We start from the raw sequence: 57671 nt of genomic DNA, 5'->3' as shown, positions 1-57671 counted from the left end.
AGAGAATGTCCTCCCAATTCAAAGAAATCATCATTTATGCCTACTTTTTCAATCCCCAATATTTCACACCATGCTTTTGCAAGCTTTTCTTCTACTTCATTTCTTGGTGATTCGTACTCACTAGTTATAAGATCATTTACATTTGGCCTTGGCACTTCTTTTCTATCTATTTTTCCATTAGGTGTCAGTGGCATATTGTCCATGTGTACAATGTATGCTGGTATCATGTATTCAGGCATACTTTCCTTAAGATACTCTCTTATTTGAGATTTACTTATCTCTTCTTTACATACTACGTATGCACACAAGTATTTTTCATTATTTCCATCTTCTCTCGCTACTACTACTGCTTCTTTTATACCTTTATGGCTTAATAATCTGTTTTCTATTTCTCCTAGCTCTATACGGTAACCTCTTATCTTAACTTGATTGTCTATTCTTCCTAAAAATTCTATATTTCCATCAGATAGCCATCTAGCCAAATCTCCTGTTTTATATATCCTTTCTCCAAGTATAAATGGATTATCTATAAACTTTTCTTTTGTTAGTTCTTCTTTTTTAAAATATCCTCTTGCTAATCCATCTCCGCCTATACATAATTCCCCTGGAACGCCTACAGGTACTATTTGTTTATTTGCATCTATAATGTATATTTTTGTATTACTTATAGGCTTTCCTATTGTTATCTTCTCTTCGTCATCAATTAACTTAACCGTTGACCAAATTGTCGTCTCTGTTGGACCATATACATTGTAAATTTTTAAGTTTTTATACATTTTCAATTCCTTTAACAAGCTTGCTGGAAGCTCCTCACCACCAACAAGTATTGCTTTCAAGCTTCTCAATGAATCCCTAAATTCTATACTTTCTAAAAGCATCTTGAATCTTGATGGTGTAGTTTGCATTACCTCTATATCGTTTTTCTTTATAACCTGTCCCAACTTACCATATTCCATATTTTCTTCATCACTCGAGACAGTTATTTTCATTCCTAAAGTTAATGGAACTAACGTTTCCAAGCCAAATATATCAAATGAGATTGTTGTAACGCATAATATGCTTTGATATTGTGACAACCCTGTTTCTCTAACTATTCCATGTATAAAGTTAGTGACCTGTCTATGTTCTATCATTACACCTTTAGGCCTTCCTGTTGAGCCTGAAGTATATATCACATATGCTAAATCGCTACAGTTATTAGTTTTTCCCAAATTATTGCTATCAGCTTTATGAAGCTCTTCACTCGTTATATCTATTACACTTCCATTAAAGTCTATATTTCCACTAATTTCATTAGATGTAACCACTATATCGACTTCTGCATCTTCTAGCATATACTTTATTCTATCTTTGGGATGCTTAGGATCTATAGGCAAGTATGCTCCTCCAGATTTCAATATTCCAATTATTGCCACTATCATTTCTGGTGATCGTTCTACCATTATACCTACTATAGAATCAGATTGTATGCCTTTATTTATTAATATTCTTGCCAATTGATTGGATTTCTCATTCAATTCTTTATACGTTAATTTCTTATCTTCGAATACTACCGCTATACTATCCGGTGTCTTTTCTACCTGTTCCTCAAACAATTCATTTATAGTCTTGTTATTTTGATAATCAGTTTTAGTACTATTAAAGTCATATAATATTTGATTTTTTTCTTCCTCTGACATAATTTCAATTTCTGAGACTTTTGCATCTATATTTGTACATATATTATTTAATATAGCAACAAAATGATTGCCAAATCGCTTGATAGTTTCTTCCTTAAATAACTTCGTACAGTATTCCAAGTTAAATTCTAATATTTTTTTACTTTCTTCTAATCTCAATGATAAATCAAATTTTGTTATTTTACTTTCCGTTATAGTTGGTTTCAAAATAAGCCCATCCATCTCTATTTTTTTCTCGTAGCCTACGTTAACAGTATTAAACATTACATCAAATAACGGATTTCTACTTATATCCCTTTTTATATTAATCTTATTTATCAACTCTTCAATCTGATAACTTTGATTCTCATAAGCATCTAAACAATTTTCTTTTACTTCACTTAAAAACTCTATATAGCTCTTTGACTTATCTATTTTACTCCTCATTGCTAAAGTATTTATAAAAACCCCCATAATATTTTGAAGGTCTGCATGTGGCCTTCCAGCTATAGGTACCCCTACTATAATATCTTCACTTCGGGTATATTTTGATAATAATATATTAAATGCGGATAATACTACCATGTGCATGGTGGTTTCAGTTTCTTTTGCCAGTTTTCTTAATCTACTTGTGATAACTTCATTTATAGAAAACCTAATTGTATCTCCTTCAAAACTTTGTACTGTTGGTCTTTCATAATCATAAGGAAGATTCAGTACAGGAATCTCATCATTAAACTTGCCTATCCAATATTCTTCCTGCTTTTTCATTTCATTGGATTTTAAAAGCTTATTTTGCCATTCTGCAAAACACTTGTATTGAAGTCTTAATGGTTCAAGTTTAAATCCATTGTATAATTCAGTAAATTCTTTTATTAATATAGTCATAGATACAGCATCACTTATTATATGATGCATATCAATTAATAAATACCACTTATTATTATTATGCAACAATTTCACTCTGAACAATGGTAATTCTTCTAATTTAAAAGTTGTTACAAATCTTTTAACAATCTCATCAATTTCTTTTTTATTCTCTTCCCTTATTTCCATCTTAAATTCATAGTTATCATCAATTTTTTGAATTATTTCACCATTAATATTTTCAAAGTATGTTCTTAAAGCATCATGTCTTTTCACTAATTTTTTAAAAGTTTTTTCTATTCTCTCTATTTCTATAATGCCCTCTAATTCATACACTACTGGCATGTTATATACCATATTCTTTTCAAGCTGATGTACCATATACATTCTTTTTTGTGCTGATGATGTTTCATAGTATTCTTTTTCTTCGCATTTTTCTATAGTTTCATATATGTTTTCACTATTATTTTTCATATATTTGCTTATCCCTTTTATAGTTGGACTCTCAAACAACTGTTTTAAGGTTAATTCTTTGTTTAAGCACTTATGTATTTTGCTTATAAGAATTGTAGCTTTTAGTGAGTGTCCTCCTAGTTCAAAGAAATTATCATTTATGCTTACTTTTTCTACTCCTAATACGCCACACCATACTTGCGCCAATTTCTTCTCAACTTCATTTCTCGGTGCTTCATATTCACTAGTTATAAGTCCTTCCATATCTGGCTTTGGTAACGCTTTTCTGTTTATCTTTCCATTAGCGGTCAGTGGCATTTTTTCTATACACATATTATATGTCGGCACCATATACTCTGGTAATCTTTCTCTTAAATATCTTTTTATTTCTAATTTTTCTATTTCTTCATTACATACTATATATGCACATAGATATTTTTCGTTATTTTCATTGTTTTGTGCAATCACGACTGCCTCTTTTATACTTTCATTGCTTAATAGGTGATTTTCTATCTCTCCAAGCTCTATTCTGAATCCTCTTATCTTTACTTGGCTGTCCATTCTTCCTAAAAAGTTTATTTTTCCATCTGGTAGCCACTTTGCCATATCCCCTGTTTTATACATTCTTCCTCTAGGATTAAATGGACAATCTACAAATTTTTCCTTCGTTAACTCTGGTCTGTTTAAGTACCCCTTAGCAAGTCCCTCACCTGATATGCACAACTCTCCAGGTATTCCAATAGCTGAAACATTATCATATTTATCCAAAACATATATCTTTATATTGTTAAGAGGCTTTCCGATTACATTAGCACACTCACTCAATCTATCCTTATCCAGCATTGTTGCAATACATCCTATAGTACTTTCTGTAGGTCCATAATGATTCATTATGCTTATCTTATCTTTTTTATCCATAAGATTGAATTGTTCAATATCTTTAATGTTTATTGACTCTCCGCCTAGTACTATTAATCTTAATTTTCCATTTTCAAATATCCTCTTGTTATCTTCGTAATTAAGCATCATATTAAACAATGATGGAGTCATTTTAATATAAGTAATGTTTTTTTCTAGACATTCCACTAGTTTTTTAGGATCTTTATAGTTGTCTTCAGAAATCATATTTAATTTGATTCCACTAAGTAATGCTGTAAATAAAGTCGTGTAACCCAAGTCATAAGCATATGAGGATAGTAGTGCTGTTTCATCCTTTAATGTTATAGAAGCCTTATCAATAATAGATTTACAGTAGTTTATTAAACTACAATGTCTTATCATTACAGCTTTTGAATTTCCTGTAGTTCCTGATGTATAAATTACATATGCCAAGTTATCACTTTTACTTATTATATCTAAATTACTATTATCTCCTTTAAATACATTTTTTTCTTCTATATCTATTGTCTCTCCACTAAACTCTAATTCATCACTATATTCCTTCGATGTAACCAATAGACTTACACCTGAATCCTTTATCATATACTCTATTCTATTTTTGGGATGTGTAATTTCTATAGGCAAATATGCCCCGCCTGATTTTAATATTCCCATTATCCCAATTATCATCTCCAAAGAGCTTTCAAGCATTAGTGCTACTATCGTATTTGCTTGTATCCCTTTATTTATCAATATTCTTGCTAATTGGTTTGATTTTTCATTTAACTCTCTATAAGTCAAACTATTATTTTCAAATACTACTGCTATATTATCCGGCGTCCTTTCTACCTGTTTCTCAAACAATTCATATATTGTACTGTCCTTTTGATAATCTGTTTTTGTATTATTAAATTCATATAGTATTTGCTTCTTTTCATTATCTGTCGTAATTTCTATTTCCGAGACTTTAATCTCAGGATTTTCAATTACTGTTTCTATAATTTTATTAAAATGATCCTTTATGCTATTGACACATGCTTCATCATATACACATTCATTATAAGAAAATAAAACAGTCAGGTTATCATCAGGTATGACTTTAACGTTAAAATCATAATTAGTTTGTTCAAACCCCTTTAAGTCATCAATAGTTAAATTCAGTTCCTTGCAAAAATCCAAGTTCTTTAAATTTTCATCAATATAATAATTTTGGAATGTAATTTTATTATTAATTAATTTATCCTTAACATCTGTCATCGATTGTATATCTGCTAATGGATAGTAATCATAATTACTTCCTTCAAGAAAACTATTTTGTACAATTTTTAATATATCCGTAAATATACTGTTTTTATCTATTCTTACCCTTACTGGTATAGTATTTATAAACAATCCAACCATTTCTTCTATGCCATTTACTTTTGCATTTCTACCAGATACTACAGCTCCAAATACTACATCATTAGTATTATTATACTTTTGAAGGACTATTCCCCAAATAGTTTGTACTATAGTATTTATTGTTGTCTGAGTGTTCTGTCCTAGTCTCTTTATTTTTTCTGTCTGATTTATACCTATAGTAAATTTTAATTCCCTGTTTTTATACTCATTTGAAGTTTTTATTTTCATAAAAGGTATTTGAGCTACCGTATTGTATCCTTCTAGGTATTTCTCCCAATATAATTTTGCATTATTCTTACTTTGCTCATTTAACCATTTTATATAATTTATATATTGTATTGGTTCTTTAGTCTCTGGTTTTATATTTTTTATTAATGAAAAATATATATCAAAGAAATCCTTAATCACTATCCAAATACTCCATCCATCCATTATAATATGATGTGAATCCCAAATTACTTTATATTCATATATATCCGTTTTTAATATTGATAGTCTTATTAAAATGTCTTCACTTAAATCAAATATTTTTTTTCTATCTGTTACTTCAAAATCTTTTGTGTGTTTTTCTATATCTTCTTTATTTAATTGAGTCAAATCTTCATAGTAAACATCTGCTGTCCTTGTTTTAAAAACTATTTGTTTAGGACTTTCAAGTTTTCTGTGAGCTATCACCGTCCTCAATACATCATATCTCTCTAGAAGTATATTAAAACTTTTCTGCATTATTTTGATATCTAACTCTCCTTTAAGCGTATACATTATCTGTTCAAAATATGCTGCAGATTTATTATCCATTAGTGAATGGAAAAGCATACCTTCCTGCATTGGCGTAAGGGAGTATATATCTTTTATTTTTAATTTTTTCTCTTTTTCATAAACTTCTCTTAATTCTTCCAGTTCCTCTGTTTCTAAATTATTGTCTGAAAAATCTGAAGGAGTCTCCTCTGTTATTTTCTTGTTTTTACAGTGATCTATTATATCTAATAAATTCTTTTTATAATTTTCTCCTATTTTTTTAATCGTATATTCATTATATGTTTTGCTGTTATAAGCTATTGTCAAACTTAATTTTTTCTCTGATACCATACCATTTATGCCTATCTTAATATTACTTTCACTTTCAAGACTCATAGGTTCACCAAATGGCAGTCTAGAAATTTCAAATATGTCCTTCTTTAAATCTTCATCAAATTGCCCTAAATAGTTAAAGCTTATTTCTGGTTCACTGATTTTCCATTGTGCCTTACAATCTATATACTTTAATATACCATGACCTATTCCCTTATTAGGTACGTGTCTTAGGGTTTCTTTTACTTTCTTTATTGTATATGCTATATCCTCACTCTTACTTACATTGAGTAATAATGGATACTGTGTAGTAAACCATCCCATTGTCCTGCTGATATCTATATTTTCTCCCAATAGTTCCCTTCCATGAGCTTCCAAATTTACAAGTATATTTTCTTCTGTTGTCCATTCATTCATTGTCAACCCTAATGCTGATAATAATAAATCATTTATCTCGGTATTATAAGCCCTATTTGAACTCTTTAATAAATCCTCGGTTTCTTGTTCATTGAAATACAAATTCAAACTATTATGAAATTTCAGCTTATTTTCCTGTTCGCCACACTCTTTATCTGTAGGTAATTTCTTTACTTGCGTATTTTCTATAGTATCCCAGTATTCAAATTGCTCCTGTAATCTATCATTATTAATTTGCCTACATAAATAATCAGCCCAATCTTTAAATGAATTTGTTTTTTCTTGGAACGATATTTTTTCTCCGTTTAATGCTTGCTTATAACCTAATTCAAAATCTTCAAACAGTATTCTCCAAGATACGCCATCTATTACCAAATGATGTATCGCTATTAAAAGATGTTCCCCTTGCTTGGTTTTAAACAATCCTAGTTTTACCAACGGACCATTTTCTAAATCAATACTGCTTTGTAATTCATTACATTGTTGCTCTATGGCTCCCTCATAATTATCACAATATCTAAAATCCATTACTTTTAGATCAAATAGTTTTTCTTTAAATCCTCTATTAATTTGTACTATTTTATTTTCTTCTTTTTTATACACCATTCTTAAAGCATCATGGTGCTTCACTATTTCTTCAAAAACCTTTTTTACTATATCTTCATTAAACCCTTCGTTATTATATAACATTACAGCTTGATTCCAATGATGCGTATCTGTATAATTCTTCTCAAAAAATATTTTTTGTATAGGCGTTAATTTTACTTCTCCAGTAATCTCTTCCTGACATATTTTACTTTGACTAATTGTAACTTTATCACTTAATGATTTTATTTTTCCATCACTAAATAACTCACTTACATCCAGATTATATCCAAATTTTTGCAACTTAGATACTATTCTTATAGCTTTTATTGAATCTCCGCCCAAGTCAAAAAAATTATCATTTATGCCTACTTTTTTTATCCCTAATACTTCACTATATATTTTTACAAGTTTCTCTTCTACTTCATTTCTTGGCATTTCATATTTTTCAGTTGTAAGGAGGTCTATATCTAGCTTAGGCAAAGCTTTTCTATCTATCTTGCCATTAGCCGTCAATGGCATTTTCTCTATATTAAAAATGTATGAAGGAATCATGTACTCTGGTAATCTTTGTTTTAAGTATCTTCTTATTTCTGAAATATCAATATTTTTATTGCCTACTATATACGCGCACAAATACTTCTCATTATCATCATTGTTTCTCGCCAATACAACAGTTTCTTTTACATCTTCATAACTTAATAACTTATTTTCTATTTCTCCAAGTTCTATTCTAAAGCCCCTTATCTTTACCTGACCATCTATTCTACCTAAAAATTCAATATTCCCATCAGTAAGCCATCTTCCCAAATCCCCTGTTTTATACATCCTTGTTTTTTGTGCAAATATATTTGAAATAAAACTTTGTTCAGTTAAATCCTTTCGATTTAGATAACCTCTTGATACACCTTCTCCGGATATGTACATTTCACCTATTATTCCCTTTGGAACAATGTTCTTATCTTTATCCAATATATATATTTCAAAGTTATTAAGAGGTTTTCCTATTGGAATTCTTCTCAAGCTACTTAAAGTATTGAAATTATTTGTATCTATATGGTAGTAAGTACTATCAACCGCACATTCAGTAGGTCCATACACATTTGTAATAATAGGCTTACTATCATTAAACTTATTTAGAAACTCTCTTACAATTCCAATTTGAAGTTCATCCCCACCAATTATTAATTGTTTCAAGCTTAGGTTTCTATATAATTTGATATCAACAGCATTTAATATACTTATATGTATAGGCGTACCGTCTGAGATATCAATACTATTTTTAATATAGAATTCCAGCAATTTTTCCCCATTAAATCTTTCAGAATTAGATGATATATAAAGTGAATGCCCCAATAATAGTGATGCAAATATTTGCTGCACGGATGCATCAAAAACATATGAAGCAATAAGTGCGATATTTAATTTATCATTATAATCCTTGTACACATTTTCATATAACCCTGTAACTAAATTCAAAACATTTTTGTGCTCAACCATTACTCCTTTTGGTTTCCCTGTAGACCCAGATGTATATATTACATATGCTAGACTATTTGACGTTTTTACGTTATTGAGATTAGTATTATTTCTCGTATAAATATTTTTATCCTTTAGATTTATGCATGTTAAAGCTCTTTCAGTTCCATAATCATTACATTCAGCATCCGTTAGAATTATATTTGTGCCACTGTCTTCTAAAATATATTCTATTCTATCTTTTGGATAGCTTAAATCTATTGGAAGATAGGCTCCTCCCGACTTTAATATTCCAAGTATTCCCACTATCATTTCTAGTGACCTTTCTACCATTATACCTACTATAGAATCAGGTTGTACGCCTTTGTTTATTAAAAAACTTGCTAATTGATTAGATTTATCATTCAATTCTTTATATGTCAATTTCTTATCTTCAAATACTACCGCTGTATTATTCGGTGTCTTTTCTACATTTTCCTCAAACAATTCATTTATAGACTTATTATTGGGATAGTCAGTTCTAGTATTATTGAAATCATATAATATTTGATTTTTTTCTTCCTCTGTCATGATTCCAATATCTTTAACATAACCATCGAGATTATTTACAATATCATTTATTATTTTTATATATCTTTCTCCAAATAACTCTATAGTTTCACTTTTAAATAAAGCGGCATTACTTACTATTAATAATTCCAATGAATTATCAGTTTTTTTGTTTATTTTTACCAATATTTCATTTTTACTTGAGTTGCATATGTATTCTACATATTTATCAATATGCAAGGTATTCATAGTGATACTAATTGGTGTTAGTTCCATTACACTATTACATATGTTTAATCTTCTTAAAATATTTTCTAAATTTATTTGTTTATTTTCATAGGCCTTTATTAATTTATCACGTACCTTCATAATAAAGCTTTTAATATTCATTTCTACGTTTAAACTATTCTCAAGTGGTAAAACCATATTTTTAACAATATCACTATCTTTCATATTAGATACATACATAGGAACACCTATTATACTTTCTTCTTTACCTGTATACCTGTATAACTGTATTATAAAACCAGCTAAAAATATAGAATATAAAGGAAAATCATTGTTTTGAGTGATGGATATTAACCTATCACTCAAAACCTTATCTATTGAAAAAGCTAGTATGTTCTTTTCATATTTATTAACCGAAATAAAGTCATGCGTTATTTCCACTCTTTTTTCATTGCTTAAATTCAAATCTTCCCAGTATTTTTTAGATAGATCGTATTTTTCCACCGAGCCATCTAGTTCACTACTATCTTTCATCATTATTCCCCCATTTACTTATTCCTAAATAAAGCTGTGTCAGTCTACTTCTCAGTATATTGTATGATTACAATATTTTTGCTTTTATGAATATTAAAAAGCAAAATCCTGTTTTTTAATATTGTTTATATCTTCCTCTTCTTCTAGAGCACAACAAATTTCCTCTTCACTTAACATGCAAATCTTACCTACCTCAATATCCGTATTTTTCAACACCATATCAATTATTAACTTAATATCTTTTACTGCCCTCTCTATAGTAAGTCTTTTAAACAGCTTTGAAGAATACTCGAAGCTCATTTCTATTGTTTTATTTGTTTCAACTGCTGATAATGTCAAATCAAACTTTGATACTTTGTTCTCCATTGTATATGCCTTTAAAGTAAGCCCGTCCAATTCAATATCTGAGCTACAGTCAGCATTTACCATGTTAAACATAACATCAAACAAAGGATTTCTTCCTTGCTCTCTTTTCACATTAAGTACTTCAATTAATTCTTCAAACTGATAGCTTTGATTTTCATATGCCCTAATTGAGTTTTCTTTTACTTCCTTTAAAAATTCTTTGAATGTCTTATCTGCATTTGGGCTATTCTTTAAAGCCAGTGTATTAATAAACATACCTATCATATTTTGAAGATCAGAATGTATTCTTCCACCAACTGGCACACCTACCACTATACATTCTTGCATACTATATTTTGACAATAATATGTTAAATATTGAAAGTATTACCATATGCATAGTGCTTTCACTTTCCTTAGCTACTTTTCGTAAATTATTAGTTATTTCTTCATCTAATGAAAAGCTTACATTATCACCTTCATAACTTTGCACTGTCAGTCTCTCATAATCATATGGCAAATTTAGTATTGGTATTTCATGATCGAACCTGCTAATCCAGTATTTTTTTTGTTTTTTAATGTTTTCCGACTTTAAGAATTTATTTTGCCATTCTGCAAAATCCTTATATTGAAGCCTCAAGCGCTTAGGTTCAATGCCGTTATAAATCATTGAAAATTCTTTTATAAGTATACTTACTGATATTCCATCAGATATTATATGATGCATATCAATTAACAATACACTTTTCTCTTTACATTCTACCAATCTCACCCTAAATAAAGGTGATTTATCTAATTCAAATTTTTTTATAAAATTTTCTGCAATCACTTGAATATCTATTTCTGTATATTTTCTTACTTCTATATTGAATTCATATTCATTATTTATTCTCTGTACTATTTCACCATCGATCATTTCAAAATATGTTCTCAACGCCTCATGCCTATCTATCAGTTTTTTGAAAACTGCTTCCATTCTAATTACATCTACGTCTCCTTCAAGTTTAAAAGCAGCTGGCATATTATAGGCTATACTTTCTTTTTTAACTTGTTGCATCGTATATACTCTTTTTTGTGCAGATGATGTCTCGTAATATTCTTTTTCTTCGCATTTTTCTATAATTTCATATAAGGTTTCACTGCTATTTTTTATATAAGCACCTAATTCCTTAATGGTTGGTTTTATAAATAATTCCTTTAATGGAACATCTACATTTAATTCTTTATGAATTTCACTAATAACAACTGTAGCATTTAGAGAATGCCCTCCAAATTCAAAGAAATTATCACTTATCCCTATTGCATCAACCTCTAGTACCTTACACCATATTTTGACTAGTTTATCCTCTATTTTATTTCTTGCTTCCTCACGTTTGGTAGTTAAAATTCTATTATTATTAGGTTTCGGCAACATATTTTTGTCAATCTTTCCATTTGATGTCATAGGAAACTTATCCATCTGTATAAAGTATGAAGGTATCATATATTCAGGCAATTTTAATTTTAAAAATTGCTTAAGATTTCCCACAAAATTTTTGTCCCAACTAACAACATTCAACACATTGTCTATTAGTTCTATTTCTTTAATATTTACACCATTAAAAACTTCTCTCAATTGTTTTACTTGTTCTAGACTTTTTTCTTGCTTTTGTTTATTAATAATACTGTCCACATTGGTTTCAGGTATTACATAAGCAACTAAGCTTGTATGTCCTGATATACCTTTTTTTACAGTAATTACATTATTTTTTACGCCATAATATTCATTCAAAGCAGCTTCTATCTCTCCAATTTCTATACGATAACCTCTTATTTTTACTTGCTGATCTATTCGTCCTAAGTACTCTAAATCCCCATTAGGCAACCATCTTGCCAAATCTCCCGATTTATACATTCTCCCCCCAACTATGAATGGATTAGGTATAAATTTCTCTTCTGTTAATTCAGGTCTGTTTAAATATCCTCTAGCCAAACCTTCTCCTGATACACATAGTTCTCCAGCTACTCCTATTGGTAATAACTCAATATTGTTGTCTACTATATATACATTAAGAGTTGGTATAGGTCCTCCAATATTCCTTGCATTTTTTTCTATATCTGTATCTTTTATTTCTTTATATGTCACATGAACTGTTGTCTCAGTTATACCATACATATTTATGAGTTTGGTATAAGGATATTTGTTTTTCCACTCTTTAAGCTTTTTTAACTTTAACTCTTCTCCACCAAATATAACATATCTTATTACAAGCTCATTATCTTTTTGCTGCATTTCCTCACTTGACAGGTTATAAAAAGCTGATGGAGTTTGATTTAATACTGTTACTTTTTCTTTTTTTAAGATTTCTAAATATTTTTTCGTATCTTGTGCCGCCGCTTCCGAAATAATTATGAGCTTACCTCCGTATAGTAATGCGCCATACATCTCCCATACTGAAAAGTCAAAACAATAAGAATGAAACATTGTCCAAACATCATTATTATTAAAATCAAAACAAGCTTTATCATTAAAAAATAACCTTACAACATTTTTATGTTCCAGCACTACTCCCTTAGGCTTACCCGTAGTTCCCGATGTATAAATTATGTATGCAACGTCTTGTAGTTTATTTACATTTACAAGATTTACTTCACTTTCACTACATATCTCTTTATCCATTAAGTCTATTGCTTCACCATTAAACCTAATATCATAAGGCATGTCTCCCTTAATAAGTAGCATCTCTACTCCACTATCTTTTAAAATATATTCTATTCTTTCAGTTGGATAGTTTATATTTATAGGTAAATACCCTCCACCTGATTTAAGTATCCCTATTATCCCTATTATCATATCAATAGAACGTTCAACCATTATACCTACTATACTGCCAGAAATAACTCCCTTTTTTCTGAGTACTTTGCCTAATTGGTTTGCTTTGCAGTTCAATTCCTCATAAGTTAATTTTTCTTCACCATATACTACTGCAATATTATTGGGAGTTTTCTCTACTTGTGCTTCAAATAACTGTTGTAATGTCTTATTTTGGGGGTAATCAGCCTTTGTATCATTAAATTCAAATAACAATTTATTTTTTTCTTTTTCATTTATTATATCTAATTTATAGATTTTTTCGTTTGACTTGTCTAATATGTTTCCTAATAAGGTTTCCAAGTGTATTCTTAACCTTTCAATGGTTTTACTCTTAAAAATGTCTGTGTTATATTCAATGCTGCATTTATAATTAGATTTGTCATTTGTTACTTCAAATGATAAATCTAATCTTGAACTTTCCGTTTTAATTTCATAACCACTTATTTCTAAGTCTCTAGTCTTTAACTCATTAATCTGTTCGTCTTGGAATACAAACATTACATCAAATAATGGATGCTTGCTTGAATCTCTTGGTGCATCAATTAATTTCACTAAACTATCAAATTGATAATCTGAATTATCAAATACATCTAAAGTATTTTTCTTAACATCACTCAAAAACTCAATAAATGTTTCGTCTGACACTGGTTTATTTCTCATAGGTACAGTATTTACAAACATTCCTATTAGTTTATTAACTTCTATGTTATTTCGCCCTTCAATTACTGTTCCGACTATTATATCCTCTTGTCTCGAATACTTTGACAATAATATATTAATGCTTGCTAAAAAGAACATATACGGTGTTACATTATAAACCTTACAAAACCCATCAATCTTTTTACTAATTTCTTCATTAATTTTAAATTGTAAATTTTTTCCTTTGAAGGTCTGATTTATAGGTCTATTAAAATCAGTCTGTAGATTCAGAACCGGAACACCGTCATTAAATATATTTTTCCAGTATTCTTCCTGTTTTTTTGTGTATTCACTTTCAAAAAAGCTATTACTCCATGCTGCATAATCTTTATATTGGATTTCCAACTTTGGAATTTCTATTCCGTTATATATAGTTATAAATTCCTTTGTAAATATTGCTGAACTAGCACCATCGAATATGATATGATGAAAATCAAATAATATTAAATGTTTTTTTTCTTCAACTTTTAATAATTCAACTCTTATAAGTGGAAGCTTATTTAAATCAAATGTTCTTACAAATTCTGTTATTTTTCTATTTAAATAACTTTTTTCGTTATCATTAACCGGTTTTTCCTCATAATTAATTTTTATCCTAAAATTTTTAGCTATCTTCAATATTACTCTTCCGTCAATTTCTTCAAAGTAAGTCCGCAAAGTTTCATGTCTTTCAATAATTTTATTTATTGTATGGTTTAATTTTTCTTTAACCAAATCACCATTTATTATCATTATAAATGGAACGTTATAATTTAAACTCTCTGCATCTAATTTATGAAGCACATACATTCTTTTTTGTACTGCTGATGATTCATAATATTCTTTATGGTCTAATTTTAATATTGTATTATTATTATTTATATCCATAAAATTTAAAACTTCTGACAGCGTCCTTATTGTTGGGCGTTCAAATAAATCCTTTATTGATACTCGTTTATTAAATTCAATCTCAATTTTTGCTACCAACTTCATCGCCTTTAGAGAATTAATTCCTACTTCAAAAAAATTATCATCTAGCCCTAGCTCGGTTATCTCTAGATATTCCTTGCATACTGATGTTAATTTTTTTTCTATTTCACTAATGTTTTCATAGTTGTCTGGCTTCTTTCTTTTTTTCAGTTCGTTCATCTCTTTTAATACTGAATTAAATTCACCTTCGTTAAACCTTTTTACTAAATTAAACCGTTGAACCTTTCCACTTGCTGTTTTAGGTAGGTTTTCTATAGGTACAACATGGGTAATTTGAATCCCTATACGCATATTCACTTCTCTTTTTATATTAACCTGAAACTCTAAGAAGTCCTCAATTTTATTTCTATACACAATAAAAACTACAACATCTTCTATTTGTTTCTCATAATTTGAAACAGTTACAATAGCAACATCTAAATCGGTTAATTTTATACCCGCCGCCCGCCTTACTATCACTTCTATATCATGAGCATAAAAATTTTGACCATTTAAAAATAGTACATCCTTATGCCTACCTACCACAATCAACCTATTATTTCTCATAAATCCTAAATCACCAGTGTTAAACCATCCATCTGCATCAATTGCTTCTTTGGTTTTATTTTCCATATTGTAGTATCCACTAGTTACATTAATACCTTTTATCTTAATAAATCCTATAATATTTTCGCCTAATATTTCTCCATATGAATTTGTTATTTTAATATTAAGAAACTTAACAGCGTAACCTAGATCTACTAATTTAGCTGAATAATTTGATTGTTTATTATTCAAATATACCACTTCATCGCCTATATTCATTTTCCTTCTATCTATATTCCAAACAGTCATTTTTTCTTCTGATGAATTAGGAAACGTAACTGCAAGACTAGCCTCAGCAAGTCCATATACTGGATACATTGAGGAATATTTTAAATTAAATCTGCTCATTTCAATTAAAAATTGTTCACATAAATCTATTGAAATTGGCTCTCCACCGTTGAAAATGAGTCTTACATTTGATAAATCACATTCCACTAACTGTACCTTCTTCATGTGTAACAATACATATCTATATCCAAAGTTAGGTGACTGAAGAATTGTACTCTTATGTTTACTTGCTTTTTCTAACCATATATTAGGGTTTCTTATAAAATCACTAGTATTTATATGTACTTGATTAATATTTATGGCCATAGGGACTAAGTGACACCCTATTAATCCCATATCATGTGTTAAAGGCATCCATGTTAGCAAATTGTCATCCAGATTCATATTAGCACTTGTTATAATTGCCTCTACATTGGCCACAACGTTACAATGTTTTAATACAACTCCCTTTGGGTCTCCAGTTGAACCTGATGAAAATTGAATAAATGCTATATCACTTGCCTTACTATCATAAATATTACCTTCTATTTTATAGTTCTCTGCTTCACTGATGTCTATTACTCTTTTTGATATTTTTGTAATATCAAAACCATTATTGATCGCATATTCCACTAGCCCATTGTATTGTTTGTTATCACATATAAGGTATGGGTTATTTAACTTCTCCCATACCTTAAAAAGCTTTAATTTACTTTCATCATTATTACCTTCACTGACAGGAACAGGTATTATACCACCTAATATCCCTGCCCAAAATTGATTAATAAAGTCCTCTTTATCCTCAAATTGAATTACTAGTTCATCTTTGTATCCAACACCTTTAGCTTGTAAATAACCTAGAATATTTAAACTTTTAGTAAATATATCTTTATAAGATACTTTTTTTTCCTTATTATATTCCTTAATAAATACGATACCTTTTTCAAACTCTAAAGTTTTGCTTTTTATAAGTTCTGTTAAAGTCATAAAATTCATTTTCCTAACCATTCCTTCCTCTATATATACCTCTTTGTGGAGCAATATAACCTATACTGCTATGGATTTCTGTTATACCAAGATTCTTTGTACTCAAATATAGCTAACTTAACAGTATTAAAGTCATAATAAGTAACAAGTTGTACTTCTTCCTTCTTAATCGAAGCATGGTAAGACTCTATACTAGCATTGTTATAATGACAGCCCTTTCTACTAAAAGAGTGAGTTATTATTTTTGTGTTTAAGATATATTCTTTGAATTCTAAACTTGTGTATTGGCAACCAATATCACTATGACATATTAAGGGGCTAGTAGTTTTTTTTAGCTTAAAGGCATTTTTGACGGCTTGCAATAATGTTCCGCTTAGCTCAATTCTTTGATGTGCAAGTTTATTTGCCCTTTTTTACATATCTGATTAATCGCATATCTCATAAAGTTCTCATTTCCATTGCCCTTTTTTAACGCACTTGCTGTAATGTTAGTAACAGTTCCGCCTATAATTTTCCACATTAAAATTCTACATCTGTGGTCTGGATAATTCATATTTCATAATACATTTCCTTCCTTCTTCTATTCAATTAATAATATTTCATTTATTAAACTTTTTCGTACATTACTCATTGCCTTATCACATTTCTGATACATTATATAAAGAATAAAACTGTCCCCGTTTTTCTAATAATTCATCAAAGCTTCCCACCTCTGTTACTTTTCCATTCCCCATCATAATGATTGCATCATATTGCCTAAGTAACTCTTCATTTAATTTATGTGTTATAACAATTTTTGTTATTCCTTTAAACTGAAGAATCTCTTTTTCAACCATAGTTGCGGTAGTATTATCTAAAGAAGCCATTGCCTCGTCCATCATTAGTATTGGCGTTTCTTTTAATAAGCACCTTGCTATTGAAATACGCTGCCGTTCGCCGCCAGAAAGCTTGCTTCCATTTTCGCCGCACATATAGTCAATCCCCTTCGCCTGTATAAGCTCAACCAGCCCTGACCTCTCAACTGCAAGCCGTACCTTATCTTCATTGAATTTTTTATACATGGTAATGTTTTCTTCAATCGTTCCATCAAATATAAATACGTTTTGCTGGATAATAGATAGTAAATCGTATAAACTTTCCGACTTTATATCATTTATATTGACTCCATCAATCGTTATATCCCCTTGAAACTCAGGATAATAATCAAGGATTAACTGGAGCAGTGTAGATTTACCGCTTCCACTAATACCTACAATTACATAACTTTTTCCCTTTTCAATAAGTAAATTCAAGTTAGAAATAACAGAATTTCCTTCTTGATAGCCAAATGACACATTTTGAAATCGAATTTCATTTTTAAACTCGGATAGTTCTATTTCGCCACCCCTTCCCACATCTTCTTCAATCTGGTTTTCTATCTTATCAATCAACTTATTTGCTGCACCAATTTTACTGAGTAATGTAGGAATCACTTGTATTGGACCTATTACATAGTTAAGAAGCTGAATAAATGCCATAATCGTGCCTATTGTCATGACACCACGAATACAAAACACTGCTCCTACTGCAAACACCACAAACAGTACCATTGTCCCGGCCATGCCTGATAAAATACCTATCGTATCTTCTGAACTTTTTCTCTTCTTTTTAACTTGTTCAAGTCCTTTATTTGTTTTGTCAAACACTATCTGAATCTCATTCTCTGCCTTAAAACTCTTTATTACTGAAAAACCTGAAACCATATCCTTAACACAACCGATAAATCCTTCATTACTGTCCGAAAGTTCTTTTTCAGCTTTAATTACACGGTTTCCAAATAATACAGATACTATTACTGGAAATAAAGATGCAACTACCACACATAAAAACAGTATAGTATTTAATACAAGCATTACGCCCATACCACCAATTAGTAAAGAAAATTGTTTCACTAATGATATGATGGCTTCGATATAGTTGGTTTCAATTGATTTAACATCATTACTCAGTGCAGAAATATATTTGCTTGTAGCGCTTTGATTAAATGCATTAACATTTTTACAAAGCATTCTTTCAAAAACAAATTTTTTATAACCCATCAATGCCCTATAATAAAACATATTTCTGAAATGTTTCTCAATGAATCCAACAATTACATTAAGTACAACAAATATTACACCAGTTATTAACATTCGAATTAGATCATCCATCGTACCCTTCGTTGCTACATTAATTAAATTCATTAATAGAATTGCCACATATACATTAAATGCCATAAGAATTATTGACAATAATATAGTAGCTACAAAATATAGCTTGTTGTTTTTATAAAACTGTGCTTTATAGACTGATTTTTTCATTTTTTTCCACTACCTTCGCGTTCTTAGCTTCATGATTTTTCTTTTTCTTTCATCTGATCTACGTACCCTATTCTTGTTTTATTTGATTTTTTTCAGCCAATGTAGCATTTATAATACTAGTTATATTTTCAATATTGTTATTTATAAAAAAATGATTCCCCTCAAAGCTATAAACTTTGAAACCTCTACACACGTGATTTTTCCAAGCTAATATCTCTTCCAAATTAATAGAATCTTGTTTTCCATTTAAAATTGAAACAGCACACTCAATTTTTTCTTCTCTTTCTTTATAGGTATAGTTTTCTAAAATCTTAAAGTCACTTGTAATTATAGGAAGATATATTTCAAGTAACCCTTTGTTTTTCATCAACTCTTCTGGTGTTCCACCAATCTCCATTACTTTTTTCATAAAATAATAGTCTGGCAAAGTGTATATGTTTTCTCTTTTTTTTATTATACTTGGTGCTCCGTATCCTGAAAAAAATATATGTTTTGGTTTTCTAAGCTTTAACTCACTTAATTTATAATACAATTCATAAGCTAAAAGACTCCCCATGCTATGTCCATATATGGCGAATTCATCATCTACTATTTTTTCTTTAATATTTTTAAATATATCATCAACTGCTTCTTCTAAACTTTCATAGAAAAATTCATTAAATCTTTTTCCTCTTCCTTTTAACTCTATTGGAACTACTTGAATTAAAGGATTTAAGTTGTTTTTCCATTTATAATATATGCTTTCTGATCCCCCTGCATATGGTAAACAAAATAATCTCATTATTAATCTCACCCCCTTATTCACCTAGTTTGTAATACTCATCAATTAAAACAAACTGATCTATTACTATTATTTCATTTGGAATAACTTTATTTAGCGAACAAATAGCCATTTTATAACCTGCCTCAAGCTCAAATTGCTTAAATACATGTTCCTTACACTCATTATTAATACTCACTTTAATATCCTCATATTTATCTATACCAATAGAAAATGATTTTAATGGTATTGATAGACCTTGTCCACAATATTTAATGTAACTTTCTTTCAACGTCCATATTTCATAAAATTTACTTAATTGAATACCTAAATCCCCTTTAACAATATAATTAAATTCAATCACCGAGAAAAAGTTTTTAGCTAGCTCTTCATACTCAATGTACTTTACCTCTTCAATATCAATTCCTATTGGTTTATCATCAATTGCACATACCACAAAATCTCCAGAATGAGATATATTAAAATTGAATTTGGGCTGCCCTTTCAAATATGGTTTCGCATATTGATTTTTCTCGAATTTTATATGTTTATTCCCAATATTCAACTCTTCAGCAATTATAGTTCTTATCAATATTTCCCCAATTAGTGTTCTAACCTTATCTTTTTTATTAATAAATTTTTCAATTCTACATCTTTTCTCTGAATCAATAAATAAAGATATATTACCTAGCTCTTTTTCGCTAATATCTAAAGTCTTCACAGCATAGATTTTCATAAATCGCTCCATTATACATTTTTATTTATACCTAATATTTAAATACTCACTTTTTTGTTCGCAAATTCGTTCTTATTATACCTTACGCCTATTTAATAGTTTTTTTTGTAATAATTTGTATTAATATTGCATAATTTTTCGACAAATAATCCCTTTCCGAGAATATAATGTCATATTTTGTTTATTGAAAAGAAATTTTCGCGATTTTTATAATTTAATTTTATTATTATCCCACAAAAGCTTATAATTACTTCCAGACGTAGCACTTATGATATAATACGAATAACGCGTAAAATATACGTTAAGACGGTTATTACCGAAAATATATTTTTTTCAAAATATTCTAACTTAGAATTAATACTAAATAGTTCTAACTCGAAAAAGTATATAACATCACTGCAAAGCATTGATACATCTAGGGTTTAAATCACTAAATGATAAAGCTCTTACTTTTTCACTCAAAAAAAATTAGTTAAAGTACAATTATAGTATTGATAATACTGACTAAATGAAGGCTAAAAATGGCAAATAATAAAATGAAAAAAAGAAGCAAAACAGTAGATCCGATAAAAGTAAAAGAGAAATTCAGGCAGTAAAAAATTCAAGAGATTATACTATATTTGTTGTAGGTATAAATTCAGCTCTAAGAGTAATCGATATTGTAAAATTAAAATGGGAGGATGTTTTCTATGAAATTGGGGAACTAAAAAAAGAAATTAGGCTAATTGAAAAAAGACAAACAAACAGTTTTCCCTATAAATCACTCTATAAAAAAAGCTCTTTTAGAGTATTTTGAGTATATAGATAAGCCATCTGATGATGAATATATATTTAAATCAAGACAAGGAGGCAATAACCCTTTAGGTGTAAAAATGGCCTGAAGAATATTTAAAGACATACTGGATAATGTAAAGCTGAGTACTCATATAGGGACCCATAGTATGAGTACTACTTTTTGCTTTATGGCCTGGAATCAGGGTATACCAATTGAAATATGGAGAATTTTTAGCTAGCAAAGAGTGAAAATAATATATAAAACTTCCAAATAATGTATCCTTTTTAGCGCTTTTTTTAGTTCTTCTTGAATCTTCATTGAATTAATGTTCTCTTGTTTAGTTATTATTGCCATTCTGCTTATACCATTGTTATCATAATGACTCCTTCTTTGATATAATTAGGAATATGATTACATAAAAGGGTTATATTACGAAAAACACTATAGGTCTAGAAAATAAATTAGTAAAAGATTTTAAAACTATACAAATTGAAATTGAAGATTATTTAATTGAAAATGTGAGTGACATAATAGCGGAATTTGCAGATAAGAAAGGGAAAGAACACTATAATTTGATCAAGAAGTTATGTGATACCTAAAAAAACAATGTCTAAAATGACCACGTTTGAAAGCTTTAACATTAACATGATAGACTATGATACAAAATTAATTACTTTGAATTCTAAAATAGTAGAACAAGATGAATGTTTATATATATCTAGAGGTTTTTATGCTGAAGTTGCAAAAATTGCAGCCGATTTAACAAAAAATAAAATACACTACTTACTTTCTATAATCGATGTGTCAAAAGAGTTAGGGTTAGGTAAAACTACTGATATTCTTAATTTTAAAATTAAAATATTATTTGATAGAATAAAATATCTTCTAAATGATGCTATTCATGGGACTACATATACATATGAAGGAGAAGCCGAAAAATCAATTTCACCAATAAGATTAATAGTAGCTGAAAAAGTTGCTTTATATAATTTTTTTAGCATCAAAGAGCCTTTAGAAGTAACCATCAAGACCCATAATAAAAAAATTGATAGAATTATAAAAACTAGTAGATTTAAACCAGTAAGACAAAAGGGTTCACATAAAATATATTCTAATTTTGAAGGTAAATCTATTCCAGTTCCCCAACATTCTTTAGGGAAGGGTTTAAGTTGCAAAATTGAAAAACAAATACTTCAAAAAAATTATAAATAATAAGAGGGGTAGTAATTTCAGAATAAATATTAATTCTTCGGCACTCAAACTCTAACAGTTGAGTTAACATTTATGTACAATGTATGTTGGCTTTACCCGTAAATAACACATAAAATAAAGAGTGGAATAAAACTAGCTATATAAAAGATGTGAGTTCAATAAATTTATAGGTATAGCAGATTTAAGGATTAGATTGAATGAAGTTAAAATTTTTTTTTAGAAAAGGCAGCGGTTGTTAATATTACTATAAGTGATTATATAAAATATTGTTGTTTAATTAATCCACCAAAAGGCGGATTTGAAAGAGAGTCCGGTTATAAATAGTAGATATAATAAAAATAATTAATAACAAAACTATTATGAGAAAGAGGCGAAGGAGTCTACCATATGTATATTTGATGTGAATTTGCTGAAATAGGCACTCCATGTTTTGTAAATTTGATTTAGTACTTTTTCAAGAAATGCAATACAAAAATAATACTTATCTGGTGACAGCTATTTTCTTCATACCCCTAATAAAGAGATAAATCACCATTGGATGAATTTAAGCAGACAAAAAAATAACCTGTTTTTTTACGTACTACAGGACAAGAGAAATGGAAGTGGTCAACTAACATAGTAAATAACTACAGAATGTTAGTGACAAGGTGTCCATTGCTCTCGTCCTGTCTTTCTTGTCTTTTTATAAAAAAATCATATATTTGGATATCACCTAAACATATAAATACTTTTGTAATACTTTTGTATGTATTGTTTAGACTTTTTCCAAACCTTTTTGGAACCCCAAATGATACAATTTAATTGCGAATTAGGTGGCGCCCTTCGGGATTATACCTTATTTTATTTGTTTTTAATTTAATCATCTTCAATGTTAATTGAAGTTTCTAAGTTTGGGCTTACATCTTCTAAATTAAAATTAATTTCTTCTTTATCTATTGCTAATGGGATTGATAAAAGTTCTTTTTTTAACAATTCCATTTTTTTATTAACCAATTCCTCAACCATATTCATACTCATAGCATTTTCAATACTATCCTTATATTGTTCGTAAAATTTTATTGCATTACAAATATATTCTGTTACAACTAACCCCTCAGCTTTTTTAGAATCTAGTAAATCTTTTACAACTTGATTTTTTCTAGAAAAAGTTAATGTATAACCTCCACCCTGCTTTACACTCGGCATTACAACACCTTCTTTCTATTGTTTTTTTACATATTTAACATAAGCTATTCTGTATAACCCTTCTATAGATGCCCATTGTGGTTCAGATGGAATGTTTATTTCAGTTCCAATCACTTCTTTTAATGCACTTTCTATTTTAAGAACAGTTCCACCAACTGCAACAACTTCAATTAGATCTAAGTTATAACCACGCATTTTTAATTCTTCTTTCGCTTTTATTATAAAATCAATTTTGAATTTTTCAATTACTGATATTGTATTAGATTGTGGTTTTTTTAGTATTGTTAATACACCTTCATTTAACGCTCTTTCAGCATCCTCGAATAAAACATTTTTACCTCGTAAAGCCACCGCTAAAGTATCCGCTAAATCTATTATTAATCTATTACTACCAAATTCAATAGAAAATCTTGAAGAAGGTACTGCAACACTATTTTCAAAAATTGTAAAGTTCATATTTAGACCACCGAACCCAAGTAACGCAACTTTCTTATTTTGAAACCATTCAGGATTAAGATATAATATCCCACTATCTTCTGCTTTAATTGTTATTTCATCTATTGAGAACTCATAATTTTCATCATTAACATTAATTTTTATAACTCCATCGCCTTTGATAAAATTCTTATATTCTTCTTTTGCTTCAACGTTCTTTAAAATTGTGATAGGACAAGCTAGAACTATCTTAATATGATTGTCCTCTGTGTTTGGCTCTAAATATTTAGTTATAGCAACATACGCACATAATTTATGTAGCAATGAAGTTTTAGAAGTTTCGTTACTACTCTGCTCACCTTGTTCACCTACAATAAAAGTTTTTCCATCTAATTCAACTTTGTAAGAATTACCTTCCGCTTCAATAAAACCTTTTGCCATATCATACATTTTAGCCCTAAATTTTGTTCTTTTAATATCCTCAGGATTACCTTCCGTATTCCTCCCAATTGCCTTTAAATCGTATTTTCCTGCATCCAATGCCATAATTATAGTTTTTCCCATTTTTATAAATCCCCTTTCCCGCTTCAAAATTTATTATATACCTATATTATACCGAAACCAAAATAATTACAATAGCTGTATACCTAAATTCAAAATAAATTTCATTAAACTTAGGTATATTTTCAAAAAATACATTTATTCTATTAGTAAATATACCTGAATACTGATATTTAACACCTAAACCATACCTAAATAATATCTATAATAGTTATTATAACATACCTAAAGTTAAGGTATGTTATAGGTATATAATTTAAACTAATCTTTTGTTTATAGTCGCTATTTTAGATTTTAGAGTACTTTCAAAATTAGTAAGTCTTTTTATTTACCCTAATATTAGATGAAATAATTAGAACCACGGCTACAAAAAAATAAAGCAAAAACATCAAATAATTTTTCTTCTTTAATTACCACACTTAATTATTAAAATCGAATTTAACTTGTGTAATTTCTAACTTTAAAGAAGCATCAAATTTTTTTCCAGCTTTATTTTTAAAACCTTTTATTTTATTTGTCTTACCTTTTTCAATAAGCTGTATTGCTTGATTTTCTGTTAATTTTTTACCTGCTATGGTCTTCCAAATTGTTAATTTACAACCTTCCTTCCACTGATTACAACCAGGGGTAGCGTACGCAAAAGTGATATTTCGTACGCTAAGAAAAATGCAGCCCCATAAATGTAATTATTTAGGCTCAAAAGCGTTTTTATTAAAGATTTAAATCTTTTAAATCCCCATTTTGATTTAAATTAAACTTATACTCTCCTAGAAAATTTATATGCTTCCATCCAAGTGGTGATAGGTTATTTAAGAGACTTTCGTCAAATCCACCATTACTCTTTAGATAATCAACTGCCTTATTTAAATAAACACAATTCCAAATAGTTATTGCATTAATTATAATATTTAAAGCACTGGCACTTTGTAGTTGTTCTTGTAAAGCTCTTCTTCTAAATTCTCCAAATTTGCCAAAGAAAATAGCCCTTGCTAATGCATTCATAGCTTCACCTTTATTTAATCCTCTTTGAATGCGTCTTCTAAAGTTTTTATCAGATATATATTCCAATATAAATATTGTCTTCTCTATTTTACCCATTTCCCTTAATGCTTTTGCCATACTATTTTTTCTTGAGTAGGAGCCTAGTTTTTCTAGAATTAAGGATGCTGAGACTTTACCTATAGATATTGAATGTGCTAATTTTAATACAGATTCATAATCATCAGTTATTGATTTAACATTTATACGACCTTTAACAATATCATTAATTGTCTTATAGAACTCCTCAGTATCCTTAAAAGAAAACAAAACACATTCTGATATATCTCTTATTCTTGGAGCAAATTTAATTCCAAACAAATGAAATAATCCAAATATTTGATCTGTATATCCAGCTGTATCAGTATAATGTTCTTCTATTTGGAGCTCAGATTCATGTCCCAATATACCATCAAGCAAGTATAGCGAATCCCTTGTATTAGTAGCAATTACATTTATATTATAAGCAGAATATTGGTCACTTACATGACGATACATAGTAAGGCCTCTGCCTATTCCATAGTGCGGATTCTTATCAGCATAAATGGAGGAAACTCCAACTTCAACACGCATACCATCTGAGGATGAAGTTGATCCATCTCCAAAATACTGAGATAGGTCAAGGTGGTGCTGATAGTTTACAAGGGTAGCTTGAGCTTTTTTTAAAGCATCGTCATGGAGTCTCCATTCTGATATATTCGCCATTTGAGCATATGTAATATCTGATGTTGAATCTGCCATTTTTTGAACTCCTATATTTGTACCAAGTGCCATTATTGCTGCCATCAATATAGATATTTCCTCATTTTTAGGAGGCTTATCTGTAGATGCATGGGTTAAATGCTGTTCAAAATGAGTCCATTCTGAAACTTCTAAAAGTAATTCAGGAAGACTTATTTTAGGAATCATTCCATAAATCATAGAATTAAACTTTTCAGATTCTTCTGAAACATTCTTTTCCAATCTTTTTAATGAAATTTTACCGCCATCAATACTTGCATCTTCAAGATTTTTTGCGTTTTTTGATACATATTGTAACTTGTCTAATAACGTTTCTTTCCGTTCTTTTAAATAATCATCTATTGATAAACTTACAGAAATACCTACTTCATTTTTTAAGCAAGAACTCTTCCAGTCTTCATCGCTAATAAGATATTCATTTATATTTTTATGACGTTTACTATCACTAATCCATATGTCACCTGCATGAATTGCATTATTTAATTCAGTTAGAACTGCCATTTCATAATAGCGTTTATTTATTGTACCATCTTCATTACATACATGATTTTTCCAGCGTTTTGAAATAAACTCTACAGGAGCATCGTCAGGAATTTTCCGTTTGTTGTTATCATTCATATCTTTTATGACATTAACAGCATTTATTAAGGAGGTAGAATTATTTGATGGATGAAATTCTAAATTTTTAAAAAGAATTGGAGAATATTTTCTTAAATTCCCAAAACTACTATCTAGCAAATCAAGATAATCGTTGTTTGATGGTCGTATTATTTTTTCAGCACTATACGCAGATTCTTTAAATATTTCCCATTTCCCTAGATTTTCTAACTCTTTTGAAATATCTTTCTTTTCTGAAAGGGCAGTATCTATAGCTTTTACAAGTTTAACATGAAGCTGCATTATTTCATTTGCGGATTTTGAACTTTTTACATTCAGTTCATCCCTAAGCTTTAATCCTTTAGAATGTAGTGAAATCATAAGCTTTGAGTGTACTTGAATAGCTTGATCAATTAATTCTCCATTTAAATCAGTTAGAAAAACTACCAATATCGAATATCTCTTAATTTCTTCAAAACGACGTAATGCATATGCATCATATTTATATCCAAGTCTTGATAGATAGCGTAATTTGTTTGGATGTATTGATTTTATATTAATATTTATTTGAAGACTTTTTATATAGTTTATTCTATCAATTATTTCTTTAAATGTTTTGGCCGAAGGATTTAATGGAGCACTTTTTATCCATGATAAATATGTTGTTATCGTATCGTTCATTGGCGTTAATATAGCATTAAGACGTTTTTTTTGCTCTAATGTTATGTTTTCTGTTAAAGATTTAAATGTAATGTTATCAGCATTTTCACGAGCAAACCAAACAATACTTTCTATAGTTATCATTGCAGGAAATATTATTTTAGCTTTCTTTAATATTTCTAGAGCCTTTTTTATGAGAAAAGTTGAATTATCATTTTCCATAGCATAATTTAAGATTTCCTCAAATAAAAATTTATCTTCATCCTTTAAGAAATTTTTATATCCATATTCAATGCATATTTCTTCTAAGTGTTCTCTTTTTGTAGTATCTCTTTCAGCATACGAATTAAATACCTTAGGCTCTAAATCTAATTGATCCGCAATATATTTAACAACTGAATAAGGAATATTTTTTATGTTAGAAATAGAAGAGCCTGGATATCTAAGCAAAGCTAGTTGCAGAGCGAATCCTAATTTGTTAAAATCTTTTCTGTGTTTGTTTATTATTTCAATATCATCAATTGATAACATATAAAATACACTCATTTGATGTTCATTTTTTTCAAATGGAATACTTATAAGTTCTTCTCTTTGTTGCTGAGTAAGCAACTCTCTTCTGTTTAAAATCATATAAAAATTACTCCTTTGTTAAAATTGAACTAAGCTATAAAGTTCATCCTTAGCCACCTGATCTATTCCTATGTATCTTAATGTGATCTTCTGGCTACTGTGATTGAATGTGTCCATAATTAACCCTATATTATATCTGCTTACTTTGTAGGTCCAATAACCCCAGGTCTTTCTTAAAGAATGGGTACCGAAGTTTTCTATACCTATACTTACAGCTGCATTTTTTAATAATCTATAGGCTTGTGTAACACTTATATGCTCATTTAAGCCCTTTCTACTTCTAAAGATATAATTATCGTGTCCGAGCTTATTTTGTTTTATATAGACATTTAACGCTTTTTTAATGCTGTCATTTAGCTTTATCTTCTTTTCTTTATTTGTTTTTTGCTCCTGCAGCACAAAGTAATCTTTAAAATTAAACTTTTCCGTTAAAATATCACTTACCTTCACCTTAACTACATCACTTATTCTAAGTCCAGTGTTCAACTGGAACTTGGCCATGATCCAATCCCTTTCATTTTTTCCTTTTAGGTAAGTAAGTAAATCATTTATCTTCTTTTTATCTTTTAAGGGTTCTACTATCATAAATTCACTCCTAAAAAGTGTCCCAAAGGGCACAGAATCAATGTACTATATTTATAATATATCATATAAAACAATACATTCAAATATACAATAAGAAAAAAGGCTTTAGTTAAATCTACTATAAGCCCTTATATATAAACGCTTTATGCTATTTTTACGAATGTAAGGTTTTAAGTAAAATCGTACATTCGGTTACAACGTAATTTAAGAAAAAGGTGAATTATCACTTAAATTTCTCTGGTGCTGATGCTCTCATATTTAAAATATAACCACATCTTGTACATACCTCTGCACTCACTTCTGACCCATTCATAATTTTGAAAAATGCATCAATAGGATATAATTTTGCATTAATATCAAGTTTAGCCTGTGCAATCTTTTCACAACCACAGTCTGGACATTTCTTTTCTCGTTCCATTAACTTATCCTCCTGAAATATTTATTAATGGCTGTAAGGTCTTTGCTTTGTTGTTTATTATCAAGTCATTATATACAAATATAATAGTGACAATAAAACCTAATACACCAAAACCAATATTTAGAACTTTATTTTCTATAAATCCCTCTATGATAGGCATTCCTACGAAAAAATAAATCATAATTAAAGGGTATGCTAATTTTCGTAGTTTTTTAGTTTTTATATAATCAGTCATACTAATAATAAATAAAAGTATAGTAGATATTATTACCATTATTGTTGGTAATTCTATTTTCATAAATATCATCATAAATTCAGATATACCAAGAATAAATAAAAGTAATGTTAATATCATTGTTATCGATTTAAATTTCATAAAAATCATCTCCATTCTACATCATTATTAAATATATATGATGGTATAAATTACTTTATGAATAAACTAATTGTTAAATAATTACATAATTTTGTTATTAATATATAATTTTACCCCAAATATTACATGCTTAACATAATAATTTAAGTTTTAAATTAAGAAGTAATATTTTTACATTTATGGAGTTGTATTTCTCTTAGCGTACGAAATATCATTTTTGCGTATGCTACCCCATATAAGACGCCTAAAATCCACATTAGTAATATATTTTGCCTGCCCCTAATATACCTTTTTGGTGGGATAGGCAAAACTACCCTTAAACAAAAAACAGGTTGTCAATTATGACATTGTCATAATTGACAACCTGTTTTTTGTATTTTATTTACTAGTATAAATTTTATTTAATACTCCTTGTGTAATAGCAAGAGATTCATCTAATAACGGCTTATACATTAATTTTATAAAGTTAAAATGCTTTATTCCTTCATCTGTAATTCTATAATTTCTGCGAGTCTTTTTATCAGGTTCATCCCACCAACCCACTAACCACATGTTTTCTTCCATGTGGCGCAGTAATGGATATATTAATCCATTACTGGGTTTCCACATGTAATTCATTTCAGCTTCTATCTTAGCTGATAATTCATACCCATAGCAGCTCCCATCTTTAATTAAAAAATCTAAAATTAAAATCTTTAATATATTAGTGCTGTTTAATTTTGACGACTGTCTATTACGTACACCACCTAAATCACTCATTACATTAACCACCACCTTTTTTTAAACATATATCCGTACATATTAAACTACGCTCTAATTTCATCCCAATAATTTGTTCTCTAGCTCTCCTTGAAATCATATTCACGCTTACTATATCCAAAATACCATTCTGTTTTGGTGATAAATCATAGATAGCTTAAATTAAACTATCTGGTCTAACAGTTATATATTTACCCTTCTTTTTAAATGTAAATTTTAACCTCATATGTATTTTACACCATCTACTAGTTAATATAATTAGAGTATATAAAGTTACCAATATAATGTCAAGTAACCTTTTACTTACCAGGCTTCCTTAAAATATAAATGTATTATTACATTTTTTTCATAATATAATAATTACTAAATTAAAACACTTTATAAAATAAAAATATATCTTTATTTTATAAAGTATTTTAATTGTATTGTATAAAATATTTTATATTGTATTTTATTTATATAATATATTTTATTTGTATTGTATATACTATTGTAATATACTTATATTAATTATTTTAAGGCAAAATACCATTTTAATTTATAACAAAATATGTTAAAATAAAATAATAAAATACATTTATAATAAAGGAGAAGAAATTAATGGTTAATCCAAAGATATTATCATTCACAACCATGAAAGGTGGCACAGGTAAAACCAATGTTGCATTTAATTTAGTAGGTTTCCTTGCCAAGGAAAATAAGAAAGTTCTAGTAATAGATTTCGATTCTCAAGGAAATATGACTAGTAATTTCAATATAAGTCAATTTACAGAAAGGTACGATTCCATAAGTAATGTTCTAAAAAATGATATTGCTCCTATAAATGTAATTTTAGAAAAACCTATTGCTGATATGCCTACTGTAGATTTGATACCTAGTGACAAAGGACTTACCGCTACAGAAATGGAACTTATATCTGTAACGCTGAGACATGGAATTATGAAAAAATGGATGAAGAAGAACGAAGAGTATCTTTCTAAATATGACTATGTTATCTGTGATACTCCTCCTGCTATGAGTATTTCCAATTTGAATGCTTTATTTATTTCAGACAGTATTATTATTGTCACAGAGATTGGAATGCACAGCATTCAAGGAGCAATGAATATAATGAGTCAATGGGATTCTCTCTGTAATGAACTTGAAATAGAAAATAATATTTGTGGCTTGTTAATAAATAAATATGATAAACGGATTAAGATTTCAAAAGATTTTATACATTATGTTCATCAAAACCCTATACTTAAAGAATTATCATTTGACACTATAATTCCAAACAATATAAGATTACAAGAAACATCGTTAGTGAATTTACCTATTAGCTACTATGATGTGAAGAATGCAGGTTATCTAGCATATGTAGAATTTGTAAAAGAATTAAAAGAAATTGAGGCGATATAAGATGGCAATAAAAAAAGGAACTAAAATTAAAAGTATGTTTACTAATGAAAATGTTCTAGGCTTAAAAGAACACAATTCGCTATTACAAAAAAAAGAAGAAGTACTTACCTCTGCACCTGAGGTAGAAAAGGTAAATAAAACTGACATCGTGGCAGGTGACCCTTCTAAATCTAAACCTAAGAGAGATACAGTCCCTAAAAAAGTAATTAATAAAACTAAATCAAAAAAAGAAACGACTGAAAGAAAGGACGAATCTAAGGAAACCAAGGTGGTTGATGATAATTCTCCAATACAACTTAAATTGAAGACACAGAATAGAGATAAGAAAAAATATGCAACTTTTTTTATGAGGGAATCTACGATAGCCTTAATCGCTGAATATGCAGGTCGTGGGGCAGGGAAAGATAGGACAGGGTATGATAAGTCGGAGTTTGTTGATTTGATAATTGTAAAGGCTATAAACGCCTTAAGATTTAATAAGGAAGAGTAGAAAAGATACTCAAATAAATATATGCTGTATTTAATAAGCATATATTTATTTTTCTAAAAGAATACGGTATAATCTTATTAATAATATATAGGCCTAATTTATAAGTTATCCACAGATTTCTTAAACCACAACAAAATCCTCGTGTAGTAGTTTAAGAAGGTTTAAAAAAGTTTAAAAGAGTTTAAAAGAGTTTCTTTTCAATCGGACAGTTGGTATGAGTGGCACGAACTGGCGTGTCCACAACAAAAACCTACTAATGTGCAACAAAAACCTACCTTTTAATAACAAAAACCTACTAAACTACAACAAAAAAATACCAATACGCAACAAAAACCTACTAGTTATTAGAATATTCTAATAACTTACAGGAAACTTAGGAGGAGTGGAGCAGTGATAATTAAAAAACAAGAAATTGTGAAAAGAGAAATTGTAAAATCAAATAATCTAATTGAAGGTAGCTATAAACTAACAACATCTGAGAATAGGTTGATAGACCTTGCATTATCTAATCTTGAAGTTGTCATGTTAGATAAAAATTTATCTGCTGAAGATGTAAGGTCACTTATAAAACAAAAGGATTTTGAATTACTTTATGTATATGTTTCAGATTACAAAAAAGAATATAATATTAAAAATAATACTATATACTCGGAGTTAGTAGAGACTGCAAATAGGTTATATAACAGGAATATTACATATCTTGAAAACAATGATTTAATTAAGAAAAGATGGGTTATAACCTGCAAGATAGCTGAAGACAGAAGTGCAGTTGCCCTTCAGTTTCACCCAGACTTAATTTCTGATTTATTAGTATTTAAAAGTGATTATACAAGATTCGATTTTGATGTTAAGAAATATATAAGAAGTTACTATGCTTGTAGAATATACGAATTATTAAAGCAGTATCAAACATTTGGTCAAAGAATCTTTGAAGTGGGACAACTGAGGTTTTTGTTGGGAATAGAAGATACTGAATATCCTCAGTACTCTAATTTTAAACAAAGAATTTTAAAACCTTCTGTAATTCAGATTAACAAAGTTACAGATTTATATATCGAATTAGATGACAGCCTGTATAAAGTGAATAAAAAGGTTCAGAAGGTAAAATTTAAAATGGTAAAACAATCAGTAAACTTCCAAGGAAGGGAACAAATAAGTTTCCTTGATAATGCAGATACAGTTCCCTCGGAATATAATGAATATAACGTTGTAAAAGAGTTCAGAGAACTTTTAGGAGTTACAATAAGTCCAAAACAAATTGATAAACTTGTTGAAAAGACATCTATTTCAATTAAAAAAAATCAGTTGAAGGTATCTATCAGACAGTACATAAAAGAAAAAAAATTAGTAATAGATGAGTATGGAAAAAATAATGAGATAAAATCTTATTTAGGTGCTATGATGAGAGCAATTGAAGGAAATTGGACTTTGACATATAAAGAAACTAAGGGTGGGTTTAATGATTATGAACAAAGAGAATATGATTTTGATGATTTAGAAAAAAAGCTGTTAGGATGGGATGTTTAATGTTGGTACAGGCTCTCAAAGTAGCCTCAGATGAAGAGTAACCCAACAGAATCCTCGCATTTGTATGTTTGAACAATTTATACACAACAAAAACCTACCTATTAAGATTCGGTTTTATATGTATTTTGATACATAATGAATTAAAAAGGTAGGTTTTTGTTGTGTATGACCTATTTTAATTTAAAAAGGTAGGAATGTGTTGAGTTAAATTTCTCAAAAGGTAAGTTATTGTTTTTTATGATATAAAAGCGAGGAAGTTGTTGTGGATAAAATTTTGTTGGATTTTTATCATATAAGTATAACAAAAACATACCTAGATATAGTCTAAAACAACAACTGTGGGTGTTCTCTATTTATATTCTAGCCGTTGATAGAAATAGGTGAATATGTGATTCATTGGCCGCTGCATGAAACTACTGAAGCGTTTGAAACACTAACGAACTTTTGTTTGTTACTATCCTTCTATAGGGGTACCATTCCTTCAGTCGGTCTAATCATCAATATCATTATATTTCTATTTATTCAATGAAATGTTCTTAACATAATGACAGAGAGGCTGTATATCAATTGGTTGACTGTGAAAATAGTTTGTGTCTATAATTGTACTAATAAATTTAGTTTATTACGTTGAGATCAGTATGAATTAATTAGATGAAAAAATAAAGAGTTTAAATTGCTTTATCCTTGATAAGGGAGTTTTATATATATAACAGGAGGGTAATATCAAAATGAAAATAATTTCAAATATAGCCGATAGTTACGGTTTATATAGTCTTCATAAAAAATATAGTGAAAAGGATCAGTTTAATTATGTGGAGGAAGAGGTCATTACTTTTAATAGTGATTTCTCGAAATTTTATAAGAAACCAACTTTACCAAAAATATATTATGAAAAAGATAAAATTGAAAAGGATTATGAAGTAGGCAAAATAAAATTTTTAAGTGAAGTGGGAAATGGATACAGTAATAAAGACACTATATTTCATTATAGAAAAAATTTAGTTGCAGATAATAATATAAATGTTATTTTTGTACATGGTTGGAGAGCAGATGATCTAAATAGATTAGGAAAAGTGTTTTTAGATAGTTTTATTGAAAGAAGGTATAACATTTATAATTATGTCTTACCTTTTCATATGGAAAGATCGCCAGATACATCTTTATATAGTGGAGAATACTTTGTAAGTGCAGATGTAAACAGAACCCTAAAGTCTGAACAACAAGCTGTAAGTGATATTAGAGCTTTAATAAATTACATTAAAACTGAAAAAAAAGGTAAAGTTATAATTATTGGTTTGAGTTTAGGTGGAATAACTACTAACTTATTAAGTGAAGTCGAAGAAAATATTGATGTACTAATATCTTTGTTTTATGCTAATAATTTATCATATACAATATTTGAAACAGAGGCTGGGAAGTATATTAAAAAAGATTTTTTAAAAAATAATTTTAATTATAGTTTATTAAAAAAAAGTTGGGAAATTATTAATCCAAGTTTAAGGAAACCAGTAATAGACCTTAGTAAAATACTTCTTGTATCAGGTAAGTATGATAAATATGTTATAGACAAGGATACAGATGTTTTATGGGAAAATTGGGGGAAACCAAAAAGATATGTGTATGGTTGCGGTCATTCCGGAATTGTATTTTCCAAAAACAAAATTAAAAAAGATGTTTTAGAATTTATAGATAAGAGAGTGTAGTATTATGATATTAACAAGTATTGGTTTATTTTTAGTGGCAATTATTATTCTTATAAAAGATTATAAAACAGAATCAACAAAATTGATGGCAGCAGTGTGCTTTTTTTCAGGATTAGGTATATTTGCTGTAGTCTGTGAAGAACCTATAAAGGAATATTTAGTAACTCGAGGTGCTAGTCAAGAAACTTTTAAATTAATTACTTATATCAGTGCATTACTGTCTAATATTGCTCATTATATGGGTCCATACTTTATGTTGATTTATGGCCTAGCTTATGCAGATATAATTAAAAAAAATAAAAAGACAATATATATTATACTATTTATACCTTCAATTATTTGCTTTATAAGTTTTCCTATAGTGGGTAATCACTTAAAAACACCGAGTCAATTAGAGTTATATTTTAAACAACTTAGTATTTGGTGTGTTCCATACATTTTAGGTGGAGCTTTTTTTATAGTTTACTCATATTTAAAAGAAAAATCATATTCAATTAAAAAATATAAGTTAGTAAATGCAAGTATTGTTGCACCATTTTTCGTTTATTGTGCTTTGGCGAATTTTATATTAAGAAGTTTTGGCATAGATCAAGCTTTGAGAGTTTATCCAATAGTATTTTTTGTTCAATTCACAGGATTTATATATTTTGCATATAAATATGGCATATTTGGTGTAAGATTAAAATTTCATAAATATATGTTCGAATTTGAGGATGTATTACAACTTGTATCAGATTCAGTCTTAGTTTTAGATGAAAAATTGAATATTATAGAAGTTAATAAAGCTTTTTCAGGAAATTTTTTAATAAAAGATAGAGAATATAATAGTTTTTATGACATAATGAATTGTAGTAAATTAATTAAGTGTAAGAATAAATTAATAAATCTAATCGATGAATCAAAAGCTAATAATATTGTTAAAATCATTGAAATAATAATAGAAAATAAGTCTGATGAAAAAAATTTTGAGGTGCAAACTAATCCTATAATTCTTAATCATGAATATTTCGGTATAGTTCTCTTATTTAAAGATATTACTTTATATAAAAAGAATTTAGAACTCTTTAAACAAAATCAATTTGAAATAATTGAGAAAGAACGACTATTATCATTAAATCAATTAATTGGAGGGATAGCTCATAATTTAAAAACTCCATTGCTGAGTTCTGCTGGTGGTATTCAAATAATTAAGAAAAATACGACAAAGATTTATGAATCCATACGAACTGAATATACTGATTTTGAGTATGTTACTAAATTGATGAATGAAGTTAATGACTGGCAAAACAGAATATCAGAATACTTAATATATATGTCTGATGTAATTACTACAGTGAAAGGTCAAGTAAAGGAATTTGAACAGAGTGGCGAAGATAAATTTTCTATAGAAGAAGTTATAAATAAAATTAAATTGTTTATGAGCTATGAATTTAAAAAATATAATTGTACATTAGTTGAGAAAATAGATATTAGTTATGACAAAGTAATTAAAGGCAGTATTAATTCACTTTTACAGGTTTTTAATATTCTTTTAACTAATGCTATAGATGCGAGTGAAGAGAATGAGGATGAAAATATAATAACTTTAGGTGCATATGAAAAAAACAAAGAAATTATATTCTATGTTAAAAATGTAGGAAAGAAAATACCTACTAAAGTTCAAGAAAATATATTTAAAAAAATGGTAACTACAAAAGGTAATAAAGGAACTGGACTTGGGTTATATATATCTAAATCAATAATAACGGGTAGATTTAATGGTAAAATAAGCTTTGAGACAAATGATAAGGAAACAACTTTTTTTGTGAAAATACCTTTTTAATATAAGGAGTGGTAAATACATGAATAATAGTGGTATAAAGATAATGGTTATTGATGATGATCCTGGAATAGTTGATTCTATAAAAAGTTTTCTGGGGGATAAATATTATGTTGAAGGGTATACGAGTTCCAGGGAAGGACTTAAACAATTAAAAAATAAAAGATTTGATATATTAATATTAGATTATTACATAGATGAGCTTACTGCAAAAGATGTAATAGAGGAAATAAGAAAATATAATAATGATTTATATATAATGCTTTTAACTGGACATGGTGAAGAAATTACTGGAATACAGTCACTAGAAAATTTAAAAATACAAAATTATTATGAAAAAAATGCTGATTTTGAAAAACTAATAATATTTATTGAAGGCATAGTTAAATCATTAGATTTTTTTAATAATAAAAGATGTACAATTGCTGAAAGATTAAAAAAACTCAGGAAAAATAATGAGCTAACGCAAGATAATATATCTAAATATTTAGATATACATAGAACAACTGTGACCCAATATGAGTCGGGTGAGATAATTCCAACAACTCAAAACATTATAAAATTAGCTAAATTATATAATGTCACAACTGATTATATTCTTTGTTATGAATTAAACATAGAAAATAATATTATTAAAGGGTTAAAAAAATAGAATAGCAATGGGATTAATATAAAAAATAGCATACAACTCGTATGCTATTTTTTATATGTGTGTTTAAATAACAATTATATAATTGGTACAGAAAATAGCAGTACATTTTAAGTTTCAAAAATGTATAAAACTTTTTGATATTGTGGTATACGTGTATAGAAGATATAAAGTATTTTTTTAATAAACATCAGACAAATGCAGATAAATATAGACAAATATATGTAAAAAAACTCATTATAATGTTAATAAGTTTTTGTATAATCGGCATATTATTTACTGAAATTAAAATACGGGTAAAACCTATATATAGCAAATAGAGACTCTCAGTTTGAGGGCCTTTATTTTTTTATTTCATTTTAGAAAATAATAAGACGGTTGACATGTTAGTTAAAATAACATATGATTATACAATGTTAGTTTAACTAACTTAAATAAAGCTAAAAACAAGCATAATATTATGTACAAGCGTTTATTCTAAATAAATATAAAAATATAGCTAAAAGGAGGGGGAATATAAATAAAAAATGCTGAAATTAACAATGTTAAGAATTGAAAGAAATTTAAAACAAGAAAAATTAGCAACATATATAGGAAAAAGTCGAAGCACATTATCTTCATATGAAAACGGAAAAATTATTCCACCTTATAAAACTATCTTAAAACTTAAAAAAATATTAAATTATTTTGAAGATGATTTACTTGATAAGGTAGATTATAAAAAGAAAATAATTAGGGTTAGAAGTACGTTCAAAATAAGTGAAAAAAGTCACAAATAGAAAGAAGGAGGAAATTCATGGCAGGTAGAAAAGTTACTTTTGATACAGACAAAGCTATAGAATTGCTAAAGAAAGGATTTAAACAAAAAGATATAGCAAAGGAATTAAATATTAAAGAAAGTACATTAAAAATGTTTTATAAAAGAAAAGCAGCAGGTGAACTTAAAAAAGTAAAGGAGCAAAAGAAAATAAAAATCAGTGACGGTGAATTAGAATTAGAACATAGTCATTTCCTTAGAATTGATGATTTAAAGGAAATAAGAGAAGAAAAAAGTTATGGAATACTGCCTCATGAGAGCATTGGTGATTATGGCTTTTTAAAGGTAAATATACAATCTTATAAGCTGAGTAAAAATAGTAAAAAATTAATATTTGATGAAACCAGAGGATTAAGAACTTATGCAGTACCAAAAATCTATTAAAAATAAAGGAGGATAAGTGAAATGGGAGTAAGGAAAATATCTAAACAAGAAATCAAGGAAAAAACAGAAGCAGTTAAAAAAATATTAAATATAAAAGGTGGTTTATACGAAGAGTGGCTTCTTGAGAAGCAAAATGAATTTATTAATGATAATGTATCATTTTTAATTGAAATGGCAAGCAAAAATGAGCCTCAAGAAAGTGAAGATAATCAAGACATTGAAGACATTGAAGATATTAAAGATACTAAAGATATCAAAAATAATAATATTTAAGGGGAGATAAAAAATGGAACAATTAGTTACTGGAATTACAAGTTTTATAACATGGTTACAAATACCCGCAGTTGTATGTTATGCGTTGGCACTACTATTTGGAGGGTATGAAATGCTATTTATAGGTGGTCAACAAGGAAGTGCTAATGCAAAAAAAGTATTTATAAGCTCTACAATAGCTTTTATTATAATTAAAGGAGCAAATGCACTAGCAACATCTTTAGGAAGTAAAATAACCTTTTAAAAATATTTTTATAAAGAAGGGAGCGAGTTATTTGAAATTAACATTTGAGGAAGAACAATTTCTAAAAGGAATCAAAAATTTGCAAAAGGATCAAGTGATAAAGAAAATTAAAAATATTAATACTGACAGTGAAGCTCTTAAAGAAGTAAAAGAAGATTTATTAATAAAATTAGAAAAATTTTCTCAATCTGAAATAGAAAACTTAATAATGGCAATAGATTAATGTTTAAGAGGTACTTATAAGTATCTCTTTTATTTTACCCGAAAACAGGAGGGTTAGGTGTGAAAACATTAGAGGAAAAAAAGGAAGAGTTAAAAAATACAATGGACATGCTAGAAAAAGGAGTAAAAGATGTTTTTGAAAGTAATAAATTTAAAGAATACCTTAATACTATGTCTAAATTCCATAATTATAGTGTGAAAAATATTTTATGGTTGCAAATGCAAAACCCTAATGCTAAGCGAATTGCTGGGATAAAAACATGGAATAGCTTGGGTAGAAAAATAACTAAGGGAGAAAAAGCATTAAGAATTTTAGCACCATACAAACATAAAAAAGAAATTGAGATGGACAAATTAAATCCTAAAACAAATACTGCATATGTAGATAAGAGTGGTAATAGAGTTAGAGAAAAACAGAGAGTAGAGTGGATTAGTTTTAAGGCAGTGCCAGTTTTTGATATATCACAAACAAATGGTAAAGAACTACCAACATTAGTTAATGAATTAGAGGGCACTGTAGATAATTATGAGAATATGAAAAGTGCTTTAGTTGAAGTAGCAAAAATACCAGTTGAGTTTGAAAATATTGAAAATGCTAGTAAAGGTTATTACCATTTGGGAGAAAACAGGATAGCAATTAAAGAAGGTATGAGTGAAGAGCAAACAATTAAAACTCTAATACATGAAACAACACATAGTAGGCTTCACAGTGTAGATAAACAGAAAGATATTAACGATATTGAAAGAAATACTAAAGAGATAGAAGCAGAAAGTACAGCTTTTGTTGTAGCAAAACACTTTGGAATAGATACAGATGATTATAGTTTTGGATATGTGGCATCTTGGAGTAAAGACAAGGATTTAAAAGAACTTGAAGCATCATTAAAAACTATACAAAAGGAATCTAATAGTCTTATAGGTGAAATAGAAGATAAACTAGAAGATAAACTAAGTAAAGAGAAATTAGTAGAAAAAGACCTTAGTAAAATTAATTTATCAGATGAAAATATAAAAGAATATGAATTTTTTAAAACAACTAAAGAAGTTAATTTGGAAGATGGTACTCATATTAAAAAAGGGACATCTTTTAAAGAAGAAGGTTTTGAAAATAACAAATATACTTTGCATTTTTGTGATAAACGCGAAAACAAATATACTAATGAAACTGCTGAATATGAATTCTTATTGTCTGAATTAAAAGAGTTTAGTGTGCCAACTGAAAGAAAGCAACAATTTGATGAAGAAGACGAAAGAATAATTTCTGATAAAGCACCTTCTGTTGAAATTGTATTTTCAGAAGTTGAAGATAAAAAGTATTTTAGTGAAGGTGAAAAAATATCTTTCGATGAAGCAAATAAAAGGTTTGGGAAAGCGGAAAAGGAAGTCAGGCAGAAAAAAGAAACTGCTAAAGAAAACAAAGGGTATTATCCTTATTTAAAAACTAAGATTATTTTAAATATAGATAATAAAACACAAAAAACTATGAGATATGACATAGGGGATAATTATGCAAAAGACTTAAAAGAATTTTGTGAAAAACAACTTGATAAAGAAAGTCTAAAAGTACTTAAAAAAAATTGCTTAAAAATTAAAAATGAAAAGGAATGTGAGTTAGAGAGGTGAATAAAAAATGTGTTAGAGATATATTTTCTAGCTTTTTTTATTGTTCCTGAAAGGAGTGAAAAATGAGTAAAAAAATCATTATAAAAATCTTTAATTATATTAAGAAATTTTGTTTAAAAAATTATATTTACATATTATTAATTGCATTAGTTTCAGTTGTATTGACGATGTTTTCAAATTTACTATTGGCTGCAGTATTTAAGTCGTTAGGAAACCTAAAAAATAAATCAAAGGGTGTTTTTATTATTGAAGATATATTTAATTTTCAATTTAAATATAAAACTTATTATTTAATTACATTTGCATTAATAATATTTACAGATATTAAAGTTATCTATGCTACAAAAATGAATTTTAAAAAGATTAATAAAGGACAAAAGGGAACAAGCGAATTTACAACTTTAAAAGAATTACAACAACAATATAAAGCAGTACCAGAAAAAGAAGAAACATACAAAGGTCGTGGAGGTGTTGTGATTTCTCGGTATAAGGATAAAATATTTATAGATGACAGTGCAGTAAATAATTTAGTAATTGGGACAACTCGTAGTGGTAAAGGTGAAACATTTGTATTCCCAACTATTGATGTGTATTCGAGAGCAGAAGAGAAACCATCAATGATAATAAATGATCCAAAGGGAGAGCTTGCTTCTGCATGTTATGACACCTTAATAAAACGAGGGTATGATATTCAAATTTTAAATCTCCTACAACCGATGAAGAGTATGAGTTATAACCCTTTGCAACTTGTTATAAATGCCTATAAAAACAAAGATTATTCAACGGCTCAAATGCTTTGTAACACTTTAACATTTTCATTGTATAACGACCCAACAGCAAAAGATAAATTTTGGCTTATTTCCGCTCAATCTTTAGTAAATGCTTTAATTTTAGCTATAACAAAAGATTGTGTAGAAAGTGGGAATGAAGAAAAAATAACACTTTATACTGTTGCTAATTTTCTTGCTAATAAGGGAAGTGCAGAGGATGAAGACGGAAAAAACGAATTGGATGAATTTTTTAAGATTAGAGACCCTTTTGATATTTCGAAAATGCAATATGCCACTAGTAACTTTGCAAAAGGTACAACAAGAGGTGGGATTTTTGCAACAGCAATGTCAAAAATTCAAATTTTTACTTTTGATGAAATAGCTAAAATGACAGCTAAAAATTCGTATGATTTAGAGCAAATAGGATTTAATAAAAAACCAGTAGCAATATTTATGGTTACACCCGATTATGATAGTTCTAATCATGTTATAGCTTCTATTTTTATAAGACAAACATATTACATGGCAGCAAAGAAAGCTTCTCTATCAAATAGTGGGAAGTGTAAAAGAGAAATAGTTTATTTATTAGATGAATTTGGTAATATGCCACCAATAGAAGATTTTTCTAATATAATAACGGTGTGCTTAGGTAGAAACATAAGATTTAATCTAATTATACAATCATATTCGCAACTTAAAAAATTATATGGTGATAGTAAAGATACTGTTGTGGGTAATTGTGGAAATCAAATATACATACTTACATCAGACGAAGAAACTGCAAAAAGTTTTTCGGAAATGTTAGGAAATAGGACTTTAATAAATAACTCTTTAAGTGGTAAAGAACTATTTAATAAATCTACAACTGCAAGTATTGATAAAAGAGAATTGTTGAACAAAAATGAATTAATGAGTTTAAGAGAAGGTGAAAGTGTAGTTATAAGAGTGATTAAACGACAGGATAACAACAAAAACAGAATTACACCTAGACCAATATATAATACTGGAGAAACTACTTTGAAGTACAGATACGAATACTTAAATGCTGAATTTGATACAAGTAAGAGTATAAACGATTTGAGTATTAGTAGTTTGCATAAAGATGTAGATGTAAAAAAACTTATAATGTATTCAGAAATTAATGATGATGATGAAAATGATGAATTCGTTGAAACATCTACAGCGGAAAATGAAACCGAAAATATAGAAAATATAGAAAATATAATAAAAGAAAAAGAGTTAACAGGGGATGATAAATTTTTAATAGAAAAGATAACTGGAAATTATGAGGATATTGGAGAGGTTAATATAAAAGAATCTAGTGAAAAAGAAATAAAACAATTGCTTATAGAATATGAAGATAAATTTTCAGATGAAGATAAAATAAAATTAAAAAAAATAATAGGAAGGAGCTAATAAAGTGGATCCAGTGAAGATTTTACAAACATATTCAGAAATGTTCAAATTAGATACAATATTGGGTAGAACAATGCGGGAACTACTTTGGGGTATAGTAAAGGTTTTAAGTTATTTCGTAGATGCTATTTCAGCTGTAACAGACAAACTATTCGTACTAGATAAATTTTATAACGACCCTAAAGTTATAGATTTTATTAATAGTGTTAAACCACTGATAGTTGTATTGTTTGCAATTTCGTTACTCGGAATTGGGTATCAGTTAATGTTTTCTCAAACCAAACAATTCAGAAAAATCGGTACAAATATTCTTGTAGCTATAGCTGTAATTTTAGTATTACCTATGGGAATGAATAAAATGAATGAATTAACTAATCTTGGAGTAAATGCAGTAAAAGGCAGTCCAAGTAATTTAACTAATGAAATAATAAAAAGCAATGTAACGGATATTTTGCTTTACGATAAATTAAACTTTGACGATAATGTAATAAAACAATTAAAAAGCGGTAATAACATTAAACTTGAAAATATTAGATATATAGACCAAACATCAATTATAGAACCAGATTTTATTAATACGGCAGGCATTAAAAACAAAGAGGTATTTGGTAAAAGATTAACAACAGATGTAGATGGGAAGTTAGATACAACTGATCTTAATCAAGGGTGGTTGACATTTTGGAAAGAATATTATTATAGATTCGATATTAATTTTCTAAATATCATAGTATCACTTGGTGTTCTTGGTGCAACTTTAGCATTTACTTGTTTTAAACTTGCTAAGATGATTTTTGAACTTGGTTACAATAAATTTTTAGCTATTCTTATAGCTCCAATCGATATTAATAATGGACAGAAAACAAAACAGATACTCCAAAATATAACGTCAACTTTTATTGTGACTTTTTTAATAGCTGTGTTGCTTAAATTTTATGTCTTGTTTGTAGCGGTGTGTACAAAAGTAACGGGTATGGAGGGCGTAGTTTTACTCGTAGCGGGTTCTTTTGCAGTAATAGACGGACCTAATTTAGTTGAAAAATTATTTGGAATAGATGCTGGACTTCGAAGTGGATTTAAAACAATGGCAGGAGCATACATGATAGGTAAAACTGCTATGGGAGGTGCTAAGAGTATTGGTAAGACTTCTAAGAGTATTGCAGGCGGTGTAGGTAAAATGACAGGAGCTGTACTTGGATCAAGTGCGGGTATAGCAAGTGGTTTATACAAAGACATGGATAAGGATAAAGAAAAGAAAAATGCAGATACGAATAAAGAAAAATCTATATATCCTGGGATGGCTAAAGATAAGGCTAAAGCAAATGGGAATTTAGGTAAGGGAAATACTGTTAATGGTAGTACTGCAAACACTGGAAATTCTAATAAGAAGAACGATACTAGTAGTCCAGAAGTTGATACTAAAGGAAATGGTGATGAAGGGCATCGATCAATTTATGATAAAATGGGTAATGATAATGAAAAAAACAATATTAATGACAATGATGGTCAGGGACATAAATCTCTATATGATGAAATGAATGATTCTAATGGAGAAAGTGGACAACCTAGTTCAATTAATAGTGGTAATGGCACAGAAACAAACGGTAACGAAGGAAATGGACATATTGCACCAAATAATACACCAAAGCCTATACAATCTACTCCTAGTAATAATGGGAATGGAATAAACGGACAACCTAGTGCAAATGGAAATATTTCAAATAATACCCCTGAACCAATTAATCATAGCAGTGGTAATGGTACAGAAGTGAACAGTAACGGAGGGAATGAAGGAAGTGGACATATTGCACCAAATAATATACCAGGGCCTATACAATCCACTCCTAATAGCAATGGGAATGGAATAAGCGAACAACCTAGTGCAAATGGAAACATTTCAAATAATACCCCTGAACCAATTAATTATAGCAGTGGTAATGGAACAAAAGCGAACAATAACGGGGGGAATGAAGGAAGCGGACATATTGTACCGAATAATACACCTGAGCCTATACAACAACCTAAACAATCGAATAATGATAATTCTCCTTATCAAACAATTGGTCAGCATCAAAAAGAGAAAATCGTTAATAAATTTCAAAATAATCCTATTGTTAAGCAAACTAGAGAATCGTATAATCGAGGAAAAAACACAGGTCAAAGTATAAGAGAAAATATAAATAATAAAAACAAGTAGAAGGAAGTTGAAAAAATGAAGAAAAATAAAACTAATAAAGTAATACTAATAATAGCAGTAGTTGCGATATTATTTAGTATTACTGGATGTAGTAGCTCTGCATCCAGTAATACTAAAACTGAAAAATTAGCATTAACAAAGGAAAATGTTCAAAAAGTTTTTAGTGATGAATATTCCTTGAGTTCTATTAATTTAGATTGGGGAAATGTAAGAGCAACATTTACGACTAAAAAAGATGTTAATAGAAAAGAAGCAACAAAACTAATAAAAGATATTGAATCAAAAGCACAGAAGAATTTTAAGGTTACTGTTCCAAGTAGTATAGAATTGAAGAATATTGATAATGTTTTAATTGGACACACTGGAGATGGTAAAATATTTATAGGATATTCACCGGATATATCTATTGAAAAGAAATATTATGTTTATAAATATTCTATGGCCAATAAATTTAACTTGTTAAATCCTGTAGATGATGTAAAAGTAACTGCAACAGATTCAGAAGATGGTGATGTAACAAGCAAGATAAAATTAAAAAATCCAGAAGTTTTAACTAAAATAGGAGAACAAACTTTAAATTATGAAGTAACTGATAGTGATGGTAATACTGATGATAATGCTTTTAAAGTAGAAATAACAAAATAAATATAAAGAGTCTGTAAAAATACAGACTCTTTATTATGTGGATTTTATTAGATAAATAGAAAGGAGGCATACTTATGTATCTAATTCCTAAAGAATTAAATAGTAAAATAAAAATTACTAAACATCTATATTTAAAAGAATTTTTTCTGTTTTTAATAGGAATGGGATTAGTTTTTGCCTTAGATAGTTTAGTTTATTCTAGCTTGATTTTAGTATATTATATATTCTCAACTTTAGTAATAATATTCTTATTATCGCCCGCAAAAGATAATCCGGAAAGGTCAAATTATGAAGCTATATATTATACTTTTACGAGAAATAAAAAAACATTTCATGCAATTTCGATTAATGAAACTAAAAATTCAAAAAAACAATAAAATAGGAGGTTGAAATGTTTAAATTTAAGAGTTTAAAGAAGGAAAAAAGTGAAAATGAAAATAAGAAAGAAAAAGAGGAAATTAAACAAGCTTCTAAGAAAGAAAAAGAGAAAATTAAACAGATTCCTTCTAAGGTAACAGATGTGTTACCTTTTTTAGATATAAAAAACGATTATATTATTCAAAAGGATGAAGTAATGGATATTATAGAAATTGAAGGTAAGGATATTTTATCTTTAACTGTAAATGAATTAGAAAGAGATATTAATATATTTCACACGTTTTATAAAACGGTGAAAATAGATACTAAATTAGTATCTATGAATTTCCCAGTTAATGCTCAAAAACAAAAAGATTATATTGACTACAAAATAAGTAAAACAAATAATCAAATTTATAAAGTATTTTTAAAGGATAAAAAAAATGAACTAGAGTATTTAGAGAAAAATAGAACAAATAAAGAGTATTATTTATTCTTATTTGCTCCAAATAAAGAAATTTTGAACGCAGTAAAAAACACAGTAAAGAGAACTATATCTAATGCTCTTAATACAAGAAATTTAACAATAGAAAAAAAGAAATTAATATTGTATAAGTTAAATAATAAAAATGCAAAAATTGATACAGGGAGGAAATTTAGTGATTAATAAAGTAATACAATTAAAAAATAAAATACTACAATTGAAAAATGAAAAGCTAAAAAAAATTAATGAAGTTAATGAATATAATGCTGATTTTATATACGATATACAACCTTCTGGGGGATTATCTTTTAAAGAAAGTTATACAAAGAAAGGTGATGGCTATGAAACTTGCATACAGATTTATGATTTTCCAACTCATGTAGACGAATTTTGGCTATATGATATTTTAAATATTAATAATGTGATTACATCAATTGATGTTGCTTCCACTAAGGAAACGGAGGTGGTAAGCAATATAAATAAATCTTTAAGAGAACAATTGGACCGATTTTACAATGAAAAAGACCAAATAGAAAAAATTTCGGCTGAAACTAAATACAATGAATTGATGGAAATATTTAATCAAATTTCAAGGTCTGGTGAAGTAGTTAAGCTTGTAAATGTAAGACTATATGTAAGTGGAAAAACAATTTCTGAACTTGAAGAAAACATAAGAAGTGTATTAGAAACATTAGAAGGATTAAGTTTCAAAGGAACTATTTTTTTAAATGAAACTGAATACGAATGGAAAGCTCTTTTTACAAGCAATAGTAAAATAAAAGAATTTCCCAATAAAAGAGTTGGTAAAGAAATGGGTTCAATAACTTTAGCAGCGGGATATCCTTTTCACTTTACGAAGCTTGATGATCCAAATGGTACTTATTTGGGTGGCACAACAACTGGAGGTAGTTTGATTTTTGATATATTCCATAAAGATAAGTACAGAAAATATTACAATGCACTTATTTTTGGAACAATGGGCTCAGGGAAATCAACGCTTTTAAAAAAAATAACGTTGGATAATGCTTGTAGAGGGAATATTATAAGAGGAATAGATGTAACTGGGGAATTTGAAAATCTAATAAAAGAACTTAATGGTAAAATGATTGCTCTGGATGGTACCAATGGGATTATTAACCCCTTGCAAATTTTAAGAACATCCGATAAAGAAGGAATTTCGTTTATGCAACATCTATCTAAATTAACGACATTTTATAAATTCATTGCACCTCAAGCGGATGATGAAACATGTAAAGAGTTTGAATTGCTTGCAAGAGAACTATATATTAAATTTGGGATTTACAAAGAAAATACGGATGTAGAAAAATTAAATCTTACTAGACTGGCAGAAAACCAATATCCTATTTTTAGTGACCTTTTGAATTTAGTTAAAGAGGAATTGTATGAAGATGTTAAAAATAATATTATAAGAAAAAAATTATCTAGTACAAAATTAAAAAGATTAGAAAGTATAGAGTTAACATTAAAAAGTATGGTAAATAACTATGGGTACTTATTCGATGGGTATTCAACTATCGAAAATATAGTTGATGAGCAACTTGTATTTTTTAGTATTAGAAACTTAACTTCTATGAAAAAAGAAATTTTTAATGCACAAATGTTTAATGTTTTGAATTTATTGTGGGACAATATGCTACAGAATGGGAATAAATACAAGAAATTATTTGATACAAAATCAATTGATTGGGAAGATATTGTGAGATATTTAATAGTTATTGATGAAGCTCACAGAATAATAAACCCTGAAAACTTATTAGCTGTTAAATTTTTAATTGAGTTTGAAAGAGAAGCGAGAAAATATTTTGGAGGTCTTGTATTTGTATCGCAATCTATACGAGATTTTATACCAGAGGGGACAAGTACTGAAGGAGTTAATGAAATAAAAACATTATTTGAATTAACTCAATATAAATTTATTATGCAACAAGACAATAACGCTCTAAAAACTTTACGTACAGTTTTTGATGGAAGTCTTTCGGAAAGTGAATTTAAAAAAATACCACTTTTGTCACAAGGTGAATGTATTTTATCAATAAATAGTGTGGGTAATATAGCTTTTCATGTCGAGGCAAGTGGAAAAGAATTGGACATATTCCAAGGTGGTGCTTAAAAAATATGCTTAAAAAATCAATAAAAAAAACAATGAAAAAAGTATTAATGAAAGTGATGGTGACTATGTTGCCATTACTTTTATTACTTATAATTGTTTCGGTAACAGCACTTATTATTATAGGTAGTAATGGTAATACAAATGAAAATAGTGGGGTTAGTATGGGGACGGCAAGTGTATCAGCGGAAGTTTTAGCATGGAAACCACTTGTTGAAAAATATGCAAACCAATTTGAAATAAGTGAATATGTAAATTTGATTTTAGCATTAATTCAGCAAGAGAGTGGAGGGTCTTCAATTGACGTAATGCAATCTAGTGAAGGAGCATTTAATACGAAATATTCAAAATCACCTAATGGAATAACCGACCCCGATTACTCGGTTTTTTGTGGAGTACAAGAATTTAAAGATGCTATTACTAAGGCTGGTGTTAAAGATATTAATGACACTAAAAACATTAGTTTAGCACTTCAAACGTATAACTTCGGTCAAGGATTTATTGGGTTTGCCAAATCAAAAGGGGGATATTCACTTGCAGTTGCACAAGAATTTTCTAACATGCAAGCCAAAAAAGTTGGATGGTCAAGTTATGGAGATGTGAATTATGTAACTCATGTTTTTCAATATTATAAAAGTACAACAAATACAAATACAGATATAAAAGGTGGTTCAGGAAAATTAGCAAAAGTAATAGAAATAGCACAAAAACAACAAGGTAAAGCTTACATATGGGGAGCAGCTGGACCAGATACTTTTGATTGTAGTGGATTAGTATTTTATTGTTATCAAAACGCAGGATATAAAATACAGAGAGATACAGCACAAGGTTATTATAATAGTTCAGCAAAAACTACTACACCAGCGGTTGGAGATTTAGTTTTCTTTGGTACGGTTTCGGATGTACATCATATAGGAATATACATTGGTAATGGTAAAATGCTAAATGCACCTAAGAGCAATGACATTGTTAAAATCCAAAGTTATGAAAGACCTGACCTTATTGGGTTTGGAAAATATAATTGAACTAAAATCAGGGGGAATAAATATGAAAAAAATAAATAAATTTTTAATTATAAGCAATATAGTTTTTATAATATCATTAATAACAGTAATTAATATGAACTATAAAAATTATAAAAACTATATAACAAGTGAAAAAAACCTAGCAACTACAAAAGATAAAGTGAAAAATTATGATACCAAAATAGGTGAATTAAATAAGAAAATCAATACAAAAAATAGTGATAAAATAGCGCAGATAAATGAAGTTTCAAACCAGTTTTTAAATGCTTTTTTTAATTATGATGCTTTAAGCAAGGATAAAATTTATGACAATATAAAACCTTACTCAACTCCTTCTTTAGTAAATAAATTAAAACCAGTAAAAGAAAATGAACTAGAAAGTGATGTTAATTATAAAATTTCTATTAAAAACATAAGAGTATATTCTAAGACAATACAAGACAATAATGTTAGCGTCTTAATACTTGCTGACCAAGGAATGTTAGTTAATAAAGTAGATAGTACAACACCAATATTAATAGAATTAAAATTAAGAAATATTGATAATAAATGGCTAGTTGATGATTTATTAATTAATAAACCATTAAAAAATATGCCATTTATTGATTAATTGGAGGTGGAAATATGATTGGTAATTTAGCTTATTCTAAAACAAATGTGAAACATAATAAATCAACTTTTTATTATGTTTCATTCATTTTTATAATAATTGTGTATTTTATATTTTTCAATGCAAATAGTATATTGCCAGATAATTCTACTGTTATGAATAGCAGTTTAGGTAAGGAAGTAAATATTGGTTCTACAAAATTTTCTATAAACAGATGGGAGTATAATAAAGACAAAAATTTCATGGAAATAGAATTATCTTATAAAGATTCTGGAGATTATATTGCAACAAAATTTGATTTTTCGGCTAAAGCTAAAGTTAATGTAAAAAAGCAATTAGCTGTAAAAACAATGTTAAATACAGATAATATTTATATTGTTCAAATTGAAAACATACCAAAAAATTATGAAGCCATTGCATTAAAAGTTAGCCAAAATTTAGGCTCAAATTCAAATGTAAATATAGATACGAGTGATATATCTACGGAGGATTTTAGTTCAAGTACGATTGATAAAAGTATAAATAATAACAATGATGATGCAATTAAAAATGACTCCATTACACTATATTGTGATTATAGAAAAGTGAAAATAAACAATGATCTTAAATCAGAAACACAAAAATATTATATTATTAATATGTCAAAAACTGAAATTAAAAACATAAATAATGATGTAATTACAATTGATAATAAAATTAAAAGTAATGATAATATAATCAATATAGCTAACGAAAAAATCAATAGTTTAAATAGTCAATTGAAATATGAAATTGAAGCAGAACAGAATAAAACGAATCAAAAAATCAATAGTTACAAAGCAAAAATAGATGCTAGTGGAGTAGAAAATGCTTCTATGCAAATGACTAAAGCTTCACTTATAGACAAGATAGCAAAGGTAGAACAAAAGATTAATGATGTTACAAATGGTCAATAATATTATAAAAAAACAGCTTAAATTTAATAAAATAGGTTATTTAAAGATACGTAAAGGTATACGAAAACCACTATAATTTGTAAAAAATGCACTTGAAAAGATACGTAAAGGTATCCGAAAACATATAAAAAGATGATATCACTGTTTCGTTAGGCTTTGCCTAACCTTTCACCATAGGTGATAGCAAAAACCCCTTATGCTCATACAGAGAACTGGGGGTAACCCCTAACCTAAAAGTTGTATCAAAATTTAGGTTAATAAAAACCCGAAAAAAAGGAGAAGTTATGGATATTATAATTAGAAATCTTGATGTAAAGTCAGTACAAAAATTAGATGAAATTTCTAAAGAAAAAGGATTATCTCGCCAACAATTTTTAAAAAATTATATTGAAACTTTAAGTGTATTAAGTGTTATTAAGGAAAGTGAAACTAAGTATGTAGATTTAGTAAATCAATTATCTTTTTTAATTAAAGAAAATACTAATGTATTAACGCAAATTCGAACTGATTTTATATTAGACGAGGAGGAGTAAATTATGAGTATTAAAGTAATAAGAACACGAAAAGAATTTAGATTATTAAATGAGGATATCAATTATATAAATATAATTTCTAAAGAAAATAACCTTCAACCAAGTGATGCTTTGTCACAAATCATTAATGAACATGAAAATATGTCTAACATATTAGAGAACTCATTAAAAAAAATATTATTAGGTATAAATAATTTAAACAAGTTATCTAAAATACAATTAGAGATTAGTAATTCAATTTGTTTAAAAGAAGGTTATCAAGAAAAGGATTTTGTATCTACAACAGAATTCAAATCTGGTCTAGTTGCAAAAGCATATGAAGAAGTAGAAAAACAAATTGCCAATAGTAACATTAAAAAATCCAGTAAATAGAGGTGCAAAATGGTAGGTGTAGTTGTAGTATCAAAATTTATTACACATGAAAATGCGAATGAGTTTTCTGGAATGGTTGATTATATGGATAGAGAAGAAGCTATAACAAATAATAATATTTCATTATCTATTAAAGGTGTGGAACTTAATATTATAGAAAGAAAATTACTTAGTGTTATTAATAGTACTGGAAGTACAGATATAAATACATTAGTTAAAGATGAAAAGCTAAAAAATATGATTTGTTTTGAGCAAAAATTATTTAATAAAAAAGAAAAATTAACAAGATATGATTCAAATTATATTTTTAAAAAGTTTTTTAATAAAAATGGCGAGTTTTTAATTGAAAATATTGAAAAAAGTTTTAGCAAGACCCGCAAAAATGTAGATACTAATGAACTTGAAAAAGAGAAAACAAGAATTAATACAAGATTAAAGAAGCTAGAGTCTTTAAATTATGTTGCGAAAAATGAAGATAACAATTATATACTCAATAAAAAAGCAAAAGAAGAAATGAAAAATTTTAGTGGGTTTGAGTTTACAATTTATGATTCTAATAAAATTTTAAAGCTAGTAAGAGATAATAAATATTTAAGATCCATACAAACTAAACTATCTAATGATTTAGATATTGGAACTAAAGAAGGTAAATATAATTATGATTATATTAATAAAAGAATTAATAATAATATTAAATTTGGTTATATTGAAGAAAAAAACGGTAAGTTAGAAATAACAGGAAAAGGGTTAGTTGCCGAAGATAAAATTATAAATCCACATAGAAAATTCATTATAGAAGAAATTAAAGATTTAGAATTAAAATCTGACGAATTTAAAAGAGAAAAAGAAATAGTAGATGAAAAATATTCAGTTATAAATAAATTAGAATACTCTGGAATGATTGATTACATGGATAGAAAAAAAGCTAAGAGTACTAATTCAAAAGAAGATATAGGTTTGTTTACAGATAATAAAGATCTATTGGATTTAACCGAAAAAAATAAATTAAAAAACCTATTTAATAAATGTCAAAATAATGGTGGAATTATGTGGCATGATGTAATAAGTTTTGATAATAAATTTCTTGAAAAGCATGGAATATATGATAGCAAAAACAAAGTATTAGATAATACTAAATTAAAAGAAGTAGTAAGAGCTTCGGCCAATGAAATGCTTAAAAAAGAGAAATTAAACGAGTCTGCAATTTGGTGTGCAGATATTCATTATAATACCGATAATATTCATGTTCATGTTTCAACTGTTGAATTAAATCCAAGTAAAACAAGAGGAAAACGAAAACCAAAATCTATATTAGCAATGAAATCTAAAATTGTAAATGGAATTACAAATAACAATGAACAATATAAAAAAATAAATGACATAATTAGAAAAGATATAATTGAAAATAAAAAGAAAGTAAAATCTTTAGATAATATAAAACTCAAAAAATTATTTCTTGAAATACATAGTAAGTTACCAGATGATAGAAAACAATGGACTTACAATTATAATACTATAAAGCATGTAAGACCTTTAATAGATAAAATGACGGATATTTATATAGAAAAATATCATAAAAAAGATTTTTTAAAATTAAAAGAAGAATTAAAAAAAGAAGAAGTGAATTTAAAAGAAGCTTATGGAGAAGGAAAAAACAATTCTTATAAACAATATTATGACACTAAAATGAAAGATTTAAAAACTAGAATGGGAAACACAATTTTAAAAGAAATTAAAGAATATGATTATAACTTGAATGGTCGAAAAATTAAAAAGAATTTTAGTAAAACAGAGAGGAAAATATTTGTTAAAAATTCAATTGTTGCTGTATGTTTAAAAAAAATTGATAGAATCATGGATAATAGTTATGAACATTCTAAAAATCAAAGAGATTATGAAAAATTACAAAATGAAATTGCGAAAAATGAAATCGAAAGAAATTAATCAACTAATAAGATTACGCTGATTTTAAGTGTAGTCTTATTAGTTTGTTTAAATAAAAAAATGATAAAAATAGAATGAAGATAAAAGAAAGCGAGTGATAGATATGGCAAAATTAATAATTGCAGAAAAACCATCTTTAGCAATGAATATTGTGAAAAGTATTGGAAATATGAAAAAAAATGATGGATATTTTGAGAATGCAGAATATATAGTAACATTTGCTTTTGGGCATCTTTTAAAACTATATGATGTCGATGATTATTTTGATATAGCGAAAACATATTGGAATTTAGAAGAAATTCCATTTGTACCAGAAAACTTTAAATTCAAGTTAACAGATGATATTGGTATTAAAAAACAATATAAGATAATAAAAAGCTTAGTGAAAAGTCCTAATGTTGATGAAATTATTAATTGTGGTGATGCTGATCGCGAGGGCGAGGTTATTGTAAATAATATAATTTATAAGATTTTTAATGAGGAAAAGATAGAAAAGAAGATTAAAAGATTGTGGCTACCAGAACAAACAGAACAAACAATATTAAAAGAATTAAAAGAATTAAAAGATATTGAGTTAACTAAAAATCTTTACAATGAAGGATTAGCTAGAACTTATATTGATTGGCTTTATGGAATAAATTTAACGAGATATACAACTTTAAAAGCCGGTTCACTTCTTCCCGTTGGACGTGTATTAATTCCAGTTGTACGATTTGTGTATGATAGAGATAAACTCATTGAAAATTTCAAGTCTGAAACTTTTTATGAAATAGCTGCACTTATTAAAAAAGAAGATTTAGAAATAAAAGCTAAGTTAAGGGATAGAAAATTTTCAAGTGATGGATCTGAAAAAGCTACTAATTTGCTAAATATACTTAAAAATAAAAAAGCTTTAGTTTCAAAAGTCGAGAAAAAAGAGATTAAAAAGCAACCTAAAAAATTATTTTCTTTAGACACATTACAAAATAAACTTTTTAAAGAAGAAAAAATATCACTTAATGATACATTGAAAAATCTACAAGCTTTATATGAAAAAGGTTATGTTTCATATCCTCGAACAAATTCAGAGTATTTAGCTGAAAATGAAAAAGATAAAGTTAAAACAATAATTGAAATTATAAGGGAAAAATTTAATGTGAATATACAACTTAAAGAGAGTACTAAAATATTTGATAGTAGTAAAATAGAGGGGCATAGTGCTGTTATCCCTACTTTAAAAGTTCCAAATGAAAGTACTCTTAGTGAGAATGAATTAAAGGTTTATAATACTGTTAAAAACAGATTCATAAGCAATTTTTTAAGTGAAGAAACTATAATTGAGGAAACATGTGTATTAATTAAAATTGAAAATGAAACTATTGAGCTTAAAGGGAATGTTATTGTAAAAGAAGGATTTCTAAAATATGAAAATGACATGGATAATAAAAATACTTTACCAGAATTTATAGAAGGTGAAGAACTAAATTGTGTATTTGCAGTTGATAAAAAAGAAACACAGAAACCCAAAAAGGTAACAGAAGCAGATTTAAATAGCTTTTTGAAACATCCTTTTAAAAAGCAAGAAATTAACGAACTTGAAAACATTAATGATGATGATGAATATAAAGACATCTTATCTGGTGTAGAAATTGGAACAGTTGCTACAAGAGCCAACATCATTGAAAATGCTAAAAGGTATGATTACATTAAAATCAATAAAAACTCGCTGATATGCGATTTAAAGGGCATAAAACTAATAGAAATATTGGACAAGTTAAACATAAACATGAGTAAAGAGAAAACTGTTGAAGTTGGTAAAGAGCTTAAACAAATTTATAAAAATGAAAAGAAAATTGAAGATGTTGTATGTAAGGTTAAAAACGAGCTTTTTGAAGTGATAAATAAAAGTTCAGATGTAGTAATAGAAAAAATTAACACAAAAAATATTATATGCAAATGCCCCATTTGTGGTGGAGATATAGTTGAAAATGCTAAGGCATATGGTTGTAATCAATGGAAAGAAGGTTGCAAATTTACAATTTGGAAGACTATAGCCGGTAAAAAGCTAACAGAAAAGCAAGCAATACAACTTATTGAAAAAGGCAAGACGAGTAAAATAAAAGGTTTTAAAAGTAAGGCTGGCAAAAAGTTTGATGCTTCTTTAAAGTTAGAAATCACACAAGTTAAATTCGATTTTAATTATTAATATTAAGAAAGACAATACAAAAGCAATGGACACCTTGTCAACTAATATAATGGAATTCATTAATATATTAGTTGACCACTTCCATTGCTCTTGTATTGTACTATATATAAATCTTATATCATTATTTTTTCTACACGGGGTAGGGCCAACATTGTCGGAAATGATGGCCCTACCCCTATAATAAGATATTATCTTGAACGGTTTTATATATTGAAAATAAAAATGCCCCTGGTAAGATAGAGGCCACTGAAAAAAGCACTCTCTTTTCAGTAAGTTTTTTAGGCTTGG

The 57671-nt window shown here is 27.9% G+C and carries 40 protein-coding genes (1 of these 40 running past the window's edge); 27 read left to right on the top strand and 13 right to left on the bottom strand.

Annotation, left to right across the window (positions count from 1 at the left end; all coding sequences use genetic code 11):
- From ACWJKP_RS20420 to ACWJKP_RS20400, 5 genes are all read right to left on the bottom strand, one after another.
- Positions 1-10121, bottom strand: partial view of an amino acid adenylation domain-containing protein gene (locus ACWJKP_RS20420; RefSeq protein ID WP_462961736.1) — the 5' portion only. 1507 nt of this gene lie to the left of the window's left edge; only the first 10121 of its 11628 coding nucleotides appear in the window; the start codon lies at positions 10119-10121; its stop codon lies beyond the left edge, outside the window.
- Between the two features lie 93 nt (positions 10122-10214).
- Positions 10215-16847, bottom strand: coding sequence for a non-ribosomal peptide synthetase (locus ACWJKP_RS20415; protein ID WP_462961735.1), 6633 nt, complete (start codon positions 16845-16847; stop codon positions 10215-10217).
- Between the two features lie 617 nt (positions 16848-17464).
- Entirely contained in the window at positions 17465-19165 is a 1701-nt protein-coding gene (locus ACWJKP_RS20410; RefSeq protein ID WP_462961734.1) for an ABC transporter ATP-binding protein, read from the bottom strand.
- Positions 19166-19232: 67 nt separating this feature from the next.
- On the bottom strand, positions 19233-19946 hold the full coding sequence (locus tag ACWJKP_RS20405) for a thioesterase II family protein (protein ID WP_462961733.1): 714 nt from the start codon (positions 19944-19946) through the stop codon (positions 19233-19235).
- Positions 19947-19962: 16 nt separating this feature from the next.
- Complete coding sequence (locus ACWJKP_RS20400) at positions 19963-20661, bottom strand: 4'-phosphopantetheinyl transferase family protein (protein ID WP_462961732.1); 699 nt, start codon at positions 20659-20661, stop codon at positions 19963-19965.
- Between the two features lie 725 nt (positions 20662-21386).
- On the opposite strand from ACWJKP_RS20400, the gene ACWJKP_RS20395 reads away from it, so the two are divergent.
- Together ACWJKP_RS20395 and ACWJKP_RS20390 are read left to right on the top strand one after the other, a co-directional pair.
- Complete coding sequence (locus ACWJKP_RS20395) at positions 21387-21542, top strand: hypothetical protein (RefSeq protein WP_462961731.1); 156 nt, start codon at positions 21387-21389, stop codon at positions 21540-21542.
- A 482-nt stretch (positions 21543-22024) separates the two neighbouring features.
- A complete protein-coding gene (locus ACWJKP_RS20390; protein ID WP_462961730.1) occupies positions 22025-22648 on the top strand; it encodes a type II toxin-antitoxin system HicA family toxin in 624 nt (207 codons plus the stop codon).
- Positions 22649-23503: 855 nt separating this feature from the next.
- On the opposite strand, the gene ACWJKP_RS20385 is transcribed toward ACWJKP_RS20390, so the two are convergent.
- The 8 genes from ACWJKP_RS20385 to ACWJKP_RS20350 all read right to left on the bottom strand — a co-directional run bounded on the left by ACWJKP_RS20385 (position 23504) and on the right by ACWJKP_RS20350 (position 30633).
- A complete protein-coding gene (locus ACWJKP_RS20385; RefSeq protein ID WP_462961729.1) occupies positions 23504-23833 on the bottom strand; it encodes a hypothetical protein in 330 nt (109 codons plus the stop codon).
- A 15-nt stretch (positions 23834-23848) separates the two neighbouring features.
- Positions 23849-24832, bottom strand: a complete 984-nt coding sequence (locus ACWJKP_RS20380; RefSeq protein WP_462961728.1) for a ParM/StbA family protein — start codon at positions 24830-24832, stop codon at positions 23849-23851.
- 416 nt (positions 24833-25248) lie between these two features.
- Positions 25249-25476: a topoisomerase C-terminal repeat-containing protein gene (locus ACWJKP_RS20375; RefSeq protein WP_462961737.1), complete on the bottom strand. Its 228-nt coding sequence runs from the start codon at positions 25474-25476 to the stop codon at positions 25249-25251.
- Positions 25477-25540: 64 nt separating this feature from the next.
- Complete coding sequence (locus tag ACWJKP_RS20370; protein WP_462961727.1) at positions 25541-28495, bottom strand: Tn3 family transposase; 2955 nt, start codon at positions 28493-28495, stop codon at positions 25541-25543.
- A gap of 18 nt (positions 28496-28513) precedes the next feature.
- On the bottom strand, positions 28514-29080 hold the full coding sequence (locus ACWJKP_RS20365) for a tyrosine-type recombinase/integrase (protein ID WP_462961726.1): 567 nt from the start codon (positions 29078-29080) through the stop codon (positions 28514-28516).
- A 223-nt stretch (positions 29081-29303) separates the two neighbouring features.
- The gene (locus ACWJKP_RS20360) at positions 29304-29498 is read right to left on the bottom strand and encodes a transcription initiation factor TFIIIB (protein ID WP_462961725.1); all 195 of its coding nucleotides are present in this window, start codon (positions 29496-29498) and stop codon (positions 29304-29306) included.
- 4 nt (positions 29499-29502) lie between these two features.
- A complete protein-coding gene (locus ACWJKP_RS20355) occupies positions 29503-29874 on the bottom strand; it encodes a hypothetical protein (RefSeq protein WP_462961724.1) in 372 nt (123 codons plus the stop codon).
- Between the two features lie 378 nt (positions 29875-30252).
- On the bottom strand, positions 30253-30633 hold the full coding sequence (locus tag ACWJKP_RS20350; RefSeq protein WP_462961723.1) for a PadR family transcriptional regulator: 381 nt from the start codon (positions 30631-30633) through the stop codon (positions 30253-30255).
- A 600-nt stretch (positions 30634-31233) separates the two neighbouring features.
- On the opposite strand from ACWJKP_RS20350, the gene ACWJKP_RS20345 reads away from it, so the two are divergent.
- The 25 genes from ACWJKP_RS20345 to ACWJKP_RS20225 all read left to right on the top strand — a co-directional run bounded on the left by ACWJKP_RS20345 (position 31234) and on the right by ACWJKP_RS20225 (position 57383).
- Positions 31234-32034, top strand: a complete 801-nt coding sequence (locus ACWJKP_RS20345; RefSeq protein WP_462961722.1) for a ParA family protein — start codon at positions 31234-31236, stop codon at positions 32032-32034.
- A gap of 1 nt (position 32035) precedes the next feature.
- The gene (locus ACWJKP_RS20340) at positions 32036-32524 is read left to right on the top strand and encodes a hypothetical protein (RefSeq protein ID WP_462961721.1); all 489 of its coding nucleotides are present in this window, start codon (positions 32036-32038) and stop codon (positions 32522-32524) included.
- A 390-nt stretch (positions 32525-32914) separates the two neighbouring features.
- Positions 32915-34051 carry a replication initiation protein gene (locus tag ACWJKP_RS20335; protein WP_165413441.1) on the top strand — a complete coding sequence of 379 codons (1137 nt, stop codon included), beginning with the start codon at positions 32915-32917 and terminating at the stop codon, positions 34049-34051.
- A 728-nt stretch (positions 34052-34779) separates the two neighbouring features.
- Entirely contained in the window at positions 34780-35754 is a 975-nt protein-coding gene (locus tag ACWJKP_RS20330) for an alpha/beta hydrolase (protein WP_462961720.1), read from the top strand.
- A gap of 4 nt (positions 35755-35758) precedes the next feature.
- A complete protein-coding gene (locus ACWJKP_RS20325) occupies positions 35759-37576 on the top strand; it encodes an ATP-binding protein (RefSeq protein WP_462961719.1) in 1818 nt (605 codons plus the stop codon).
- Positions 37577-37595: 19 nt separating this feature from the next.
- Positions 37596-38225 carry a helix-turn-helix domain-containing protein gene (locus ACWJKP_RS20320; RefSeq protein ID WP_462961718.1) on the top strand — a complete coding sequence of 210 codons (630 nt, stop codon included), beginning with the start codon at positions 37596-37598 and terminating at the stop codon, positions 38223-38225.
- Between the two features lie 524 nt (positions 38226-38749).
- Positions 38750-39001, top strand: a complete 252-nt coding sequence (locus ACWJKP_RS20315; protein ID WP_462961717.1) for a helix-turn-helix transcriptional regulator — start codon at positions 38750-38752, stop codon at positions 38999-39001.
- Between the two features lie 17 nt (positions 39002-39018).
- Positions 39019-39423 (top strand): RNA polymerase subunit sigma-24, encoded by a 405-nt coding sequence (locus ACWJKP_RS20310; RefSeq protein WP_462961716.1) that lies wholly within the window; start codon positions 39019-39021, stop codon positions 39421-39423.
- Between the two features lie 21 nt (positions 39424-39444).
- Entirely contained in the window at positions 39445-39696 is a 252-nt protein-coding gene (locus ACWJKP_RS20305) for a hypothetical protein (RefSeq protein WP_462961715.1), read from the top strand.
- Positions 39697-39709: 13 nt separating this feature from the next.
- Complete coding sequence (locus ACWJKP_RS20300; protein ID WP_165413434.1) at positions 39710-39940, top strand: hypothetical protein; 231 nt, start codon at positions 39710-39712, stop codon at positions 39938-39940.
- A 31-nt stretch (positions 39941-39971) separates the two neighbouring features.
- Positions 39972-40163: a hypothetical protein gene (locus tag ACWJKP_RS20295; RefSeq protein WP_462961714.1), complete on the top strand. Its 192-nt coding sequence runs from the start codon at positions 39972-39974 to the stop codon at positions 40161-40163.
- Positions 40164-40222: 59 nt separating this feature from the next.
- Complete coding sequence (locus ACWJKP_RS20290) at positions 40223-41785, top strand: LPD25 domain-containing protein (RefSeq protein WP_462961713.1); 1563 nt, start codon at positions 40223-40225, stop codon at positions 41783-41785.
- A gap of 62 nt (positions 41786-41847) precedes the next feature.
- Positions 41848-43971, top strand: a complete 2124-nt coding sequence (locus ACWJKP_RS20285) for a VirD4-like conjugal transfer protein, CD1115 family (RefSeq protein ID WP_462961712.1) — start codon at positions 41848-41850, stop codon at positions 43969-43971.
- A 4-nt stretch (positions 43972-43975) separates the two neighbouring features.
- A complete protein-coding gene (locus ACWJKP_RS20280; RefSeq protein ID WP_462961711.1) occupies positions 43976-46165 on the top strand; it encodes a pLS20_p028 family conjugation system transmembrane protein in 2190 nt (729 codons plus the stop codon).
- 15 nt (positions 46166-46180) lie between these two features.
- A complete protein-coding gene (locus tag ACWJKP_RS20275; protein ID WP_165413429.1) occupies positions 46181-46810 on the top strand; it encodes a DUF5011 domain-containing protein in 630 nt (209 codons plus the stop codon).
- Positions 46811-46884: 74 nt separating this feature from the next.
- Complete coding sequence (locus ACWJKP_RS20270) at positions 46885-47187, top strand: DUF5592 family protein (protein ID WP_165413428.1); 303 nt, start codon at positions 46885-46887, stop codon at positions 47185-47187.
- A gap of 14 nt (positions 47188-47201) precedes the next feature.
- The gene (locus ACWJKP_RS20265) at positions 47202-47834 is read left to right on the top strand and encodes a hypothetical protein (RefSeq protein WP_165413427.1); all 633 of its coding nucleotides are present in this window, start codon (positions 47202-47204) and stop codon (positions 47832-47834) included.
- Positions 47827-49782 (top strand): VirB4 family type IV secretion system protein, encoded by a 1956-nt coding sequence (locus ACWJKP_RS20260; RefSeq protein WP_462961710.1) that lies wholly within the window; start codon positions 47827-47829, stop codon positions 49780-49782. The genes ACWJKP_RS20265 and ACWJKP_RS20260 overlap by 8 nt, the downstream gene beginning before the upstream one ends.
- A gap of 5 nt (positions 49783-49787) precedes the next feature.
- Positions 49788-50804, top strand: a complete 1017-nt coding sequence (locus ACWJKP_RS20255; protein ID WP_462961709.1) for a bifunctional lytic transglycosylase/C40 family peptidase — start codon at positions 49788-49790, stop codon at positions 50802-50804.
- A 22-nt stretch (positions 50805-50826) separates the two neighbouring features.
- A complete protein-coding gene (locus tag ACWJKP_RS20250; protein ID WP_165413425.1) occupies positions 50827-51414 on the top strand; it encodes a hypothetical protein in 588 nt (195 codons plus the stop codon).
- 14 nt (positions 51415-51428) lie between these two features.
- Positions 51429-52349 carry a hypothetical protein gene (locus tag ACWJKP_RS20245; protein WP_462961708.1) on the top strand — a complete coding sequence of 307 codons (921 nt, stop codon included), beginning with the start codon at positions 51429-51431 and terminating at the stop codon, positions 52347-52349.
- A 284-nt stretch (positions 52350-52633) separates the two neighbouring features.
- Positions 52634-52882, top strand: coding sequence for a hypothetical protein (locus ACWJKP_RS20240; RefSeq protein ID WP_165413423.1), 249 nt, complete (start codon positions 52634-52636; stop codon positions 52880-52882).
- A gap of 3 nt (positions 52883-52885) precedes the next feature.
- Positions 52886-53254 carry a hypothetical protein gene (locus ACWJKP_RS20235; RefSeq protein WP_462961707.1) on the top strand — a complete coding sequence of 123 codons (369 nt, stop codon included), beginning with the start codon at positions 52886-52888 and terminating at the stop codon, positions 53252-53254.
- A gap of 9 nt (positions 53255-53263) precedes the next feature.
- Complete coding sequence (gene mobP2, locus ACWJKP_RS20230; RefSeq protein ID WP_462961706.1) at positions 53264-55198, top strand: MobP2 family relaxase; 1935 nt, start codon at positions 53264-53266, stop codon at positions 55196-55198.
- A 103-nt stretch (positions 55199-55301) separates the two neighbouring features.
- Complete coding sequence (locus tag ACWJKP_RS20225) at positions 55302-57383, top strand: type IA DNA topoisomerase (protein ID WP_462961705.1); 2082 nt, start codon at positions 55302-55304, stop codon at positions 57381-57383.
- Positions 57384-57671: the final 288 nt, after the last annotated feature.

Source organism: Clostridium sp. CM037 (genome assembly GCF_055081095.1).
Note: the sequence above shows the minus strand (reverse complement) of the source record. Positions and strands in the feature narration are given on the sequence as shown.

Excerpts from the sequence above, each read along its gene's own strand:
- ACWJKP_RS20415 (WP_462961735.1), bottom strand. The coding sequence starts at position 16,847 with ATGGTTAGGAAAATGAATTTTATGACTTTAACAGAACTTATAAAAAGC.
- ACWJKP_RS20410 (WP_462961734.1), bottom strand. The coding sequence starts at position 19,165 with ATGAAAAAATCAGTCTATAAAGCACAGTTTTATAAAAACAACAAGCTA.
- ACWJKP_RS20405 (WP_462961733.1), bottom strand. The coding sequence starts at position 19,946 with ATGAGATTATTTTGTTTACCATATGCAGGGGGATCAGAAAGCATATAT.
- ACWJKP_RS20400 (WP_462961732.1), bottom strand. The coding sequence starts at position 20,661 with ATGAAAATCTATGCTGTGAAGACTTTAGATATTAGCGAAAAAGAGCTA.
- ACWJKP_RS20385 (WP_462961729.1), bottom strand. The coding sequence starts at position 23,833 with ATGCCGAGTGTAAAGCAGGGTGGAGGTTATACATTAACTTTTTCTAGA.
- ACWJKP_RS20380 (WP_462961728.1), bottom strand. The coding sequence starts at position 24,832 with ATGGGAAAAACTATAATTATGGCATTGGATGCAGGAAAATACGATTTA.
- ACWJKP_RS20370 (WP_462961727.1), bottom strand. The coding sequence starts at position 28,495 with ATGATTTTAAACAGAAGAGAGTTGCTTACTCAGCAACAAAGAGAAGAA.
- ACWJKP_RS20365 (WP_462961726.1), bottom strand. The coding sequence starts at position 29,080 with ATGATAGTAGAACCCTTAAAAGATAAAAAGAAGATAAATGATTTACTT.
- ACWJKP_RS20360 (WP_462961725.1), bottom strand. The coding sequence starts at position 29,498 with ATGGAACGAGAAAAGAAATGTCCAGACTGTGGTTGTGAAAAGATTGCA.
- ACWJKP_RS20355 (WP_462961724.1), bottom strand. The coding sequence starts at position 29,874 with ATGAAATTTAAATCGATAACAATGATATTAACATTACTTTTATTTATT.
- ACWJKP_RS20350 (WP_462961723.1), bottom strand. The coding sequence starts at position 30,633 with ATGAGTGATTTAGGTGGTGTACGTAATAGACAGTCGTCAAAATTAAAC.
- ACWJKP_RS20345 (WP_462961722.1), top strand. The coding sequence starts at position 31,234 with ATGGTTAATCCAAAGATATTATCATTCACAACCATGAAAGGTGGCACA.
- ACWJKP_RS20340 (WP_462961721.1), top strand. The coding sequence starts at position 32,036 with ATGGCAATAAAAAAAGGAACTAAAATTAAAAGTATGTTTACTAATGAA.
- ACWJKP_RS20330 (WP_462961720.1), top strand. The coding sequence starts at position 34,780 with ATGAAAATAATTTCAAATATAGCCGATAGTTACGGTTTATATAGTCTT.
- ACWJKP_RS20325 (WP_462961719.1), top strand. The coding sequence starts at position 35,759 with ATGATATTAACAAGTATTGGTTTATTTTTAGTGGCAATTATTATTCTT.
- ACWJKP_RS20320 (WP_462961718.1), top strand. The coding sequence starts at position 37,596 with ATGAATAATAGTGGTATAAAGATAATGGTTATTGATGATGATCCTGGA.
- ACWJKP_RS20315 (WP_462961717.1), top strand. The coding sequence starts at position 38,750 with ATGCTGAAATTAACAATGTTAAGAATTGAAAGAAATTTAAAACAAGAA.
- ACWJKP_RS20310 (WP_462961716.1), top strand. The coding sequence starts at position 39,019 with ATGGCAGGTAGAAAAGTTACTTTTGATACAGACAAAGCTATAGAATTG.
- ACWJKP_RS20305 (WP_462961715.1), top strand. The coding sequence starts at position 39,445 with ATGGGAGTAAGGAAAATATCTAAACAAGAAATCAAGGAAAAAACAGAA.
- ACWJKP_RS20300 (WP_165413434.1), top strand. The coding sequence starts at position 39,710 with ATGGAACAATTAGTTACTGGAATTACAAGTTTTATAACATGGTTACAA.
- ACWJKP_RS20285 (WP_462961712.1), top strand. The coding sequence starts at position 41,848 with ATGAGTAAAAAAATCATTATAAAAATCTTTAATTATATTAAGAAATTT.
- ACWJKP_RS20275 (WP_165413429.1), top strand. The coding sequence starts at position 46,181 with ATGAAGAAAAATAAAACTAATAAAGTAATACTAATAATAGCAGTAGTT.
- ACWJKP_RS20270 (WP_165413428.1), top strand. The coding sequence starts at position 46,885 with ATGTATCTAATTCCTAAAGAATTAAATAGTAAAATAAAAATTACTAAA.
- ACWJKP_RS20265 (WP_165413427.1), top strand. The coding sequence starts at position 47,202 with ATGTTTAAATTTAAGAGTTTAAAGAAGGAAAAAAGTGAAAATGAAAAT.
- ACWJKP_RS20255 (WP_462961709.1), top strand. The coding sequence starts at position 49,788 with ATGCTTAAAAAATCAATAAAAAAAACAATGAAAAAAGTATTAATGAAA.
- ACWJKP_RS20250 (WP_165413425.1), top strand. The coding sequence starts at position 50,827 with ATGAAAAAAATAAATAAATTTTTAATTATAAGCAATATAGTTTTTATA.
- ACWJKP_RS20245 (WP_462961708.1), top strand. The coding sequence starts at position 51,429 with ATGATTGGTAATTTAGCTTATTCTAAAACAAATGTGAAACATAATAAA.
- ACWJKP_RS20240 (WP_165413423.1), top strand. The coding sequence starts at position 52,634 with ATGGATATTATAATTAGAAATCTTGATGTAAAGTCAGTACAAAAATTA.
- ACWJKP_RS20235 (WP_462961707.1), top strand. The coding sequence starts at position 52,886 with ATGAGTATTAAAGTAATAAGAACACGAAAAGAATTTAGATTATTAAAT.
- mobP2 (WP_462961706.1), top strand. The coding sequence starts at position 53,264 with ATGGTAGGTGTAGTTGTAGTATCAAAATTTATTACACATGAAAATGCG.
- ACWJKP_RS20225 (WP_462961705.1), top strand. The coding sequence starts at position 55,302 with ATGGCAAAATTAATAATTGCAGAAAAACCATCTTTAGCAATGAATATT.